The organism is Pseudomonas sp. GD03842 (genome assembly GCF_029841165.1).
Classification (GTDB): Bacteria; Pseudomonadota; Gammaproteobacteria; order Pseudomonadales; family Pseudomonadaceae; genus Aquipseudomonas.
On record NZ_JAOCEA010000024.1, the window covers coordinates 1 to 56,947 of the forward strand.

Here is a 56,947-nt window from a genome sequence, read left to right on the forward strand (position 1 = left end):
GGGGGTTTCCACGGCGACATCGTAGACGCGGGAGGTGAGGATTTTGCGGGCGTAATGATTCAGCAAATCGCTGCTGACCGGACGGTGGACGAGCAACGGATTCATCGTGTGGTTCCCGTCGTATGCGCGGCGAAAAGCTGATTCGAGAAAGCGGTGAGCGAAGGGCGGATGCTGATCATGTCTGACTCCTTGGTTCGAGGTCTTGGGCCCGGGAGACAGAAAGAAAAAACCCGCCTCAAGGGCGGGTTCGGTGCAAGCGTCGGCTAACCCGCCATGACTGGAATGGCGGTAATAATTCGGCTGACGGCGTGCAGGAATGCGTTCATGGAGCGAAGACTAGGGTGAGCGAGACGCAGCCGTCAAGCGCCATTTGGCGACATCGTGCCCGCTTGCCTCCGACGATTGTTCAAGAAGCTTTCATGTTTCGTTCATCGGGGCACTTTAGGCTGATGCCTGTGGTCAGTGAAACCAGTCGCTGAACACGACCGCCAAGCACCGAAACGCATAGAACTGCCACGAGGGCATGAGCAATGGACGATTATCAGGAAGAACTGCTGGAGTATCAGGCGTACGAACTCGACCCGCTCGAACCTGCCGATGATGCGACAGAGCTGTAGGCAACAGCGATCGATTTGATCAGTCCGAATGACGTTGGCTACGGCGAAACTCTCCGGGAGTCTGACCGTTCCAGCGTTTGAAGGCCCGCTGAAACGCCTCGGCCGAGGCGAAGCCCAACAAGTAGGCTATTTCACCGAATGCCAGTTCCGTGTCGCGGATGTACGTCACGGCCAAATCCCGGCGCGTGTCATTGAGGATCGCACCAAAGCGCGTCCCTTCGTCGGCCAGTCGTCGCCGTAACGTCCAGGTCGGCAGCCTCAACCGCACCGCGACTTCCTGCAGGTCCGGCTCTCGCCCTCCGCTCAGCAAAGGCCCGAGGAGCTGAGTGATGCGCTCGCGCAGCGTGCGTGTGCGGGTCATGTGTTCCAGTTCCCGTTCGCACAGTTGCACCAGATGCCGCCAGGTGCTGGGGACGTGGTCAGGATTGCGCAGTGCCAGGCTGTGCAGGCTCAGGCGCAACTGATTGTTCGCTGCACCGAACCTCACCGGCTGCGAACTCAATCCGGCATATGCTTCGGCGTAGCTCGGGGCAGCGAATTCGATATCCACTTCTTCGGCGATGACCGGCGCGTGCGCCAAAGTCGATAACTGATGCAGCCATCCGCTGAGAATCGAATCGACGACGAAGCGGTTGTAATCGTTATAGGGGCTGATCGAGTAAAAGCGCAGCCAGGCGCCTCGTTGATCTTCCTGAAACGTTGACTGACCCCGGTAATTGGCACCGTACAACGCTTCGAAGCGAATCAGCGTGCGCGCCGCTTCTCGCACCGTTGGCGCTTGAGCAGCCGTGATGCCGGCAAGTCCGGCCTGGCTCATGTGGCTCGACTGGCCCATGTGCAAACCCAGCGACGCGGTGCCCGTCAGCTCGATGGCCGCGTGGCCCAGACGCATGTAGCGCGGGATGGAAAGACGCGCCCCGGCTTCGCCCAGGCGGGCGGCGTCGAGACCGTATTGTTCGAGCAGTGGCAGAGGGTCCTGGCCAAGCCCGCGCACGGCATCGGCAAGGCTGTGCACGAAGCCGACGGACAGGTCGCCCAGACGAACGCGAGGCAGGCTCATCGATCACAACCACAGGTTGATCAGGCGCGCCCCATGGCCGGGCTTGGCGCCCTTGGGCGCTGCGCTGATGGACTGTTCGGCGACGCTTTGACCACCCCGTGTCGCGAAGCTATGCCCGGTGCTGCCCTGATCCCAGAATTGTCCGCGCATGAAAACGCTGATACCGGCCTTGGCAGTGCTGATCGGGGCCAGTGTCAAACGGCGCCATGCCTCGCCTTGGGTCAATGGCTTCGGGCCCAGATCCAGGCCTTGGTGCTTGTCCCTGCGCCAGGGCTGCGTCCAACTGCCTCTTCCAGCGACAAAGGCCGGGACGGCGATCAATTCTGCACCTTCGGCGTTCAAGCGCAGGTAATTGTCGGGGTACCAGCTGTCGCTGCCGATGAGTGTCGCCAGGCGCCCGGCCGGGGTGTCGATGACATACAGCGGCGCGTCCTTGCCGGGCCGGATGTAGCCCTGCTGGTACCAACTGGGGAATAGCTGACGTTGCGGCTGGCCCAAAGGAAGGCCGTTGGGACCGAACACCAGGCTGCTGTTGTACAGCGCACCGGTGCCGATGATCAGCTTGTCGGCCTGGACCTTCGGACTGGGCAGGACGATGGAGCCCGCCACGAGCGTGACGCCGAATTCTCGCGCCAGGCCGCCGAACAGGCTCTGGTAATTTTCGGCCATGCTTCGGGCTTTCATGCGCAAACGAGCATCGTCGATACGGCTCTTGCCGCGGGCGTGCAGAACCGCATCGGTGAACAGCAGCGGGTTGCTGAAGGCCAGCCAATTCATCGCCTCGTCAATCGTCGCGGCTTGATAGAACTGGGACTTCTCGTCCACCGCGAACAGCCAGGTACCGATGTGTTCGGGCAGCACGACGATGGTCTTATCGGTAATCAGGCCATGCTCCCGTGCTTGCTGAAGGTAGGCCGCCAGCTTGCGATGCAAGCGCTTGACGCTCGAGTAGTCGGATGGAAAGAGTTCGGGCTGGATGCCCAGCAGGTTGCCGCGGTCGCCAGGCTGGCCGTCATTGACCACCACTTGAATGCGCAGGTCGGTGAGGTAGTGGCCAACGCGGCGCTTGCTCGTCCAGAGGCCGTAGCTGACGAGCAGAATCACCACCACGACAGCGGTGAGCGTGACGAGAACTTTGCGCATGGAGAGGTGGACGTTTGCCTTTGCGAACCAATGAACGATGACAGGTACGAAGGCTACGGCAAAACGGCACTCAATAGAAATGAATTGCACAGCCGGCGCGGGGAGGAGGGGTGGAGTGCGCGATCTGCGCGTTTAAACGGACTGCGTTTGCAGGGGAGGCCTGCAGCCCGGTCGTATGTTCAGGCCGACTCAAAGCCAGCCATTCGGGTGCCTCAGACCGATCGGGTGACCCCTCCGTCCACTCGCAGGTTCTGTCCGGTAATGTATGCAGCGCCTTCGGAGGCCAGGAACGCGATGGTGGCAGCGACTTCCTCGCTGGTCCCGTAACGCTTGAGCGGTACGCTGTCACGGCGCTCGTCGGTGCCGGGCAGGCTGTCGATCCAACCGGGCAAGACGTTGTTCATACGGATGTTGTCCGCCGCGTAGGTCTGCGTGAAGATCTTGGTGAACGACGCGAGACCTGCCCGAAACACCGCCGAGGTCGGAAACAGCTCGGTTGGCTCGAACGTCCAGGCAGACGAAATGTTGATGATCGAACCGCCTCCGTGTTGCTGCATGAGGGGGGTCACCAGGCGAGTGGCGCGAATCACGTTCAGCAGGTACACCTCCATGCCACGGTGCCAGTCTTCATCGCTGATTTCGAGAATGGGCGCACGTGGACCGTGGCCTGCGCTGTTGACCAGCACGTCGATGCGACCCCACTTATCAGTCACGGCCGAGACCAGGCGCCGGATGTCTTCGACGGACTGGTTGGAGCCGGTCACCCCTATGCCGTTCAACTCACGGGCCAGCGCTTCGCCTTTTCCAGATGACGACAGAATCCCCACGTTGAATCCATCGGCAGCCAGGCGCCGCGCGGCAGCGGCGCCCATCCCGCTGCCGCCTGCGATGACAAGAGCAACTTTAGGTTCGGCCATGTGCAAATCCTCTGTTGAATGAAAGCGCTCACGTTAGAAGACCCACCGCCAGCGCACTAGCGATGTTTTTTGTGCGAGGGTGTAGAAAAACTACATACTTGAGGCGATGTTCATTCCTTTGCGAGAGTGATGATTCGATGGAAGAAACCCGCCTGATGCGCAAAGGCCAAACCGTACTTGGCCAACTCGTCGCGTTTGAAGCCACCGCTAGGCTCGGCAGTTTTCGCGCGGCTGCAGATGAGTTGCACATCACCACCGGTGCGGTCGCGCAACAGGTGCGGTTGATGGAGCAGAAACTGGGCGTCGACCTGTTCGAGCGTTTGCCTCGCGGCACTCGGTTATGGCCTGAAGCGCAGGGCTTTCTGAGTAAGGTGCAACTGGCGCTCGATCTGGTCAACGATGCGACCCGCGAGCTTACCGCCCGCCGCTCGGGGACGCGAACGTTGACATTGAGTACGACAGGTGCGTTCGCCAGCCGTTGGCTGATCCCCAAGCTCGCCCATTTGAGCGAGGCAGAGCCTGCGCTGGCCGTGATGGTGGATGCCAGCAACGCAGCGCGGTCGCTGCACGGCAATGACGCCGTGGACATGGCGATTCGCTGGGGGACGCCGCCTTTTCCGGGTTGCCACGTCTATCCGTTGTTCCTGGGCAGCATCATTCCGGTCTGCGCGCCGGGTGTGAAACGCCAATACCGTTGGCAGACCCTGAACGACCTGACCGAGGATGCGCCACTGATCGCCGATTCCCACGAAAACTGGAGTAAATGGTTCGCCGCCCGCGGCGTGACCAGCTCATCGACCGTGCAGCGCTTTTCCCAGACCAGCCTGGCCATCGAAGCCGCCGAACGCGGGTTGGGCATTGCCCTGGCGCCTGAAGTGCTGGTTACCGGGGCCTTGGCGGGAGGCGGTCTGGTCAGGGCTCTGGACGAAGATGAGGTAATGGATACTGACGCGGGCTTCTATTTGCTCACAGCAAGGGAGCCGGACGCCGATTCGGACCTCGGCAAAGTGGTGGAGTGGTTGTTGGGGAATTCCGAGCGAGCGGCACCGGGATGATCGATCAGGCTGCATTTCAGCACACGCGATGAATCACACTTGACACCTGTGCATTTACACATATGATGAGCGCCATGAATACCTTACTGGATGTGGACTTTTGTCACTGCTTCGCGGCCAGGCGCCATGCGCGTCTGTTGACGCGATTGTATGACCGTCACTTGGCCGAGGTGGGACTGTCGATTTCGCAGTTCTCGATCCTGGCAGTGATCAATGAGCGGCCTGAGATTTTCATCGCTGAGCTGGCGGACGTGATGGTCATGGAGCGTACGACCCTGGTACGAGCACTCAAGCCGCTTCAGACCGAGGGACTTTTGATCAGCGACGCCTCGGGGCCACGCGGCGCGCTTCGGCTTTCACTGTCTGCAAAAGGGCACGCGACACTCGAAAAGGCCCAGCCTCTGTGGCGTGCCGCCCAAGAGGAACGTGAAGCCCAAGTGGGTGTCGATCAAGCGATCGCATTGCGGGATTCGATTCTCGGCCAAGGCACATGACCCTTTTTTTGATCGTTAATGTGCAATTGCACATTAACAGTTCGCCGTTCTGCACGAAGGCATTCGTTCGTTGCGATGCCCCGAGCGTCTTCGAAAACCTTCCCTCCACAGGAGAATCACCATGCAACCACGCAGCTATCTGATCACCGCCGCCACCGGCAAAACCGGCGTCTACGTCGTTCGTCAATTATTGGCCGAGGGGCACCGGGTGCGCGCGTTCGTCCACAGCGACGATCAACGCAGTGACGACTTGCGCCAGGCAGGGGCCGAAATCGTTGTCGGTGATTTGCTTGAGCACGATGACATCATCAAAGCCATGGAGGGGATGAACGGTGCTTACCTGTGCTACCCCGTGCGGGAGGGGTATATCCAGGTGACGGCCAATCTGGCGGACGCGGCGCGGCGTGCCGGCGTTGAGGTGGTGGTGGAAATGTCGCAGATTTCCGCGAGGGATGACGCCAAGAGCCACGCTGCGCGTAACCACTGGCTGGCGGAGCGTGTGCTCGATTGGTCGGGCGTGCCCACCGTGCATATTCGCCCCACGTTCTTTGCCGAATGGCTCACGTTCCCTTGGGTGCGTGACCCCATCGTCAATGACAACAAACTGACGTTACCCTACGGCGCAGGTCGGCACGCCCCCATCGCCGCTCAGGACCAAGCACGACTGATCGTCAGCGTCCTGACCCATCCCGCTCCCCACATCGGTAAGACCTACACCTTGTGCGGGCCCGTTGAAATGGACCATGGGCAAATCGCTGAGGAACTCAGCGCAGTACTGGGCCGCACCATCAGCTACGCCCCATCCACCCTCGACGAATATCGGGCGCACTTGAAATCCTACGGTCTGCCCGAGTTCCTGATTCAGCATTTCATCGAGGTCGCCATCGATTATCAGAACGGAATCTTCGAGGGCGAGGACGGCGTGATCGCCCAGATTACCGGGCAAGCTCCGCAAACCGTGAAGGCATTCCTTCAGGCCAACCTCAACGCGTTCCAATGAGCGCGGGACGGGGCTGTGGAGGAGGAGGGGGAAATCACTCCACCGCCTCGACCACGCCTTGGTCCTCCCCCAGGAAACCGCCGCTCTGGTGCTTCCAGAGTTGCGCGTAGGTCCCGTTTCGTTCGAGCAGCTCGGCGTGGGTGCCCTGCTCGATGATGCGCCCATCATCCATGACAATCAGTCGGTCCATGGCCGCGATGGTGGAGAGGCGGTGGGCGATCGCAATGACGGTCTTGCCCTGCATCATTTCATCGAGGCTTTCTTGAATGGCCACCTCGACTTCCGAGTCCAGTGCGCTGGTCGCTTCATCCAGCAACAGAATGGGCGCGTTCTTGAGCATCACCCGCGCGATGGCAATCCTCTGGCGTTGCCCGCCCGACAGCTTGATACCACGCTCACCCACCAACGTGTCATAGCCGGTGTGCCCTTGCCGGTCACTGAGCTGCTGGATGAAGGCATCGGCCTGAGCGTCAACCGCGGCGCGGCGAATCTGCTCTTCGGTGGCGTCCGGACGGCCGTAGGCAATGTTGTCGCGAATGGAGCGGTGCAGCAGCGACGTGTCCTGGGTCACCATGCCGATCACGCTGCGCAGGCTGTCTTGAGTGACATGGGCCACGTTCTGTCCATCAATGCGAATTTCGCCCTTGTCCACGTCATAAAAGCGCAGCAGCAGGTTGATCAGTGTGGACTTGCCGGCACCTGAGCGACCGACCAGCCCAACCTTTTCGCCGGGGCGGATGTGCAGGCTCAGATCGTCCAGCACCTGCCGTTCACCGCTGTAGTTGAAGCTCACGTGATCGAAGGTTACGGCGCCACCCGAGGGGATCAACACGCTCGCGTTGGCAGCGTCCTGCACCTTGGGACTGCGGGTCAGGGTTTCGATGCCGTCCTGCACGGTGCCGATGTTCTCGAACAAGGAGGTCATCTGCCACATGATCCAGTGCGACATGCCGTTGATGCGCAGTGCCATGGCGGTGACCGCGGCCACCGCGCCGGTGCCGATGGCCTCCTGGTGCCACAGCCACAACGCGTAGCCACCCGCGCCGATGATCAGCGCCACCACCAATGCCTGGTTGACGATTTCGAACTGACTGACCAGGCGCATCTGGCGGAAGCCGGTTTGCTTGAAGTCCTCCATTGCAGCCCGAGCGAACTGCGCTTCGCGTTTGGAGTGGGAAAACAGCTTGACCGTCGTGATGTTGGTGTAGGCGTCCGAGACACGGCCCGTCATCGACGAGCGCGCGTTGGCTTGCTCCTGGCCCACTTTGCCCAGGCGCGGCACGAAGTAGGCCATGGCCAGACCGAAGAGCGCGATCCAGGCCAGGAACGGCAGCATCAGTTTCGGGGCGAACCCACCGGCCAGCGCGATGATCGCGATGAAATACACACCGATGCCGGGCGCGATTTCGATGAGGGTGAATAGCACCTCCCGCACGGCCAGCGCGGTTTGCATGACCTTGGTGGTGACTCGGCCGGAAAACTCATCGGAAAAGAACGAAAGGCTCTGGCGCAGCATCAGACGATGGAAGTCCCAGCGCAGCCGCAACGGAAGATTGATGGCCAGCACTTGGTGCTGGACCATGGTGCGCAGCGCAACCAGCCCGATGCTGGTCAGCAATACGACGCCAACGCCCCATAATACGTGGCTCTCCTGCGCTGCCCCATCGTTCCCCGCTTTCCACGCCCCGAGCAGGTCCACGATCTGACCGAGGAACGAGAAAAGCCAGGCTTCGTAAATGGACACACTGGCGCTGAGCAGCGCCAACGCCAGGACATAACGCCGCGCGCCACGGGTGCAGGCCCAGAGGAACCGGACGAGGCCTTCCGGAGGGGGCGGCACTTCATCCGGCGGGAAAGGGTCTAGCCATCGTTCGAAAGCGCGAAGCATGCAAGTCTCCATGAATGTCGGAATGCTGCGATTCTGCCATTGAACGGTTGGGCCTCACATCTTCCTGTGCGTTCCCGGTATGACGATGCCGCGCGCAGCCATTGCGGTGTCGAGCCGGTCACACTTGGCGTGTAAAAAAAACGGAACCTGCCCGCTGCTCAAGCTTCCTATCTGTTGTTCAGTGGTGTCACGGCATTCGCCGTGACGGCAAGCACAGAGAGCACTTGCATGAGCGATATCCGAATCGGCATATCGGGCTGGCGCTATGTGCCGTGGCGCAAGGATTTCTATCCTGAGGGGCTGGCTCAGAAAAACGAACTCAAATTCGCCTCCAGAGCGGTGAACAGCATTGAAATCAATGGCTCGTTCTATTCTCTGCAGTCGCCGGACCTGTATGCCCGCTGGTACGCCGATACGCCCGAGGGATTCGTCTTCAGCCTGAAGGCGCCTCGCTACATCACCCACGTCAAGCGGTTGAAGGACATCGACGAAGCGCTCGCCAACTTTTTTGCCTCCGGAATTTTTCAGCTCAAGGAAAAGATGGGCCCGATCCTCTGGCAATTTCCACCCAGCTTCAAATTCGATCCCGAGGGTTTCGAAGCCTTTCTCCACGCTTTGCCCCACGACGGCAAAGCCGCCAAAGCCTGTGCCAAACACTGCGCCGAGCGCATGGAGAAAGCCGGTTACCTCGACATTCCGGCCAAGGCCCGGGTGCGGCATGCGGTGGAGATTCGTCATGAAAGCTTCGCGGCCCCGGAATTCATCCGGTTGCTACGTCGCCACAAGGTGGCGTTGGTCACCGCCGACACGGCAGGCAAATGGCCGTACCTGGAAGACCTGACCAGCGATTTCGTTTACTTGCGTCTGCACGGCGACAAGCAACTGTACGCCAGCGGTTATACCGCTTCGGCACTCAAACGTTGGGGCGATCGCATTGATTCATGGCGCCGCGGGGAGCAGCCCGAGGACGCCCATCTGGCCTGCGACAAGCTGGGGCGGTCACGAAAATCCCGAGACGTTTACTGTTATTTCGACAACGACATTAAAGTTCGCGCGCCCTACGACGCCCGCCAGTTGCTGGAGCGTTTCGGCTTGGCCGCAGGTCTGGAAGTGGCCCCCGGCGATCTAAAAGGAGCCCAGCTGTGACCTCTGTCCTGACCCCCGAAGAGATTCTGGGCCGACGGCAGGCCGCCTCGACCCAGACCACGTTGCATGTGTTGACCATGAACATGCACATGGGCTTCGGCTTCCTGAACCGCCGTTTCATCCTGCCCGAGTTGCGGGACGCCGTGCGCAATGTTTCGGCTGACGTGGTGTTTCTCCAAGAGGTTCATGGCGAGCAGCAGAACCATGCCCAGCGCGTCAAGGACTGGCCGACCACCTCGCAATACGAATTTCTCGCCGACAGCATGTGGAGTGATTTCGCCTACGGTCGTAACGCGGTGTACCCCCACGGGCATCACGGCAATGCGCTGCTGTCCAAATACCCCATCGTGCGGCATGAAAATCTGGATATCTCGATTCTCGGTACCGAAGAGCGAGGCCTTCTCCATTGTGTTCTGGACGTACCGCGCTTCGGCGAAGTCCATGCCATCTGCGTCCACCTGGGCCTCAAGGAAGTGCACCGCCAGCAGCAATTGGCGTTGCTGGCGGATGTGGTCGCTAGCCTTCCAGGTGATGCCCCTGTGATCATCGCCGGGGATTTCAACGACTGGCGCCTCAAGGCCGACGCGGCGCTGAGCTCGACCGGGCTGCGTGAAGTGTTCGTCGAGGCCTTCGGGGCTCCGGCCAAGAGTTTCCCCGCCCGCTTTCCGCTGCTTCGTCTGGACAGGATTTATGTTCGCAACGCTCAGACCCGGGCACCCAGGGTGCTTTCCAACCGGCCCTGGTCCCATTTGTCCGATCATGCGCCGCTGGCGGTGGAGGTGACGTTATGAAGGCATTCAACAACCGGTATGGGGTCTGGCAGGACGGCAACGCCGTCGAGCTGCTGATCAACGGTGAAGATTTCTTTACCAAGGTATTCGAGTGCATACGTGCTGCGCAGCAGGAAGTGTTGATCGAAACCTTCATCATCTTCGAGGACCGGGTCGGCGAAGGGCTGCAGCAAGCGGTCATCGAAGCCGCAAACCGTGGCGTACGTGTGGTGATCACGGTGGACGACTATGGCACCAGCGACCTCAGCACGGCATTCGTCCAAGCCATGATCACCGCAGGCGTGCAGATTCAGTTGTTCGACCCGCGCCCCAAGTTCATGGGCATGCGCACCAATCTGTTCCGCCGCTTGCACCGCAAGGTGGTGGTCATCGATGGCGAGCTGGCGTTCATGGGCGGCATCAACTACAGCGTCGATCACATGGCAGACACCGGGATCACGGCCAAGCAAGATTACGCGGTACTGGTTCGCGGGCCGATCGTTGCGGACATCTACCGCTCCACCTTGCAAATGCTGGGGCCGGTCCTGCGCACATCGTTCACGCCGCTGAATGTCGTGACCCGGCGAGCGGGAAGCGCGCGGATGCTGTTCGCCGAACGGGACAACGACCGCCACACCACCGACATCGAAGAGCAATACCTGCAAGCCATGCGCAACGCGAATCAGCGCATCACCATCGCCAATGCCTATTTTTTTCCCAGCTACCGGTTTTTGCGGGAACTGCGCAATGCCGCACGGCGTGGGGTGAAAGTGACGCTCATTCTGCAAGGCCAGCCGGACATGCCTTTCGTCCGCGTCTGTTCGCGCTTGACCTACACCTGGCTGCTGCGCGAAGGCGTTGTCATCCACGAGTACAAGCAGCGGGCATTGCACGGCAAGGTGGCGCTGATCGATCAGGAGTGGTCGACGGTGGGTTCCAGCAACCTCGACCCGCTGAGTCTGGCACTGAACCTGGAAGCCAATCTGTTCATTCGCGACCGCGCCCTCAACCAGCAGTTGCATGAGCACCTCCAGGAGTTGGCGGCAACCCAGAGCAAACAGGCCAGCCTCAAGGGCCTGGCGAAGGGGCAGTGGTGGCGAGCGCCCATGATTTTCCTGAGCTTCCACTTCCTGCGCCATTTCCCGGCAATCGCAGGGCTGTTCCCGGTGCACGGCCCGCGTCTGAAACCGCTTCGCCCACCGGAAGTCATGCCCGGCGCTGAAACCCTCACGCGCGAACTGTCGGCTGATCAGGAGAGATTGTCATGAGCGGAGTATCCCATGCGTCGCCACGTGAGGTGCCAGCCGAGGCCTCACCCAAATCGAAGGTCTGGCTGAAATGGGCCAAGCGCGTCGTGACCCTGTTTTTCTTCATCGCCGTCCCGGTGATGCTGTTCCTGCTGGTCAAAAACCTGGACTGGAACGAGGTGACCCATGCGCTGGCGTCTTACAAAGCCAGTACCTTGGCATTGGGGTTCGTGGTCGCGGCGGGCAGCTATTTGACCTATTGCGGCTTCGACGTACTTGCCCGGCGTTACACGGCGCACAAGCTATCCATCAAGCAAATCGTCCCCGTGACCTTCGTCTGTTACGCCTTCAACCTGAACCTCAGTTCCTGGGTGGGCGGTATTGCCCTGCGGTATCGGTTGTATTCTCGCCTGGGACTGGACGTGCCGACCATCACGCGGATTCTCAGTCTGAGCCTCATCACCAACTGGTTGGGGTACATGTTGCTGGCTGGGTTTGTGTTCGCCGGCGGATTCATCGACCTGCCTGAGGGCTGGAAGATCGGTGACACCACCTTGCAGTTGATCGGCGTGCTGTTGCTGGTGGTGTGTTTCGGCTATTTCCTCGCCTGTCGCTTTTCCAAGCGGCGGACCTGGACGATTCGCAAGCAGCAACTGGTGCTGCCGTCGCTGAACCAGGCATTGCGGCAGGCGCTTCTGGGGGCGTTGAACTGGGGCCTGATGGCCTTGCTGATTTACATCTTGCTGCCGGAAAAGGCGTTTTATCCGGCCGTACTGGGCATTCTGCTGATCAGCAGCATTGCGGGGGTGATTGCTCACATCCCGGCGGGGCTCGGGGTGCTGGAAACGGTGTTCATTACTCTGATGCAGCATCAGTTCACCAAAGGGCAACTGCTTGCGGCGCTGATTGGCTATCGGGTGATCTATTTTCTGATTCCGCTAGTGCTGGCGGTCATCGTGTACCTGATACTCGAGAAGCGTGCCAAGGCGCTGCGCCGTCAGAACGAGGCGCAACGCGTCTAGAACCCCTGATCAGCGCTGGCCGGGCCGCCGGGAGCAGCATTGCCACCGACGGCTTGGCCCATTCATTGTCATTCGCGCCCGGCGAACACCCGCACCGCGTCTACCGCATCGTTGGTTCCGCTGCTGATCTGAACGATGGCCGTTCCGGCCTGATCCGCGAGGTCGACCCCTTTGACCGCGTTGGCACGAGTGTTGTCCATGCTGACGATGGCTTGGCGGGTTTCGGTCTGGATCAGTTGGATCATTTCGGAAATTTCCTGCGTCGAACGGCTGGTCCGCCCGGCCAATTGCCGAACCTCATCGGCGACCACCGCAAATCCCCGGCCTTGATCCCCCGCGCGGGCCGCTTCAATGGCGGCGTTCAGGGCCAGCAGATTGGTCTGGTCGGCGATGCTGTGGATGGTGTTGACGATGGCTGTGATCTGCTCCGAGCGTTCGCCCAGTTGGCCGATGATCCGTGACGAATCTTCGATGTTGCGCGAAATCTGGCGCATTTCGCTGGCCGCCTCCTGAATCACTTGAGTGCCTTGCTCGGCGACTTTCTGGGTGCGCACCGAAATGTGATAGGCCTGCGCCGCGCTGTGGGCGTCCTGTTCATGTTTCTCGATGCGCGAGGTCACATCGGAAGCAAATTTGACCACCTTGCTGAGTTTGCCGCAGGCGTCGTACACGGGGTTGTAGGAAGCTTCCAGCCAGAGGGTCTGGCCGTGCTTGGCGACGCGCTTGAACTGACCGCTGAAAAATTCGCCTTTGTTCAGACGGCGCCAGAAGTCCTGGTAGTCGCTGCTACTGGTCAATTCAGCGGGGCAGAGCAGGCGATGGTGCTTGCCCAACAGCTCTTGACGGCTGTAGCCCAGCAGGCGCAGCAGGTTATCGTTGGCGGCGATGATGCGGCCGTCCAGATCGAACTCGATGACCGCCATGGCTCGGTCGATGGCTTGCAGCTTGTTGCGCGATTCGCTCTCGGCCTGCAGCTTGGCGGTCACGTCGGCAGCATATTTCACGACCTTGACCACATTGCCGTTGGTGTCGCGCACGGGGTTGTAGCTGGCTTCCAGCCAGACCGTGCTGCCATCGCCTGCCACCCGTTGAAAGGTCGCGGACACGAACTCGCCATTGCGCAGCCGCGACCAAAGCTGCGTGTACTCGTTGCTACGCACATATTCGGGGGTACAGAACACGCGGTGCTCTTTGCCAATCACCTGTTCTGGGCGATAACGCATGACTTTGAAGAAGTTGTCGTTGGCCGTGAGCACGACGCCGTTGAGGTCGAACTCGATGCTTGCCATTGAGCGGCCGATGGCTTCCAACAGGCTGGCCTGATGGGAGACGGTCAGTTGCAGCTCCTGAATGACTTTGTTCTTTTGCGAGTCGAAAAACATGATGGCAGCCCAGAGAGATGAAACAACGATGAATCCTGTTCCATGGTCTCCAGGGCGTGTGTCAATGCCCAGTTGCCTGTTCCTTCTGCAGTGCAGAGATCATCACAAAGGTGATATCAAAAAGCTACAAGTAAGGTTGTACAGCTCGTCGGTTTTGTACAATATTTTTCAACTCGTCAAAAAAAAGCGTGGGGCAAATGACCCACGCTTTCCTGGCGATTCAGCAATCGGGCTACGGCATTACCGGGGGAATGTAGGCGAGGGTGGTGCCCAAGGCCCACAGCAGGAACAGCACCAGCGGCGTGTGCACCAGCAGTTGTACGAAGGAGAAGCCGATCAGGTCTCGCGCCTTGAGCCCCAACACGCCCAACAGCGGCAGCATGTAGAAGGGGTTGATCAGGTTCGGCAGCGCTTCGGCGGCGTTGTAGATCTGCACCGCCCAGCCCAGGTGATATTTCAAGTCATTCGCCACTTGCATCACATAGGGGGCTTCGATGATCCATTTGCCGCCACCAGACGGGATGAAGAAGCCGAGTATCGCCGAATACACGCCCATCAACAGCGCATAGGTATCGTGGGAGGCGATGCTGGTGAAGAACGTCGAAATATGGTGCGCGACGGTCTGCGCGTCGCCGCCTTTGACGGTGGTGAGCAGGGCCGCGATTGAGCCATACAGCGGGAATTGGATCAGCACGCCTGTGGTGGTGGGTACCGCCCGAGCGACAGCGTCCAGGAAACTGCGGGGACGCCAGTGCAGCAGGGCACCGACCATGATGAACAGGAAGTTGTAGGTGTTCAGACCCGAAATCGCTGTGATCGCCGGCTTGGTGGTGAATTCGTTGTACAACCAGCCGGACGCCAGCACGACCATCAGAATGATCAGCAGCGGGCTGTATTCGAGCCACTCACCCGGGCGCGTGCGTGCAGGCAGGGGCGGCAGGCTGAAGGCCGGATCGACGCCACATGCCTCGGCGTCGCGGGCATTGGCAGGCCCCGGCGCGGTGGCATAGGCCACGACGATGGAAATCACCACCAGGGCCAGCAGCATGATCCCCGACTGCCAGAGAAAGATGGTCTGGGTGAACGGAATCATCCCGGTGATCGCCAGAATCGACGGTGGCAGGCTGGCCGGGTTGGCCTGCAACTGCGCGGCCGACGACGACAGCCCCAGTGCCCAGACGGCGCCCAGGCCGAGGTAGGCCGCGGCACCCGCCGCCCGATAATCCATCTTCAGGTCGGTGCGACGCGCCAGCGCCCGCACCAGCAGCCCGCCGAATACCAGGGACAGGCCCCAGTTGAGCAGCGAAGCCACCATGGAGATCAGCGCGACCCAGGCGACGGCCGAGCGGCCGTTTTTCGGAAGGCGTGCCAGGCGATCGATCAGCTTGACGGCAGGCGGCGAGCTGGCGACGACGTAGCCGCCGATGACCACGAAGGCCATTTGCATGGTGAAAGGGATCAGACTCCAGAACCCGTCGCCGAAGGCCTTGGCGGTGTCGGCGGGTTTTGCACCGATGGCCAGGGTGGCGAGCGTGACGATCACCACGGCCAGTGCGGCGAACACCCAGGAATCCGGGAACCAGCGCTCGGCCCATTTGGCGCAGCGCAGGGCAAATCGTGCGGAGCGGCTTTCTTCGATATCGGCGGCCACGTGTGTTTCCTCTTGGAGTTATTGTTGGATGCTATTGAGATAGCTGTTTTTTTGTCGGCAGTGACGCAAGAAAAAGTGCAGCGCTAGATACGGCAAAGCCCCTTCATTGCTGAAAGGGGCAGGGTGGCATGGCGGTGTAGCATGGCTTGACCCGTTACCTGTAAGGGCGCGCCTGCTCGCGGTGCGATTATCCAGACACTGCGTGGGTGGCTGGACGGGCCACATCGCGGGCAGGCGCGCGCCTACAGGCGTACGGGGTGATGCCCCTAGAACGTCATTTCGACCACATCGTCCGGCACGATCAGCTTTCCGGCGGTCTTGGCGACGATTTCTTCGATGCTCACGCCCGGCGCGGTTTCGCGCAGGATGAAGGCGCCGTTCTCGATCTCGAGGTAGGCCAGGTCGGTGAGCACTTTCTTGATGCATCCGGCGCCGGTCAGCGGCAGGCTGCAGCGGGGCAGCAGTTTCGACTCGCCGTCTTTGGAAGCGTGGGTCATGGTGACGATGATGTTGTCGGCACCGGCCACCAGGTCCATGGCACCGCCCATGCCTTTGACCAGCTTGCCCGGAATCATCCACGAGGCGATGTTGCCTTCGACGTCGACTTCGAAAGCGCCCAGTACCGTCAGGTCGACATGGCCGCCCCGGATCATGGCGAATGACTCGGCCGAGGAGAAAATGGAAGCACCGATGCGCGCGGTCACGGTTTGTTTGCCGGCGTTGATCATGTCGGCGTCGATGGTGTCCTCGGTGGGAAACGCACCCATACCGAGCAGGCCGTTCTCCGATTGCAGCATCACATCGATGCCGTCGGGAACGTAGTTGGCCACCAGCGTCGGAATGCCAATGCCCAGGTTCACGTAAAAGCCGTCTTGCAGTTCGCGCGCCACGCGCTGTGCCATTTGTTCGCGGGAAAGTGCCATGGTTCGAGTCTCTTTTATTCTGTTCGGTGGCCCATGTCGGATGGGGTTGGCGTCAGGCCTTTCTGACGGTGCGCTGCTCGATGCGCTTCTCGAAAGTGCCCAGGATCACGCGGTCCACGTAGATGCCCGGCGTGTGGATTTCGGTCGGCAGCAGCACGCCCGGTTCGACGATTTCCTCGACTTCGACCACGGTGATTTTGCCCGCGGTGGCGGCGACCGGGTTGAAGTTCTGCGCGGTGTGGCGATAGACCACGTTGCCGAAGTGGTCGGCTTTCCATCCTTTGATGATGGCGAAATCACCGGTGATGGCTTCTTCCAGGATCACGTTGCGGCCATTGAACTGGCGGGTTTCCTTGCCCTCTGCGACCGGCGTGCCGTAACCGGTGGCCGTATAGAAGGCGGGGATACCGGCACCGCCAGCGCGCATTTTTTCCGCAAGGGTGCCCTGGGGCGTGAGTTCGACTTCCAGCTCGCCTTTGAGCAACTGCTCTTCGAACAGTTTGTTCTCCCCGACGTAGGAGGCGATCATTTTCCGGATCTGCCGGTCTTCCAGCAGAATGCCCAGACCGAAACCGTCCACGCCGCAGTTGTTGGACACAACCGTCAGGCCTTTCACGCCCATGCGCTTGATATGCGCGATGAGGTTTTCCGGAATACCGCACAGGCCGAACCCCCCGGCCAATACAGTCATGTTATCGGTCAGCCCGGCGAGGGCTTCTTCGTACGTTGCGACGCGTTTGTCGAGTCCGGCCATGGTGTTCATCCCGCTTCGTTGTAGTTGTGCCTGGCCACCCGGTGATTCCGGCTGCCGGAGAGCGTTGATGGCATCTTCACCCGTGCTCAGTGATTTGTTAATTTTGTTTTTTTCATGAATTGATAAGTAAATCCAATATATGAACGTGAAGCAGCTCCGCGCCTTTCTTGCAGTGGCCCAATGCCTGAGTTTTGCCCAGGCGGGTGAGCGGCTGCACCTTTCGCAACCGGCGCTGAGCCTGACCATCAAGGCGCTGGAAGATGACTTGGGGGGGCAGTTGCTTACCCGCACGACCCGCAATGTCAGCCTCACCCCGGAAGGTGAGGCGCTGCTGCCCCTGGCTCGGCAGTTGCTGGCCGACTGGGATAACGCCGAAGAGGTGCTGCGCCAGCGGTTCACCTTGCAGATGGGCAAAGTGTCGATCGCAGCCATGCCGTCCTTCGCCGGGAGCCTGTTACCGGTCGCGCTCAAGGTGTTTCGCGAGCGTTACCCGCGGGTCAACGTAGCGGTTCACGATGTGATCAACGAGCAGGTGCTGGAGATGGTCGACCACCGACGGGTCGAACTGGGGATTGGATTCGAGCCCGAATCGAACAACAACCTGCTGTTCACGCCGTTTTATCTGGACCGTTTCGTGGCGGTGGTGCCTGTGGATTCTGCGCTTGCCGAGCGTGAGGTGGTGACCTGGGACGAGTTGCTGCACCACGATTTCATCACCCTGCAACGGCCCTCGGCAGTGCGTCTGTTGCTGGAGCAGGACCTACAGCGCCAGCACGGCAAGCTGTCCGTGGCTTTTGAAAGTCATCAGTTGTCGACGGTCGGCAGGATGGTCGCCAACGGTCTGGGCGTCAGCGCGGTGCCGTCTCTGTGCATTCGGCAGATGGAGGAGTTGGGAGCGCGCTGCGTTGCGTTGGACGGGCCGCGAATCGAGCGACAGATCGGGTTGATGACCCTGGCAGACCACAAGTTATCCGCGGCCGCGCAGGCATTGAGGGATGTGTTGATTGAGTGTGCGAAGCCAGTCCCCGCAGTACGTTGAAGTTCGTAGCGGCCATGACCCAGCAGCACGCCGCTCATCGCCTAACGCCGTATTCATGTAGATGAATGCATGAATACAAGGGCTTTTCAGCCATTTTTCATGAAAAAATCGCTGCGGCATTCGGTCGCATCCGGTATCGTTCGGGCGCCTGAAACAAATTGTTTCAGAGAATCCTTCAATAAGAATCGAACGAAAAGGGGTTACGCTTGGATCTTTCGTCTGCTGCGTGGGTGTTCCATGACACCCGCCTGATCATCTGCTGCCTGGTCGCCATTGCCACAATCATCGTGCTGATCAGCGCTACCAAACTCCCACCCTTTCTGTCGATCCTGGTGGGGACATTCATCGCAGGGATAGGTGCGGGGCTGCCCGCGGAGGCGGTAGCGAAAGCGTTCAGCAAGGGCGCTGGCGGGCTTCTTGGCGAGGCGGGGATCATCATTGCACTTGGGGCGATGCTGGGTGCGCTGATGGCCGAGTCCGGCGCGGCGGACCGCATTGCCTCGACATTGCTCGGCCTGGGCAAGGGCAAGACCCTGCCTTGGGTCATGGCCATGGTGGCGATGATCATCGGCCTGCCGCTGTTCTTCGAAGTGGGGCTGGTGATGATGGTGCCCATCATTTTCGTGATGGCGCGTCAGTCCAATCTGCCGCTGTTGAAAATCGCCATCCCTGCATTGGCGGGGATGACCACCCTGCATGCCTTGATGCCACCCCACCCGGGGCCACTGATCGCGGTCAGCGCCTTGCACGCCGACCTGGGCCTGACCATGTTGCTGGGCATTTGCATCGCGGTGCCGGCGGTGATTCTGGCCGGCCCTCTGTACGGCAACTGGCTGTCCAAACGGCTGCATATCGAAGCACCGGCGGAGCTGGACGAACTGTTTTCGGCCCAATCGAAAGTCGCCCGTCAGCCCAGCTTCGGTGTGTCGTTGCTGATCATCCTGCTGCCGGTCATCCTCATGCTGGGCAGCACGCTGGCCAAGGTCGCCATGGAGCCCGAAAGCAACGTCGCCCTGACCCTGAAGTTCCTCGGCGAACCGTTGGTTGCGCTGGGTATTGCGGTTCTCGCAGCGACCGTGTGCCTGGGCTGGGCCAACGGCATCTCCCGTGAGCAGGTGGGCACGACCCTGCGTAAAAGCCTGGCGCCGATCGCGGTGTTGCTGCTGACCATCGGCGCAGGCGGCGGCCTCAAGCAGACGCTGCTGGACGCGGGCGTCAGCCAGACGATCAGTAAAGCGGCGGAAGGGGCGCACATGCCTTATCTGTTGCTGGCATGGCTGATCGCGGTCGCATTGCGCCAGGCCACCGGGTCAGCCACTGTCGCGACCACCACCACGGCGGGCATTCTGGCGCCGATGATGGCAGGCCTGGCGCCGGTCGAGGCCTCCCTGGTTGCACTGGTGATTGGTGCCGGTTCGGTGTTTTTCTGCCACGTCAATGACGCAGGGTTCTGGATGGTGCGCGAGTACTTCGGCCTGCAACTCAAGCAGACGCTGTGGGTGTGGTCGGTGCTGCAGACCATCGTGTCGGTGGTGGGCCTGATCGGCACGTCGCTGTTGTGGCACTGGCTGGTTTAGTCCAGCGATACCCGTATGGGTAGGAGCGCGCTTGCCCGCGATTGCGTTGTACCAGAAGCCATTAGGGTGAATGACAAGGCAATCGCGGGCAAGCGCTCCTACCGTGTTCATGAACGTCATATCTTTCACTGCCAATAGCCACTATCGAGACGACTGATTTCTGCTGGAAAGCCCCGGCGCGTAGCCTTGGCTCCATTCCAGAAACGAGCCGAATGGAGGCTCCCATGAACCGTCTTCTCGCCCTCGCCCTCGTGTTCTCCGTCGCTGTCGTGTCCGGCTGTGCTGCTGGCAATCACCCTGAGCTGCGGCCTTACACCGCTGAAGAGACCCACCAGTTGGCCCTCGAAGACCTCAACCGTCGCGGCCTGTCCTACGACGACTATCAAGCGCGCAAAGCGCAGTTGATGGCCGAGCCTCAGATGCAGCAAGCCCACGAATTCGACACCCGTGGCGAGGTCAACGCCGAGATCAGCACCCCGTCGAAAGCACGCCAAGGCTGAGCTGTTTCGGCTGAAGGGGGAAACGATTCATTGCCTCGCCAAGGCGGGGTCGCAGGCAAAGAACAGGCTGAACACGGTCACGCCGTCCTGGCTGACGACACGGCAATGACCGCCATGCAATTTCATGATCGACGCCACGATAGACAGCCCCAGGCCACTGCGCTCCGATGAGTGTTGGCGCGAGGTGTCGGCGCGGTAGAACCGGTCGAACAGCCGCTGCAGCACGGGCGCCGGGATGGTTTCGCCCAGGTTGCTCACCCGCACCACGCTGTATTGCGTTTCGCGCTCGACCTCGATCCGAACCTCGCTGTCCGCCTGCGCATGCCGCACCGCATTGGAAACGAGATTGGCCAGCGCGCGACGGAACAGACTGACGTCCGCTCGCAAGGTCCCTTCACCGCGCCACGTCAAGCGCAGACCGCGCTCCTCCGTCAGGTCTTCGAAGTAGCTGCCGATGCGCGCCAGCTCCCGCGCAACGTCGATGTCGATACGTTCGATGGCTTCTTCCGCATGCTCGGTTCGGGCCAGGAACAGCATGCTGTCGATCATCTTCGAGAGACGCTGCAATTCCTCGTAGTTCGAACCCAGCAGTCGCTGGTAATAATCCATGTCACGCGCCTTGCCCAAGCCGACTTCAATCTGGCCGAGCAGGTTGCCAATCGGCGTGCGCAGGTCGTGAGCCATGTCGGCGCTGACCTGCTTCAGGTCGGTGAAGCCACGTTCGAGCCGGGCGAGCATCGCATTGAACTGGCCGATGACGGCGTCCAATTCCTGCGGCGTATCTTGCCGGTCGATGCGGCTGGAAAGCGTGCCCACCCCGATGGCGGCGGTCTGTTCGGCCAGCCGGCGCAGGGGCGTCATGCTGCGCCGCGCCAGAAAGAAGGCCAGCAGGGCGATCAGGCCTGCGGTCAGGCTGGAAAGCGTCAGTATGTCGTTGCGATAACCGGCGAGAATCTGCGCCCGCTCGGTGAGCATGCGCCCGGAGGTCACCTTCAACGGCATTTGGTCAGTGTGGGTCCTGACATGGGCGGCCATGTAGATGAACGGCGTACCATCCACGCCACGGCCGTGATGGACCTGCTGCAGAGACAGTGGCGTCTCGGCGTCCACAGGGTCGACCTCGGGCACTTCGCGGTCACCGGGGTTGACGGTGATCAGTGGCGTACCGTCTTGGGTCTGCACGATGAGCAAGGATTCGGAATTGCCCAGCATGTTTCCGAAGAGGCGGGGTTTGTCGCGCACCAGTTCGCGGGCATCGCTGTCTTGCAGCAGGGTACGAATCTGATCGACCCGGGTCACCAGCGCCGCGTCGTCACTCAGAGAGAGTTGTGCGCGGAGCCCGAAATACAGAGCCGAGCCCAGAATGGCCATCGCGCCGAAGGCAAAGCACGCCAACAACAGCGTCAGGCGCACCGTCAGCGAGAGTCGTCTCATGGCTCGTGCTCGAAGCGATACCCCACGCCATGCACGGTATGGATCAGGCGGGTGGGAAAGGGGTCGTCGATCTTCTGGCGCAAGCGCCTGACGGCGACGTCGACCACATTGGTGTCGCTGTCGAAATTCATGTCCCAGACCAGTGAGGCCAGCAGGCTGCGCGGCAAGACTTCGTCGCGGCGTTGGATGAAGCACATCAGCAGGCTGAATTCCTTGTTGGTCAGGTTCAGGCGCTGTCCGCCCCGGATCACCCGGCGTTTGGCGATATCCACCTGCAGGTCGCCGATCTCCAAGGTTTCAACGGGCCGCTCCGTCTGACCCCGGCGCAGGATAATGCGGATTCGGGCCAGCAGTTCGGCGAAGGAAAACGGCTTGACCAGGTACTCGTCGGCACCCAGGCCCAGCCCGCGCAGGCGGTCCTCCAGCGTGCCGCGGGCACTGAGAAACAGCACGGGCGTCTGTTGGCGGCTGCCCAGCTTCTCCATGACGGTCCAGCCGTCCATTTCCGGGAGCATGACATCCAGCAAAATGAGGTCGTACTGTGACTCCCGCGCCATGTGCAAGCCGTCGATGCCATTGTCGGCGTGGTCAACGACGTACCCGGCTTCGGTCAGCCCTGCGCGCAGGTAGGAGGCGGTCTTGTGTTCGTCCTCGATGATCAGAATGTTCATAAACGCGACGCGCGAGCCTCGGCAAACGAGAGAGGGCCGGGTCAGGGTGCCCGGCCAGTCAACTCAGTGTAACGATTAATGGGTATCCGTCGCGTGGGTCGCCTGAACGATCAGATCCGCGACTTTCTCCGGCTGAGAAATAAGGACCGCATGGCTGGCCGGAATTTCCACGGTATGGGCCTTCATGCGTTGGGCCATGAACCGCTCCAGATCCGGGTTGATGGTACGGTCCTGAGTCGAGACCGCGTACCAGTTCGGCTTGTCGCGCCAGGCCGCCACGGTGGTCTTGGCGGTGGTCACGGCCTTGGCCACGGGTTGCTGCACTGCAAAATAGGTACGGGCTTCCTTCTCCGGCAGGTCACCGGCGAAATCGTGCACGAAGGCTTGCTCGGACAGCAGGCCGTAGCCATCAGCGGACCATTGCAGGCCGGCTGACGCCGGGGCGGCCGCAAACTTCTTGGTCAGGGCGGGGTAGTCTTCACCCGCGTCCGGCGCCCGAGCGGCGATGTACACCAGGCCTTTGACCTTGGGATCGTCACCGGCCTGGGTAATCACCATGCCTGCGTACGAATGCCCCACCAGAATCGTCGGTCCGTCCTGCTGCGCCAGCGTGCGCTTCACAGCGTCGACATCGGCCTCCAGCGACGTGGTCGGGTTCTGCACGGCGGTGACGTGCAGGCCCTTGGCTTGCAGCAGCGGAATCACCTTGCCCCAACTGGAGCCGTCGGCGTACAGACCGTGAACCAGGACGACGTTTTTGATCTCACCCACGGTGGACGGCGCAGCCTGCGCCGGGGTGATGGAAACGGCAAGCAGCGACAAGGCGGAAAAGGCAATGGCAAGGGGGATACGCATTTTCATGATGACCTCTCCAACAGGTTTAGGAGTGGCCAATCTAAAAAAACGGCGCCGTCACGGGGGTGACACAGGCATTACAAAAATCTGACAAACACGACGAGCCGCGTCAGGCCCTCGTGTTACAGCGCCAGCTTCAAATGCCCACCGGCGGCTTTTAGCCGGGCGTTGGTCCGGTGTTGCAAGCCGAGGAAGAAATGATCCAGCCCGTCATGCAGGCGCTGCGTCAACAGCTCGTCCAGCTCGCCCCCCAGCGGGCTGTCGTCGACGTAAGTGATCTGGCTGTCGATGGCGAACACCCCGTGCAGCACCTCCTGACACTTGAGCGCGGACAACACCGGCTTCAACGCATAGTCGACCGCCAGCATGTGCGCGATGCTGCCCCCGGTGGCCAGTGGCAGCACCACCTTGCCGTGCAGCGAGCGTTCGGGCAGCAGATCCAGCAACGTCTTCAACGCACCGGAAAACGAGGCTTTGTAGACGGGCGTGCCGATGAGCAAGCCGTCGGCCTTGGCCACTGCCTCGATGAAGGCGATGACTTCGGGACTGTCGAAACGGGCGTACAGCAAATCCTCCGCGTTGAAGTCTTGAACGCGCGCGGCGCTGACGCCGACGCCATGATCGACCAGCCATTGCGCGGCGTGTTTGAGCACGACCCCGGAGCGTGAGCGGGTCGAAGGGCTGCCTGAAATTGAAACCACCAGCATGTTCTGATTCCTTGGGGTCAGTCACCCGAGGTGCAAAAGGCACCCTGCAGGTCGCGTGTCACGCGAAAATGATGGGCGTATGAACCCTCCGAGTGTCCAAGCAGCATGCGTGCCAGCGCCGGTGATGCGTGTGTCCGCCCTCGACTTCAGGGGTGATCGGGTCTCGAATTGGGCCCAGAGCGTGTCCGAATCACCTCTCTGGCGGGGCAAAGTGCTGATTCACTGTTTGTCAGGCAACAGTTGCGGCCGGCGCACGAGGTCGGGTGGCGGGCCTTCCGTGTTCTGAATCAATGCCCTTCTCGCTGCCCCTCCGACACTTCCGGTGGCACGTCGGGGTCCCCGGCCATGCGCTTGCGAAACAGCCCGGTCCTGGCCAGCAGCAGGGTGGTCACCGGCACCGTGATTGCCAACAGGATCGGGATCAACCACGCATGCAGGATCGGTCCTTCCTTCAATGCCGAAAAATAGACGATCGAGGCCAGTGCCACGCACCAGGCGCCGAGGGTCGAAGCCAATGCCGGAGGGTGCATGCGTTGGAAAAAGTCCTTCATGCGCAACAATCCCAGTGCCCCGATCAAGGCGAACAGGCTGCTGGTCAACAGCAGGATGGCGGTCAGTACCTGCGCCCACATCGGCAAATCGGACAGAGCCGTCATTCGATCACCTCGCCGCGCAGCAGGAATTTCGCCAAGGCGAAGGAACCGACGAAGCCGAACAGTGCAATCAACAGCGCGGCTTCGAAGTAGGTGTCACTGGCGTAGCGAATCCCCAGAACCAGCATCATCAGCATGGCCAGGATGTACAGGTAATCCAGTGCCAGTACTCGATCCTGTGCGGACGGGCCGCGGAACAGACGGATCAGCGTCAGCACCATCGCCAGGGTAAACAGCGACAGGCTGAGCAGAATCGCAACGTTGAGCAACGGGCTCATTGGAAAATCTCCATCAACGGGCGTTCGTACGTGGTCTTGAAGTGCGCGATGAAACGCGCTTCGTCTTCCAGATCGAACACATGCATCAACAGCACGCTGCGATCCAGGGCCAGTTCGGACCAGACGGTGCCTGGCACCACGGTGCAAATCATCGACAACGCCGCCAGCCCGTGGGCGTCATGTAGCTCCAGCGGGATTTTGACGAACGCAGAGCGCGGCGGCCGCTGCCGCGAACACAGCACGCCCCAGGCCACTTGCAGGTTCGACACCAGCACATCCCGCCCGACCAGAAAGAACAGTTTGATCGCCAGACCCGGTCGGCGGATGCGAGCAGGCTGCGGGCGCAACGGAGCGAACAGCACGGGCGCAAGAAAGCCCAGTATGGCCCCAAAGAGCAGATTACCTGCGCTCAAGGAAAGATTGAGCAGCAACCACAGCGCCCATAAGCACAACGACAACAGCGGCGCAGGAAACAGACGGCTCATGGCTGCACCTCGGCTCGGTCGGGGGAGGGCACCGGTTGGGTGGACATCACCGACAGCACGTATTGCTGCGGGTCATGCAGTGCCTGAGCGGTGTCCTGGGTATACCGCAACAGGGCTTGCGCCTTGAAGGTCAGGACGACACAGGCCATCAGCAGCAGCGCAATGGGAATGCATTCGTTCAGCCGCAGCGCGGGCGAAGGGCGATCCTGGACCGTCCAGAATCGCTTGATGCCGACACGCACGAAGGCGAACAGCGATGCCAACCCCGAAACGATCAACAAGGTCACCAGCGCCCAGCTGTCGGTACGAATCGCCTCGTCTTTTGCGACGTCCAGTCCCAGCGGATTGAGCAGGGAACTGATCAGCGTCAGCTTGCCGAGAAATCCCGACAAGGGTGGCATGCCGATGATCAAGAGGGCGCAGCAAATGAAACTCAGGCCCAGGAAGGCCATGGTCCAGGGAATCACCTGACCTACCACGGCTTTCTGTTCGTCGTCCAAATTGGTGCCTGGGACCGGATGCAGCGATTCCAGCGCCTTGGGCAACTGATCGGCGTCATCTTCCAGCGGTATTTCGTTGGCCGAACGCGAGCGTTCCACCAGTTCGGCCAGTAGGAACAATGCCGCCAGCGCCAACGTCGAGCTGACCAGGTAAAACAGCGCACCGGCGGTGAGGCTGGGCTGCGCAAAACCGATCGCCGACAGCAGGATGCCGGCCGAGACCAGAATGCTCAGGCTGGCCATGCGCTCCAGCCGCTGCGCGGCGATGATGGAAATGGCAGCCACGAGCAGGGTCGCCATCCCGCCCCAAATCAGCCAGTCGCCTCCGAAAAATGCAGAAGGCCCGGCCTGGCCTGAAAACAGCAATGTCCATAGTCGCAGCAAGGTGTAGGCGCCGACTTTGGTCATCAATGCGAACAGGGCGGCCACCGGAGCGCTGGCCGCCGAGTAGGCCGGCACCAGCCAGAAATTCAGGGGCCACATCCCGGCCTTGGCCAGAAAGGCGACGGCAAGAATGGCGGCGCCCGCGTGCAGAAGACCCAGATCCGCCTCCGGGACCTGGGGAATCTTGATCGCCAGATCCGCCAGGTTCAGGGTGCCGGTTACCCCATAGATCAACGCTGCACCGATCAGGAACAGCGACGAGGCCAGCAGGTTGAGGGTGATGTAATGGAGACCCGCCGACACCCGGGCGCGGCCCGAGCCATGCAGCATCAGGCCGTAGGACGCAGCGAGCAGGACCTCGAAGAACACGAACAGGTTGAACAGATCAGCCGTCAGGAACGCGCCATAAAGCCCCATCAATTGAATCTGAAACAGCGCGTGAAAGCTGGCGCCGGCGCGGTCCCAGCGGGCCAGTGCGAAGAGCAACGCGCAGAACGCCACGATGCCGGTCAACACCAGCATCAAGGCCGAGAGGTGGTCGACCACCAGCACGATGCCGAACGGCGATTCCCAGTTACCAGGCAGGTACACGCCAATCGCCCCGGTGGTGCCTGTCCGCTGGACCCACATCATCAGGCTGATGGCAATCAACAGCCCCAGGGCTGTGGACAACAGGTTGATCCGCGCCTTCAGCGGTCGGTGTTTCTCGCCCAGCCACAGCATCAGCGCGGCGGTGAGAACCGGCAGGAGAATCGGTGCGACGATCAGCGAGTTCATCAGACTCATTCACTGCCCTCCCGGCCGTCGACATGGTCGTTGCCGGTCAAGCCGCGAGACGCCAGCAGCACCACCAGAAACAGCGCGGTCATGGCGAAGCTGATGACGATGGCCGTGAGCACCAGCGCTTGCGGCAGCGGGTCAGTGTAGTTCAGCAGGTCCTGGGGGACGCCGTCCTTGATGATCGGTTCCTTGCCGATAAACAGGCTGCCCATGCTGAAGATGAACAGGTTGACGCCGTAGGACAGCAGGCACAGGCCCATGACCACCTGAAAGGTCCGGGGGCGCAAAATCAGCCACACGCCCGAAGCGGCGAGCACGCCGATGGCAATGGCGATGACTTCTTCCATCATTTGGCTCCTTGTGTGGCAGGGACGGGGACGGCATTGATGGGCTGTGGCAACGAGGTCGGACGGTGACTGCGCACTGACTGGTGAGCCAGTGCGGTCAGGATCAGCAGCGTCGACCCGACGACCACCGCGTACACGCCGATGTCGAAGAACAGCGCACTGGCGATGTGCAGGTCACCCAGGATCGGCAGGTGCACATGGGCGGTGTGAGTGGTCATGAAGGGGTAGCCGAGCGCCAGTGACCCCAGCCCGGTCGCCAGCGCGAAGAACAGGCCGGTTCCCATCCAGCGCAGTGGGCGCAGGCTCATGTGGGCCTCGACCCACTGCGTGCCGGCGACCATGTACTGAAGAATGAACGCCACCGACATCACCAGGCCGGCGACGAACCCCCCGCCGGGCTGGTTATGGCCCCGCATGAACAGGTACATCGACACCACGAAGGCAACCGGGAGCAGCAGGCGTACCAGGACGGCCGGGACCATCATGAAGCCCAGCGCGGTGTCCTTGGCGTGGCGCGGGTTGACCAGGTCGGTGACCACATCCCGCGCCAGCAGCCGCTGTTGCGTGGGCAGCGGGATACTTTCTCTGGGTGGGCGAAACCGACGCAGCAAGGCGAAGACGGTCAGCGCAACGACGGCCAGCACGGTGATTTCGCCAAAGGTGTCGAAACCCCGGAAATCCACCAGCATGACGTTCACCGCGTTGGTACCACCGCCCTGCGACAAGGCCCGACTGAGGTAAAACTCCGAAATCGCATTCGGCGTGGGGCGGGTCAGCATGGCGTAGGACAGCAATGCCATGCCACCGCCCACCGCGACGGCAAGCACGAAGTCGCGGACCCGGCGGGCCCGCGCACGGTTGCGCGAACGCGTCGGCGGGGCGACGTTCTCGTTGCGTCGCGGCAGCCAGCGCAACCCCAGCAGGATCAAGACAGTAGTCACCACCTCTACCGCCAGTTGGGTCAGCGCCAGGTCCGGCGCGGAAAACCAGACGAATGTGACGCAGGTCATCAAGCCGCAGACGCTGACCATCGTCACGGCTGCCAGGCGGTGATACTTGGCTTGCCACGCTGCACCGATGGCGCAGGCGATGGCGATCAACCAGAGCATCACGAACACACCCGAGCCCGGGATTTTCGGACGATCGCCCCAGGTCAGGCCGCTGTCGTACATCGGCACGAAACCGGCCACCAGCGCCACCAGTACCATCAGGAACAACTGCGCCTGCAACCGCCGGGTCGTCAGCCGGTTTTCCAGGCTGCGTGCCACCCGTAGCTTGACCGTCAGTACCCGCTCGAACAGACGCTTGCCGTTCAGGCGCCAGATCAGCGGCGGCCCGATGAAGCGGTCGCGTTTGAAGTGAGGCCGCAGGAACAGATAAAGAACGATACCCGCAGCCATCGCGATCAGGCTCATGATCATCGGTGCATTCCAGCCGTGCCAGATGGCCAGGCTGTATTCAGGCAGTTGTCCGCCCACTACCGGCTGCGCGGCGGCCGCCAGCAGCGGCCCGACGGACAGCGCGGGAAAGATTCCCACGATCAGGCACGCCAGCACCAGCAACTCCACGGGCACCCGCATCCAGCGCGGCGGCTCATGGGGTGTATGGGGCAGATCATCAGCTTTGGGGCCGAAGAACACGTCGACGGTAAAGCGCAGCGAATACGCCACGCTGAACGTTCCGGCAAGGGTGGCGATCACGGGCAACGCCACTTCAACCCACGCGGTCGAGGAAATGAAGACGGTTTCGGCGAAGAACATTTCCTTGGACAGGAAGCCATTGAGCAGCGGCACCCCGGCCATGGCGGCACTGGCCACCATGGCCAGGGTCGCGGTGTAGGGCATGAGCTTGATCAGGCCGCTGAGCCTGCGGATGTCCCGCGTGCCGCTTTCGTGGTCGATGATGCCGGCGGCCATGAACAGCGACGCCTTGAACGTGGCGTGGTTGAGAATGTGGAACACTGCCGCGACAGCGGCGAGCGGGCTGTTCAGACCCAGTAACAGGGTAATGAGCCCCAAGTGGCTGATGGTGGAGTAGGCGAGCAGGCCCTTGAGGTCGGTCTGGAAAATCGCCGAATACGCCCCGATGACCAGGGTCAAGGCGCCCGCGCCGCTGACGATCCAGAACCATTGGTCACTGCCTGACAAGGCAGGCCACAGACGCGCCAGCAGAAAGACGCCGGCCTTGACCATCGTCGCCGAGTGCAGATAAGCCGAGACCGGCGTGGGGGCTGCCATGGCATGGGGCAACCAGAAGTGGAAGGGAAATTGCGCGCTTTTGCTCAGCGCTCCGATGAGGATCAGCGTCAACAGCACCGGGTACAGCGCATGGGCACGAATGGCGTCGCCCGACGCCAGCACGCGATCCAGGTCATAACTGCCGACCACGTGGCCCAGCAGCATCACCCCCACCAGCAGCGCGAGCCCCCCCGCACCGGTCACCATCAACGCCATGTAAGCACCACGGCGCGCATCGGCGCGATGGTGCCAATAACCGATCAACAGGAAAGAGAAGACACTGGTCAATTCCCAGAAAAACACGATCTGAATGAGGTGGCCGGACATCACCAGGCCCAGCATTGCCCCCATGAACGCCAGGAAAAATGAAAAAAACCGCGGGACGGGGTCGTCGGGCGACATGTAATAGCGAGCGTAAAGCGACACCAGGGTGCCGATCCCCAGCACCAGCATCGAAAACAACCAGGCAAAACCGTCCAGGCGTAACACGACGTTCAGGCCTAGACTGGGCAGCCAGAAAAACTCCTCGCGAATCACGCCGCCATGGGCGATCTGCGGGTACCAGAGCGCCATCTGAACCGCGCCGACCAGGGCGATGACGCCCGCGAGCAGGGATTCACTGTTGCGGGCGTTGTGCGGCAAAATCGCCGCCAGACAACTGCCGATGAAGGGCAGAAGCAGCAGAACTATCAAGGACATAGGCTTCTAATCTGCGCAAAAATGTCTAGGATCATACGGGCCGGGTCATCCATCACCAACCACCAAGATGTCGCAGAATCCTACAAAGTCAGTAGGCAGCAGCGTAGTTGACTCATTCCAACCGTCATCGGTTGCAGCGGAAAACAGTCTAATGAGCGCCCGTGCCTTGCACGTTTTGGCTGACGAAGGTCGGCTGTTATGAAGGAAGCGGCGCCGCGGCGCACAGCAAGGAACGCCGAAGCCCAGTAGACGCTCGGCTATGCACGCCTGTTGCTCTGGAGTGGGCGCTTGAGCTCGGCACAGGCACAAGCACCCCAAGAGGATTTACGCGCAGGCCGGAGTGGAAGGGCTCCGGCCTTGGCGGGCCTGAAACGCTGAACCGATCGGCCTGACTACACGCCTGTGAGCATCGAATCCGCCGGGGCGACCGAGCGCGCATGACCGGTCACGCCGAAGTAAATGAAGCCCACCACCATGAACGCCAGGAAGATCACCCCGATCAGCGCGTTGAACCAGGCCATGGCAATCAGGCAGACCACCGCCAGCACCAACGCGATGCCCGGACCACGGGATAGCCCGGTGCGCGGAAGCTGCGTTCGAGCATCGGTTCAGTGGCCCGCAGCTTGAACAGGCTCAACATGCTCATGATGTACATGACAATGGCGCCGAACACGGCCATGGTGATCATCGCCGCGGTCAGCGTCATCCCGCTGAGGTTGATCAGCCCGTCGCTGTAGATCGCGGCGATGCCGATCACACCGCCGGCGATGATCGCTCGGTGAGGCGTCTGGAACCGCGACAGCTTGGCCAGCGACGCCGGGAGGTAGCCGGCGCGGGCCAGGGCGAAAAATTGCCGCGAGTAGCCCAGGATGATGCCGTGGAAACTGGCCACCAGCCCGAACAGACCGATCCAGACCAGCATGTGCAGCCAGCCTGAGCGCTCGCCGACCACCGTCTTCATGGCTTGTGGCAGAGGGTCGTTGATGTTCGACAGCGCTTTCCAGTCGCCCACGCCTCCGGCGAAGAACATCACCCCCATGGCCAGCAGCACCAGCGTAATGATGCCGCTGATGTACGCTTTCGGAATGGTGCGCTTGGGGTCTCTGGCTTCTTCCGCCGCCATGGCGGCACCTTCGATCGCCAGGAAAAACCAGATGGCGAACGGGATGGCCGCGAACATTCCGGCAATGGCCGGAGCGCCGAAGCTGTCCGCCCCGGCCCAGCCGTTGAGGGCAAAGTTGCTGAAGCTGAAGGCTGGCGCAACCACGCCCATGAATACCAGCAATTCCAGCACCGCCAGCACACACACCACCAATTCAAAGGTGGCAGCCAGTTTGACCCCCAGAATATTCAGGGTCATGAACACGATGTAGGCACCGACGGCGGCGTGTTTGGGGTCCAGGGCCGGGAATTGCACGTTCAGGTAAGCGCCGATGGCCAAAGCGATGGCCGGCGGCGCGAAAACGAACTCGATCAGGGTGGCGAGGCCGGCGATCAATCCGCCTTTTTCACCGAAGGCCCGGCGGCTGTAGGCAAAAGGGCCACCCGCGTGGGGAATGGCCGTTGTCAGCTCGGTGAAACTGAAAATGAAACAGGTGTACATCGCCGCCACCATCAGTGACGTCAGCAGGAAACCCAGCGTTCCGGCCACCCCCCAGCCGTAGCTCCAGCCGAAGTATTCGCCGGAAATCACCAGACCCACAGCGATCCCCCATAAATGCAGCGTGCCCAGTGTGGGCTTCAGTTGCGTATTCATGCGTCACTCCCTGGATTGATTGGCTCATCGGGAAGCAACGCTGTGCAGTGGTCATGCCAGCAGGGACTGGATGTGTCGTAATGTTTCGAAAAGGGTCGTATGCAGAACGTTTGTTACACAATCTGGCGTTGATCATGCACGGAACTTGGGCATCGTTTGCCCGCTCGCGGCGCGGCGTTGTGGCGAGCGGCAGGGGCAAGAGCATACTCAGGCGTGGCAGCGCGGCCTCTTCGACGTCATCGGAACCGGCCTCGATAGGACACTTTACGATCACCGGGTCCCGCGCAACGGCAGCTTCCGCTACAATGCGCGCCGATTTCGACTTGCCAGAGAACCGCCCATGTCCGCTTGCCAGACCCCCATCATCGTTGCCCTGGATTTTCCGACCCGCGAAGCGGCGCTGAAACTGGCCGATCAGCTCGATCCGAAGCTGTGCCGTGTCAAGGTGGGCAAGGAACTGTTCACCAGCAGTGCGTCGGGAATCGTCGAAACCCTCAACGACAAGGGCTTCGAGGTCTTTCTGGATCTGAAATTCCATGACATCCCCAACACCACGGCGATGGCGGTCAAGGCGGCTGCCGAGATGGGCGTGTGGATGGTCAACGTGCACTGCTCCGGCGGTCTGCGCATGATGGAAGCCTGCCGCAACGTACTGGCACAACGCAGCGGTGTGCAGCCGCTCTTGATCGGCGTCACGGTGCTGACGAGCATGGAGCGTGAGGACCTGGCGGCCATCGGCCTGGACATCGAACCGCAGGAGCAGGTGCTGCGTCTGGCTGCCCTGGCGCAAAAGGCGGGCATGGACGGCCTGGTGTGTTCGGCGCTGGAAGCCGAGGCGTTGAAAGCGGCGCATCCGTCGCTGCAACTGGTGACGCCGGGCATCCGCCCTGCGGGCAGTGCGCAGGACGATCAGCGCCGGATCCTGACCCCCCGTCAGGCCTTGGATGCCGGTTCCGATTACCTGGTGATCGGTCGTCCGATCAGCCAGGCGGCAGATCCGGCCAAGGCGTTGGCAGCGGTCGTGGCGGAGCTGGCGTAAGCCGGTCGTGTGGCCCGCGGCAGCGAGGCCGCCGCTCTAACGAGGCGCCGGACGCTCACCGTGCTGCTTTTTTCGACGAACGCCCCGCGCGCTGCGTAGGGGCGTTCAAGGCTGTCAGGGTGATCGACAGCGCCCATGAGCCCGTGGCGGCCGATCAATACCCGATCCGCTTGAGGATCGACTCCATGCTCTCTTTCGAAGGCCGCCCGTAGAACTTCAGCAGTTCCGAGGCTCGGTTGGTGAAGAAACCGTCCACGCCGCGAGCGGTGATGGCTTTGAAGTCGACCGCATCGTCAACGGTGTAGGGATGAATGATCAGGCCGTGCTCATGGGCCATGGTGTTCATCCATGGCTGCACCAGGTCCATGTAGCTCTGATCGCCCCCATTCTTCAGCGCCGCTGCCGGGCCTGTGCCGATCGCGCCATGGGCCTTGGCCCAGTTCATCCAGGCGGCGAATTCCGCTTTTGATTTCACTTTCTGCGAGGCGTAGAAAGCCGCCTTGTCTTTCGCCCCTGAGTCCTTGAAGGTTGTGTCGGACTCGGCCTGAATGTAGCCATCACCCAACCACAGCAACAACACCTTGGGCGTGTTCGGCATGGCTTTGTGCAGCAAATCCAGGCTGTATTTCTCGAAGGTCTGGAGGACCACGCGGCCCGGCATATGCGCCACGTTGACGTACCCTTTCTCCGCTGCGGGGCGCTGGCTCAACCAGCCGCGTTGTTCCAGCTTGGCTTTGAGGTCCTCTTCGATTCCCGGAAATTGCGCAGGCACTTTGGTTTCGATGTACAGCCCTGGTTTGTTCTTGCCGCCTTCGGCGATGTCGATGACTTCGTCCAACGTCAGAATTTTCAGACCCGCGTAGCTCGCGCGGGCGCGATCCGGATGGGCCTTGTTGAACCAGGCCCCGGCATCGAGCCGCTTGAGCTCCTCTAGGGTGAAGGTGCTCACCGGATTCTTCGCACGGTCGGGATAAACCTCGGCAATATTGGTGGTGCGCTCCAGCGTGTCATCGTGCAGGGCGATCAGCACCCCATCCTTGGTGCGTTGGATGTCCATTTCCAGATAATCGGCACCCAGTTCCCGCGCCAATGTGTAGGCGGGGAGGGTTTCTTCAGGGGCGTTGAACGATGCGCCACGGTGGGCAATGACCGCAGGCCATGGGATACCGGCTTTGGCGGCCAGGGCCTTGCCGGGATCGCTGGCCGCCGAGGCTGCCCCTGACGTCAGCAGAACCGCAGCCATTGTGGTGGCCAAGGCCGTTGAGGAAAGCAGGGATCGGGACATTGCTCTAAGCATCGATGACGTTCCTTGATGGGCATGATTCATTCATGAAGCGGCGCGAACCGCCGTGCGTTTCAGCGTGCCATGCATCGCGGTGGATCCGGGCGCATCCGTCAGACCATAAACAGCTCGCTTAAGTGCGGGCAACCGACGTGTCGCGTCGGGAAAAAAAACGGTCGTTATGAAAGGCGTTCGCTTCGCGGTACGCCCGAGCGAGAGGCCGCGTCCAGCAAAAGTTTGTCATAGGCGTCTGCAAGTCGAGTGAAGGATTTCTTACGTTTCCCTGCACAACCACGCCGACTCGCGCTACTGTCTGTGCCATCGAAAATGGCTGGACGGTAGGGACATGACGAAAACGGTGTTGGTGTTAGTCGAAAGCGTAAACGAGTATTTGCCGATCCTCGAGCAGAGCGGTTTTCGCTTGATTCTTGCGCCGACGCCCGCGGCGCGGGCCGACGCGGTGGCGACACGGGGTGAGGAGATCGATGCGGTGCTGACCCGTGGGCCGCTGGGGTTTACGGCCGACGAGATGGCGGCGTTGCCCAAGTTGGGGATCATCTGTGTGATCGGTGCCGGCTATGAGCAGGTGGATCTGCCGGCGGCGCAGGCGCGGGGCATCACGGTGACCAATGGCGCCGGGGTGAACGCACCGAGCGTGGCCGACCATGCCATGGCGCTGCTGCTGTCGGTGGTTCGGGACATTCCCCAGGCCGACGCCTCCGTGCGTCGAAGCGAGTGGCGCAAAGCCACGCGGCCGTCGTTCGCCAACAAGCGCCTTGGCATCCTCGGGTTGGGCGCCGTGGGGTTGGCGATCGCCAGGCGTGCGCAGGGTTTCGACATGCAGGTGCTCTATCACAGCCGCTCACCGCGCAACGACGTGGATTTTTGTTATTGCGATTCGCCGCTGGCCCTGGCGACCGAGTCCGATTTCCTGGTGGTCGCAACGCCCGGAGGGAAAGGCACGCGGCACTTGATCGACAAGGCGGCCCTCGAGGCGCTCGGACCTGAAGGGTTTCTGATCAACATCGCCCGAGCCAGCGTGGTGGATACCGAGGCGCTGATCGATGCGTTGCAACAGGGGCGCCTGGCAGGTGCCGGCCTGGATGTGTTCGACGACGAGCCGCAGGTCCCGGACAGCCTCAAGACCTTGAGTCAGGTCGTGCTGACGCCACACGTCGCGGGTCTGTCACCGGAAGCCTCGCGCGACACGGTCCAGAGGGTCGCGGACAATCTGCTGGCGTTCTACGCAGGCAAGCCGGTGCTGACGCCGGTGCACGGTTGATGATTTTCCCCGGCCGCTTCAGCGGATTCGCCCTTGGGGCGTTCAGGTCGGCCATCGGTTGATCTGCTTCACAACAAAAAGGAGTGCTTCATGTCTTCATTGCCTGGCTTGAAAGTCGCGCTGGTCACCGGTGCCGGGAGTGGCATTGGCCGCGCTGTGGCGCTGCAACTGCTCAAAGATGGCTTCGCCGTGGTGTTGGCGGGGCGCAGGCTGGAGCCGCTGACGGCCTTGGTCGCGCAGGCAGAGGCGGCAGGGCAGCGGGCGTTGGCGGTGGTGACGGACGTACGGGATGCGGCCAGCGTCGACAGCCTTTTCGCGACCATCGAGCGCACCTTCGGGCGACTGGACGTCGCATTCAACAATGCCGGAATCGGCGCGCCGGCGGTGCCGATGGATGAGTTGTCGGTAGAACAGTGGAAGAACGTGATCGATACCAACGTCACCGGTCTGTTTCTGTGCGTGCGCGGTGCTTTCGGCTTGATGCGCCGTCAGGTGCCGCAAGGGGGGCGGATCATCAACAACGGTTCGATCTCTGCCCACACCCCGCGCTTGTTCAGCGCGCCGTATACCGCCAGCAAGCACGCCGTCCTGGGGTTGACCAAAAGCACCTCGCTGGACGGCCGCGCGTACAACATCGCTTGTGGCCAGATCGACATCGGCAATGCCTTGACCGATATGACTGACCGCATGACCCAAGGTGTGCTGCAGCCTGACGGCGAGTTGAAGGTGGAGCCGACGATGGACGTTCAGCACGTGGCCGATGCCGTGAGTTACATGGCCAGCCTGCCGCTGTCGGCGAATGTCCTGAACATGACGGTGATGGCCAACAGCATGCCGTTCGTGGGACGCGGTTGAGCAGGCCTTCGCCGTCGGTTGCCTCGCAGAGGGACGGACCAGACGCAGGCCCATTGCGCATGAGCCCGATAATGCGTTGCTCCGTCCAAAACCTCCGGGGATCTGTCCAACTCCGAATCTTGCCGAATCCGCACACTGGTCCTCTGTGAATCAACCTTCATGAGAGGACATGACCATGACTGAATTCGTTATCGCACCGGTTGCCACGCCCTCGCTGGCGGTGGCCGGGACGTCTGCCCGTTTCCCGATCCGCCGCGTGTTTTGCGTGGGGCGCAATTACTCTGAACACGCGCGGGAAATGGGCCATGACCCGGACCGCGAGCCCCCGTTCTTTTTCGCCAAGCCTGCCGATGCCGTGGTGCCAGCCGCGGGGACGATCCCCTATCCTCCGCTGACACAGGACCTGCACCACGAAATCGAATTGGTGGTCGCCATCGGCAAGGACGGGGTGAACATCGAGCCGGATGATGCCTTGAGCCACGTCTGGGGGTATGGCGTCGGGCTGGACCTGACCCGCCGCGATTTGCAGGCGCAAGCCAAGAAAGCGGGCCGTCCGTGGGAATGGGCCAAGGCGTTCGATGCGTCGGCGCCCACCACGCCCCTGCTGCCGGTGAGCAAGGTGGGTCATCCGGACCACGGAGCGATCTGGCTCGACGTCAATGGCCAGCCGCGGCAGCGCGGGGACCTCGCGGACCAGATCTGGGCCGTCAAAGATGTGATCGCTTACCTCTCGCAATCGGTCGGGGTCAAGGCGGGTGACCTGATCTACACCGGCACCCCGGCGGGCGTCGGCGCGCTGCAACGGGGGGACGTGGTCACCGCAGGCATCGAGGGCCTCGCGGAGCTGACCCTCACGGTGGCCTGATCACGGGCATACCGCTCACTGCCGGCAATCGTCGACGTCGTTGCACCGCGTCCCGCTTGCCGGTTACCGCCCATGCGCTGTAGCTTTGAGCCTTTTCAGGCTTCCACCGATGGCGACCGCCCCTCGCGTCCAGACCTATGGCATGCAGCAGCGCAGCGACCGCATGGATTTCTACATCCGTGACAAGGCCGCGCGCCCGGCCCTGACGTCGCCCCATCGCCATGAATACTTCCAGATCCAAGTCAACCTCGGTGGCGATACGGTGCAGCACATTGGCGGTGCGGTTCGGCCATTCCCCCGCAACACGCTCGCTTTCATCTTGCCGCATCGCCTGCATGTGATTCCCCATCCGGAAGACGGGAATTTCGTGCTGATCAACTTTTCTCAAGCGTTTCTTCTGCCAAACCTGCACTGCGACCCCATGGACCTGGAAGACGTGGCGCTGAGCGATGCGCCGGAGTTGGCGCCGTTTCGCTTTCAGGAGCATGTGGATTTCACCCTGGACGATGCCAGTTTTGCAGAGGTGGCGGCACTGCTCAGCCAGATGCGCGTGGCTGATCGGACCCGGCAATTGGGCTCGGCGTCGATGCTTCGAGGCTATCTACTGCAATTGATCGGCAAGGTCTGCAACCTGTTCGAGCCTCAGTTGCGGGCGCTTGCGGCGAGCAAAGCTGAACGTCAAGGGCGGCGGGACGCGATGGGGCGGGTCATGGGCTACATTCGCGAACACATTGCCGATCCAGGGATGACCCTGACTGACGCGGCGGCCGCGGCCTTTCTCTCGCCCAACTACCTCACCCACCTGTTGCGCAAGGAAACCGGCAGCAGTTTTTCCGAACTGGTGCTGGAACGTCGCATGCGCCTGGCGCGGACCCATCTGGTCAACGGCAGCAAACCGCTGAGCCACGTCGCCGAAATCTGCGGGTTTGCCGATGAAGCATACTTTTCCCGCCGCTTTCGCAAAGCGCATGGGATGCCGCCGGGGCAGTTCCGACGGGAGCAGCGGGAGGCCCTCTAGCGGCCGCTCGAGCAGCCGGGTGACTGGACGTTGGCGGGTTAGCCTCCTCGATGCGGGGCCAAGCACTTGGCCGCTATCGGCGCGTCAGCTTCACGCCCTTTCAATCGCGCGGGTCAATTCGCTGAACAATGCTGAAACCGAGCGCAGCGCCCGGCAATCGGGGCGCGTCAGCAGCCACAGGCCGGTGTCATAACCGTCGAGTGGCTCGCCGATCCGCTGCATGGCACCCGTCTGCAGCATGAAGTCTGGCAGCGCCGCCACGCCCATTCCCGCCTTGACCAACTCCGCCACCGAGAGCATCGAACTGCAGCGATACGCCAGGTTGACGCCGGGCAACTGCTGTCGACGCCAGGCCACGGTGGGGTGATCGGGAAGAAAATCATCAGGGGCGATCCAATCCATGGCCGGGAGTTCGACCTGCCCACTGCGACGCAGGTACGAGGCACTGGCGCAGACGTGATAGGTCACGGTCCGCAAGCGGGTGCCCACCAAGTGCTCGGGCGGCGTGTTGGTCAAGCGCAACGCAATATCCGCATCGCGGCGGCTAAGGTTGGCGAAGGTGCTGGAGGTATTGAGTTCCAGCTTCAGGGCTGGATAGTCCGGCATGAATCGCGTCAGTGCGGGCAACAACAGGTTTTGCAGCACGGCCTCGGTGCAGGTCAGACGGACGGTGCCGCTGACGATCTGTCGGCCCTGTTCGAGGCTGATTCGGGCCAGATCCAGCGCCTGCTCTGCGTGTTCTGCGTGTTGTGCCAACAGCAGTGCGGTGCTGGTTGGCTGGTAGCCCGAGCGGCTTTTTTCGAACAGGGCCGTGCCCACCGCTGCTTCCAGCCGTCGGACCGAGCGGAACACCGTCGAGACGTCCACTTTGAGCAGTTCCGCGGCCTTGGCAAGGCTCTTGCCTCGGACTAATGCGAGGATCAACGCCAGATCGGCCTGGTTGATTTGGTAATGCATGGATGCATTGATCACTTGCTTGAGCGCCCATTCTGCTTGCATGGCGGCAAGCTTATAGTCGCCGCCAGACCCCACGCAAAGTGTTTGGCACTCAAGGAGCAAGGATGAAGCAAAAGCAAGCTGTCCGGATTGCGCTAATTGGCGATTACGACGTGAACGTGGCCGCTCACCAGGCGATTCCCGTCGCGCTGAAGCGTGTCGGCGAAGAGGTCGGCATACCTGTCGAATTTCGCTGGATACCGACCCCGGAGGTGGAGGAGGGCAACGGGTTAGCGGCGTTCGACGGGATCTGGTGCGTTCCGGCAAGCCCCTACCGTGATATGCACGGCGCCTTGACCGCCATTCGTTTCGCGCGCGAAGAGCAGCTGCCTTTTCTGGGGACCTGCGGGGGCTTTCAACACGCGCTGCTCGAGTACGCCCGCCATTGTCTGGGCTGGAGCGACGCCGAGCACGCGGAGACTGCTCCGGATTCCGATCGGGCGATCATTACGCCGCTCAGTTGCTCGCTCGTGGAGGCGTTTGCACCCATTCGTCTGGTGGAGCACACGCGAATTGCCCAAGCCTATGGCTGCGAGTCTATCCATGAGCGCTACCGCTGCCGCTATGGGCTGCGCAAAGATCTGGAAGCCCAGATTTTCGCGGGAGCGTTGAAAGTCTCCGGCTACGATCAGGACGAGGAGATCCGGGCGGTGGAATTGAGCGACCACCCGTTTTTCGTCGCGACCCTGTTCCAGCCCGAGCGCGCTGCGCTGGAAGGGATTACCCCACCCCTCGTCAGAGCCTTCGTATTGGCCTGCGGGGCGCAGCCTCTCAGGGCCTGAACATCGGAGGGCATGGGCCCTACGCGCGCAGACTGAACAGCGCCATCTGTGGAGCATCGCTGATCCAGTGCTGCTCCACTGTCCACCCGGCCTTCGCTGCCAGATCGGTGAATGACTCGACCGTGAACTTGTGTGAGTTCTCGGTATGCAACCGCTCACCGGCGGCAAAATGGAAGCGATGGCCGGCGACTTTCACCACCTGTTCGGACTGGCTCACCAAGTGCATTTCCATGCGCGCCTGAGTAGGGTTCCAGACCGCCTTATGTTCGAACGCATCGAGGTTGAAATCAGCGCCCAGTTCGCGGTTGATGCGCGCCAACAGGTTTTTGTTGAAGCGGGCCGTGACGCCTTCAGCATCGTCATAGGCTGCGACCAGTGTCTGCGGGTCCTTCACCATGTCCACGCCGACGACGAAATGCGCCTGTTCACCCAGCACCTCATGGGCCGAGCGCAGAAATGCTACGGCCTCCTCATGGCTGAAGTTGCCAATGGTCGAGCCGGGGAAAAAACCGACTCGGGTGTGGCCGTTGGCGGCCTCGGGCAGGGTCACCACCCGGGTGAAATCGTCGACCTGCGGAGCCACCTCCAATGACGGGTATTGCTGGCGCAGGGTCTTCGCTGCCTTGTTCAAGGCGGTCGCGCTGATGTCGATCGGCACATAGACGGCGATGTGCGGGGCAGCATCAAGCAGCAATCGGGTCTTATCGCTGGCGCCACTGCCGAATTCCACCAATGCGGCGCCATCGGGGATCGTACTGGCAATTTCACCGACGATGCGCGTGAGCAGCCCCGTCTCGGCACGGGTGGGGTAGTACTCGGCTGTCTTGCAGATCGCTTCGAACAGCTCGGACCCTGCCGCGTCATAGAAGTATTTCGGCGAGAGGGATTTGTGTTCGGCGGACAGCCCGCCAATCACGTCCCGCGCAAATTCGCTGTCATGGGGATTGACGACACCCGGCTGGCGACTGTCTCGGGCCAGGCGCACCCCGGCCACCATCCAGCGTTTGTCGGTCGGGAAGAAATTGCGGTACGTCAGGCGGCAGTGATCGGGGGAGGTCACGCTCGCGCCACCGCGCAGCACCATCTGATTCACCATGAATTTGCCGTTGTATTCGCCCACCGCACCGGCAGACGGCTTGAAGCCGGGATACGCGCTGTAGGCGCTCTGCGTCCACTGCCATGCGACGTCGTCGACCTGTTCCAGCAGGCCTGCCCGGGCGGCGGCTTCCCACTCGGCTTCAGTGGGCAGGCGTGCGTCAGCCCAGGTGGCGAACGCCGCGGCTTCGTAGTAACTGATGTGCGTAACCGGGCCTGCCGGGTCAATGTCTTCGAGGCCTCGAAGGCTCATGCGTTTCCAGCCGGTATCGTCGTGCTGCCAGTACAACGGTGCGTTCCAGCCAAGCTCCTGGATCAACGTCCAGCCCTCGGACAACCAGAGTGCCGCGGTGTGATAGCCGCCGTCGGCGATGAAGCTCAGCCATTCACCGTTGGTCACCAGCCGGTCGCTGATCTCGAAGGGCTGCAGGTACGTGGTGTGGCGCGGCCCCTCATTGTCGAACGCGAACGACGACCCGCTGTGGCCGATCTGGGTCAACCCACCGCTCAACGGTTTGAATTGGCCGCGTCGGCCGCCCGCGTCTTTGGGCCAGTCGGGGCTGTAGGTCGGCTTGAGCGATGACAGACTGAACAGGTGCAGGATATCCATCAATAGCAATTCCTGATGTTGCTGTTCATGGGCCAGGCCCAGCTCGATCAGGCTCACCGCCTCGTCTGACAGGCCGCTCATCAGCAATGTCGCCATGTGCTCGTCGACATGACGGCGATACGCTTTGACTTCATCGACACCCGGGCGAGTCATCAGCCCACGTTGGGGGCGCGGGTGACGCGGCCCTACGGCCTCGTAATAGGAGTTGAAGAGGTAGCCGAAAGTCGGATCGAACACCTTATAGCCTGGCAGGTTCGGCAGCAGCAGAAAGGTTTCGAAGAACCAGGTGGTGTGCGCCAGGTGCCACTTGGCGGGGCTGGCATCAGGCATCGACTGCACCACCATGTCTTCCGCACTGAGAGGCGCGGCCAATTGCTCGGTGTGGTGACGAACGCTCTGATAGCGCTTGCACAGCGGCTCCGTGGCGGGGGTGGCGCGTAGCTGGCGTGAATGACGCATCGGTTCTCTCCGGATTCGTGTAGCCAAAGCGCTTCGAGCGGGGCAGGGATCAGTGCACGTCCAGCGTCACCTTGTCCGGGTAAAACGCTACATAGCCCTCGATGGCCTTGACCGACGGGTAGGCTTGTTCATAGGTCCATACCGCGTTTTCTGCGGATTCGTCGTTGGCCACCAGGCTGAAATAAGAGGCATCGCCTTTGTAAGGGCAATGGGTTCGATGTTCGGTTCTAAGGAAATGTTCAATCGAAATATCCGAGCGGGGCACGTAGATCACCGGTGGATAACTGGCCTCCTTCAGTTCCAGCGCGTTAGCGCTGTGCGCCACCTCAACGCCCTTGAACCGAACGGTGACCTGGCCATTGAGCGGGGAGATGGAAATGGGGTGATCGGGACCTGGAATTTTCATGAAGAGGGCGCCTGTTGATCCGGGCGAAGGCGTCCGCGCACGCGCGGGCACCGAGAAGGATTGAATATAGATGATCGCAATTCGATCACCAGGTTCACTTCCGAGCGCACCAGCGGAACATCAGCCGACGATGGGCAATCTGCCCCTGGGTTAACTAGAATCCCCGCAGTCTCTGTGTCATTGCGCCTGACGCGTTACCCCTGTGCGCATTCGATGAGTAATATCGGCGCGGTCATGGTCCTAGCCTCGCATTCTTCAGGTTCGCTCGATGAACGACAAATACACACCCCATGACTGGGCACCCCATGAGCGGCCGACGATTCCCGGCTCGCCCTCCACACCCTTGCACCCGACCCCCAAACGCTTGGCGTTCGCGATTGTCGGCGTGATCGTGGCCTTGACCGGCGGGTTGGGTAACGCGCTGGTCGTTGCGAACCTCCAATATCTGCAAGGGGCGCTGGGCGCCACACAGGCTGAAATCGCCTGGTTACCCGCGGCTTATGTGATGACCAACGTGTCGATCAACCTGCTGTTGGTGAAGTTTCGTCAGCAATTCGGTTTGCGAGCGTTTACCGAGGGTTTTCTGGTGCTCTACGCACTGGTGACCTTCGCCCATCTGTTCGTTAATGACATCGAATCGGCCGTTGCCGTGCGAGCGGCCCACGGCATGGTGGGGGCTGCGCTCAGCTCGCTGGGGCTGTACTACATGATTCAGGCCTTCCCGCAAAAGTGGCGGATGAAGGCCCTGGTATTGGGGTTGGGGACTGCGCAGTTAGCGACTCCACTGGCGCGGCTGGTGTCGGAAGACCTGCTGCAGATCGCCGAATGGCGGGGGCTGTATCTGTTCGAATTGGGCATGTGCCTGTTGTCGCTGGGCTGCGTGCTGATCCTCAAGTTGCCGCCTGGCGATCGCTTCCGGGCCTTCGAAAAGCTCGACTTTCTGACCTTCGCCTTGCTCGCATCGGGCTTCGCTGCCTTGTGCGCGGCTTTGTCCCTGGGACGCATCGAATGGTGGCTGGAGGAACCGTGGATCGGTTTGGCCCTGGCGTACTCCATCGCGTCGATCCTGGCAGGGCTGTGTATCGAACATAACCGAACCCGGCCCTTGTTGATCACGCGCTGGCTGGGCAGCGGGCGGATGATCCGGTTTGCCCTCGGCGTGCTCCTGACCCGTATCGTGCTGTCCGAACAGTCGACCGGGGCGGTGGGCTTCCTGCAAGGGCTGAACCAAGGGTCCGAGCAACTGCACACCTTGTATCTGTTCATGTTGCTCGGCAGCGTCGCGGGGCTGGCCGTCAGCGCCCTGACGATCAACCCGCAGCACCTGTTCAAACCCCTGATCATCTCGTTGTTGCTGATGGCGGTCGGTTCGATCATGGACAGTTTCTCGACCAGCATCACCCGAGGCCCGCAGATGTATTTCAGCCAGTTCCTGCTGGCATTCGGCGGCACGTTTTTCCTTGGGCCGACACTGGTGCTGGGCATCAGCGGCGTGATCAGCAACCCGCGGAACATGGTCAGCTTTTCAGTGATGTTCGGAATCTCCCAGAACGTCGGTAGCTTGATCGGCTCTGCACTGCTGGGCACTTTTCAAGTCTGGCGCGAGAAGTTCCACTCGGCCCACATCGTCGAGCATGTGACGTTGCTTGACCCCCAGGTGCAGAGTCGCTTGCAGAGTTCCGCAGGTTCTTACCTCTCCACGATCGCCGACCCGTCGGCACGAACGAACCAGGGGATCCGCGCGTTGGCCACTGCCGCCACCCGAGAGGCCAATACGCTGGCGTATAACGATGTGTTCATGTTGATCGCCCTGATCGCGATCGTTACGGCGATCTGGATTACCAGCCGCGCGACATGGCTGTGGATCACCACCGAGCCTGTCGCGCCTTTCACTCCTACTTCCCCGGCAACCTCTTCCGTTCAACCTTCTGGCGCTCAACCTTCATGACTGAACCCGGTAAACCTTCTGCCGATGTCCCCGGCAACCCATCCGCCCCGCAAGCCAACGCGCCCGCACCGGCGGTGATGCCGGCCACCAGTCAACCGCGCTCGAGGCGCATCCGGCTGGTGTCCTCGATCATCTTCGGCAGCATCGCTCTGGCGGGCGTGCTGATCGTGCTGTACGCCTGGCAACTCCCACCGTTCAGCAGCCCCATCGAGAGCACTGAAAACGCGCAGGTGAGGGGGCAGACCACGTTCATCGGGCCGCAATTGAGTGGCTACGTATTCGAAGTGCCCGTGCAGGATTTCCAGTGGGTGAAAGCCGGCGACCTGCTGGTGCGTATCGACGATCGCATCTACCAACAGCACCTGGACCAGGGGCTGGCTCAATTGGGCATTCAGAAAGCTGCACTGGCGAACAACCTGCAGCAGCGTCGCAGCGCCGAAGCCACCATCGTGCAGCGTCAGGCAGCGGTTGTCAGCGCGCAGGCTCAGAGTGAGAAAGCGGCGGCGGACCTGCGCCGCAGTTCGGCCTTGGTCACCGATGGCTCGGTGTCCAAGAGCGAGTTGGACGTGACTCGAGCCGCCGATGCCCAGGCCAGGGCTGCCTTGGCTGAGGCGCGGGCCACGCTGGAAATCGCCCGGCAGGACCTGCAGACGGTGATCGTCAATCGGGGTTCGCTGGAAGCGTCGGTGAAGAACGCCGAAGCGGCCATCGAGCTGGCACGCATTGACCTGAGTAACACGCGCATCGTCGCACCCCGTGACGGTCAGTTGGGGCAGATTGGCACCCGGCTGGGGGCCTACGTCAACTCAGGGGCGCAACTCATGGCCTTGGTGCCGCGTCCGCGCTGGATCATCGCCAATATGAAAGAAACCCAGATGGCCAACGTGCGTCTCGGGCAGCCGGTGAGCTTCACGGTCGATGCGCTGGAGAACCGCAAGATGCGCGGTCGCGTCCAGCGTATTTCCCCGGCCGCTGGCTCTGAATTCAGTCTGCTGACTGCCGACAATGCCACCGGCAACTTCGTCAAGATCGCCCAGCGCATTCCGGTGCGCATCACGGTGGACGACGATCAGGAGGGCGTCGATCGGTTGCGCCCGGGGATGTCCGTGGTGGTCAGCATCGATACCAGCCAGGACGGCCCCGTGCCACCCGATCCGGTGGATGGCACTGTCGATTCGGCGCATTGATGGGAGCGTTTTATCTCTGATGCCCCATCACTCCCGCGCGCCGCGCCTACTGCAGGCCACTCACAGCGGCCGCCCCGGCAGAATCGTTTGCAGGTCTCTGGCCGGGTTGGTCAGCAGCGAACTGATCTTGTCCAGGGTACTGCGTGGACCTGCGCTGCATCTTGCAAAGGTGTTCTTCCGTCCGGGTCAAACCATGCGTTTGACGGTGTTGTCCCGGCGCACGAAGTGGTGCCAGACCGCCGCCACCACATGCAACCCGATGACGTAGTAGAAAATGGTGCCCAGCAATACGTGGTAGTGCTCCAGGTTTTCGGCGGTTTCCTTGGCGATGGCGAACGGGGCCGGAATGCTCAGGGACGTCAGGGGTACAGGCAGGGCGCCGCGCTCCAGAAGGACCGTGAACAACCCCAGCAGGGGCTGCGCGAACAGGAAGGCATACAGCGCGTAGTGCGAAAGGGTTGCGGCCAGACGCAGCGCGCCTTCGAGCGGTGGCGTGATGGCCGGAGGCGAATGTCGGCGCCGTTCCGCGACGCGATAGAACGCCATCACCAACACCACCAGTCCCACCCAAAAGTGACTTTGCACCACGAAGGTCCGGATATCACTGCCACGGGCGAACTGGCTCCGGCTCAGAATCAGGGCATACGCCAATACGATCAACACGGCCATCACCCAGTGCAGCCAGCGGGCTCGGTAGCTGAAACGGTCGCTATTCAAGGGTGTACTCACGGTCACGCTCCTGTTCTTTTTCGATGGGCCCACCCCCGGCAGGGCGGTGCATGATGAACTCGATCACCGCACGGAGACGGTGACTCGAGCCCTCTACCAATTTACGTGTCGCACGGACGAGACGCCATGGGTCCCGTCGCAGCCGCTGCAATTCGCCCTTTGTAACGGTGCTGATCATGCGAAAGCCATTCATCCGGTGGGATATTCCAACTGATTAAATCGATAACGGCTGATTGCACGGATGAAAGCGTGCAGGAAAACAGATCATTAATGGGTGATGTTTCCGGCAGCGCCCTTCATTCGAATTCACGTACCCGGAGAGGCAGGAGAAAACTGCATCGAATTGAATAGATAGTTATAAGAAGTTAATAATAAATAATCTTTAGTGATTAATATTCCATCAAAACGCGTTTGACAGGTAATCCGTATGGATCCATCTTTACTTCCGGATGCTCATTAGCCGCTGTTCAACAGCTTGAAAAAGCTGGCCGTTTGCTCGGTTCGAAGGTCATCTCTTACTTCTCCCGATGGACAGTTGGCAAAGGACTCGTGTCATGGACGTCCCCGAATTCGCTCGCCTGCTTAAACAGAAAAATCCAGAGTCCGAAGTGTGGTGGGATGCTTCGCCGGTTGCCTGTGAAGCATTCAAGACCCGGATGAAACTCAAATACCCGACGGCCCTTGAATACATCGATTGCTTGATGCCCTCTCACTTCCGTTTGAGCCCGTGGGGCCTGAGTGGGGCCACGACCAATCCCGGCCTGGTGAGTCAGGAGGTCTTGCGGACCCCCGACGTCTGGCGGCATTTCATCCAAGCCCACCCCGGTGGCCCCTATAACGACGAAGCTCAAGTGAGCCGCACGCTCTATGACCAAGTGATCATCGACGGCGCGCAAGTGCTGCAGCCCTTGTGGCAGCGCTCCAACGGCGGGCAAGGCTGGTTGTCGGCACAAGTGGAGGGAGGGGATCGTCTGGATGTTTCTGCACTCGTCGCCCGAGGTCTGCAACTGGCCAGGCTTGCGCCCAATATCATGGTCAAGGTACCTGGAAGCGAGGAGGGTTATCGAGCGATCGAGGCTTTGGTCGCCAAAGGCTGCTCGATCAACAACACGCTGTGTTTCACCGTGTCCCAGGCGGCCGCCTGCCTCAAGGCGATTCATGCGGGACGCTTGCGCGCTGAGGTGGACGGCGTCGACACCCGGCGCGCACGGTACGTCATCAGTTTCATGATAGGGCGGCTGGGTGCCGAAGCCGAATTCGAGCGGCAGGCACGTCACCGTCGCCTGCGTCTGACGCCGGTTGACAGGCGCTGGGCGGAGTTGGCGATTTACCAGGCCATTCAGGCGCTGATGCGGCGCTGGCAAACCCCCGCACGCGTGTTGCTGTGCAGCCTGAAGGTGGATACCGATCGGCGAGGGCGAGAGCATTGCTGGCATCTGCAGCGCACAGGGGCGGACACCACGCTGTACACCTTGACCCCTGAAATCATCGAATTCCTCATCCGGCGTTACCAGATCGACCGTGCCGTCACGCCGGCGACGGAATGGGTGCAGGTGCCCAGGCGAGTGATGAACAGGCTCATCGCCCTTCCGTATTTCAACCAGGCGTATTTCGAGGGTGATCTGCCGCCAGCCCGATTCAGGCAGCATCCTGCGTTCATCACGGCAGCAGCCAACGCGCGTCAGGGTCATGAACGGCTCGTGGCGTTCGTCAGGGCGAGCCGAGCGGTGGAAAACGTTTGCCCTGCGAGCGTCCAACGGCCGTTGGAGCGCGCGTCATGAATCGCATGATCGCCCTCTGGGCTCATCCCCGCTCGCGTTCGACCGTGCTGGAGCGCGTGTTCATCGAGCGCGGTGATTTTGAAGTCTTCCACGAACCCTTCGCCCACGTGGCGTTCAACGAACAGTCGGCGATCCCCCATGACGATCTCGACTGCGGCTTGCCCACCACCTATGAGGGCGTTCGCGAACTGCTGCGCAGCGCGAGGCAGAGGCGAAACGTATTTCACAAGGACATGTGTTACCACTGCCTGGACGAGTTGAAAGCCGATGGGCAGTTCCTACTGGAACACCAGCATGTGTTCATTATCCGAGAGCCGGCTCGGGCCATCGTTTCGCATTTTCAGGTATTCGCCGAGATGCCCTTGCATGCCGTGGGCCATCAGGCGCTGTACGAGATCTTCTGTCGCGTCACCAAGCTGACCGGGAAAATTCCCTATGTCATCGATGGAGACGATCTGGCAAGACGCCCCGATGAGACGGTACGCAAGCTGTGCGATCACTTGCAGTTGGAGTTTCTGCCCCACGCGATGCGCTGGGAGATCGCTTGCCCCGATCAGTGGAAAGCCTGGCGCCGCTGGCACAAGGAAGCCGAGCAGAGCACGCATATCAGGGCGGGCGCCGAGCGGCTCGATGACGACCTGCTGACCGCCCACCCTCATCTGATGGCCTATTACCAAGTCCATCGCCCCTTCTACGAGCGCATGAATCAATTCGTGCAGCAGGGCCACCCATGAGAAAAATCGTGATTACCGGTGCTGCAAACGGCATCGGCAGGGCAACGACCCTCGCCTGCATCGAGGCCGGGTATTTCGTGATTGCCGCCGACAAGGATCGGCATGGGCTACGGGCCTTGCAGGACGTTGCCGCGCCCAATCGCCTGGAAACCCATCTGGTGGATTTTTCGCGTGCGGAGGTCTACCGCCACTTCATCGGTAACCTTTACAAACACCACAGTACGCTGCACGGGTTGGTCAACAACGCCGGCCTGTATCACGGCAAAAGCGTGTATGACTACGACGATCAGGAGATCGAGGAAATCTGGACGGTGAACCTCAAGTCGCTGGTGTACCTGTCGAAAGATTTCGCCCTGCATGAGTCGCAGGCCCTGCATACGCGCAGCATTATCAACATCACGTCGGTGGCGGGGGAGGTGGGCAGCATGGACGCGCTCTACGGCGCCACCAAGGCCGGGGTGATCGGGCTGACGAAGGCCAACGCCTGGAATTTCGCGCCGCGCGTGCGGGTCAACGCCGTGTCGCCCGCATTGGTGCGCAACACGTCCATTTACCATCGGATCCCCCCGCACCGTTGTGAAGAATACCAACGACAGGAAATCATCGAAGACCCGCTCAAGCCCGAAGGCGTAGCCGACGTGATCATGTTCTTGCTTTCTGACCAGAGTCGGCACCTGACTGGAAAAGTCATACCCGTGGACAATGGTGCTTACCCCCGCTAACCCGGGGTTGAGCAGGACAGAGGCGACAGGGAGAACTGTCATGCAACGCAAGAAGCTGCTTATCGTCGGCGGTGGGAATCTGTGCCTGCAGATTCTGCAAATACTGCTGCCACGCAATCAATTCGAGTTCCACCTTGCCAGTCGCAACCTCGAGCAGGTTACGCGTCTGGGTAACCTGGTGCGCCTGGGCGCGTTGCAGCTCGACGTGTCGGCGCACATCGAGTGTTGGGAAATGGACCTGGTGGAAGGTTGGATCGATCGCAACGCTCAGACCTTGGCGCGCATCAAGCCCGACATCATCGTCAACTGCGCCTCCCTGCAATCCTGGCGCATCATTACGCAGTTGCCTAAGGCGACATTCGAGGCGCTCGATCAGGCGCAACTGGGGCCTTGGTTACCCATGCACCTGGCCCCGGCCTACGCCCTGATGCGTTCGGTCAAACAGGCCTGTCCCAAAGCGTTGGTGGTCAACGCGGCCTTTCCTGATGCGGTCAACCCGGTGCTTTACAAAGTGGGAATGGCGCCGGATGTCGGGGTCGGCAACATTGCCAATCTGGTGCCCGCCACCCGCAGCGCCATTGCTCGCCTGGCCCGCTGTGAACCGACGCGGGTGTACGTGAAACTGGTGGGCCAGCATTTTTTCAGCCACGCGGTGCCCCGGCAGGGGTTGCCGTCAGCGGCCAACTTCAATCTCTGCTGCTGGATAGACGGACGTGAGCGCAGTGAAGAATTCGCTCCGCATGAGGTGTTCGCCCTCGTCGCCGATCGGTTCCGGCGGCTCGGCGGTGTCGATGGACAGTACCTGACGGCCATGTCGGCAGTGTCGGTGATCGAGAATCTGTTTTCCGAACAAGAAGTCCACGTGCATGCGCCAGCCCCCCACGGTTTGCCGGGCGGTTATCCGGTGAAGGTCGGCATGGGGCAAATCCTGCTCGGTTTGCCCTACGGCCTGCGCCGTGAGGAAGCCATTTCCATCAACGAAGCCGGCCAGCGCCAGGATGGTATCCAGGCCATCCTCGCCGATGGCACGGTTGTCTTCGGTCGTGAGCAGATGAACGTCATGGAAGAGTTGCTCGGTTACTTCATGCCTGACATGAAGGTTCAGGATGCGGCGGCGTGTGCGGCAGAACTGGGCCGCAAATATCATCTTTTTGCCGACCGGGCTCGCCAACAGGGAGTGAGTCATCATGGAAACGAAGAGCGTTCGTCTGCCCGTCGCTGTGGCTGATGGGCTGGATCAGGATTACGCCCGGCAATACCACGAGGATTTCGTCAAGCGATGGGACGAACTGATTGACTGGAACAAGCGGGCGCAGGGCGAAGGGGCATTTTTCATCGAGCGGCTTTTGCGCGATGGCGCTTGCCGTGTGTTCGATGCGTCGACAGGGAGCGGTTTCCATGCCGCCCAACTCTGTGCTGCCGGTTTCGACGTCGTGGCGTGTGACGGCAGCCCGACAATGGTCCGATGCGCCGACGCCAACTTCAAACGCCGGGGCCTGAATATTCCCCTGCATTGCTACGACTGGCGCGAACTCGATCCCCGATTGTTGGGAACCTTCGACGCGGTGCTGTGCCTGGGCAGCTCGTTCTGTCACCTCTTCGACGGCGGCGAACGTATCGACGTCTTGCGTCAGTTCCGGCAGTTGCTCAAACCGGGCGGCACGCTGCTGATCGATCAGCGTAATTTTCAAGCCATCCTGGCCGGACACTTCTCGTCCTCCGGTCGCTATTACTACTGCGGCAAGGGCGTCAGCGTGAGCCTGGGCGAATTGAACCCTTCACTGTGCGAGTTCGTGTACACCTTTGCCGACGGTGCCTGTTATCGCCTTCGTGTGTTTCCCATCCTGCCCAGCCAGTTGCGCCAGGAGTTGGCAGCGGCAGGGTTTTCGGTGACCGGCAGTTGGGGGGACTTCGCCTCCGTGTACGACCCACTGCGCGCCGATTTCATCATCCATCAGGCCACGCCTGCGTGAGCCGGATTCAAGGAAGAGATGTCATGAACACACAAAGCTGTCTTTCAGCGGCTTCGGGCACCGTGTTCGCCTACGATTTCACTCATGCCCATGCTCAGGTGCCTTATCCATCCGCACGGGTGATCTGGCTGACGGGGCTGTCGGCGGCCGGCAAGTCGACGATTGCCGACGGCTTGATTGCACGGCTTCGCGGACGCGGGTTGAGAAGCTGTGTCCTGGACGGCGATTCGGTGCGAGGCGGGTTGTGCCGTGATCTGGGGTTTTCCCCGCACGACCGGGACGAGAACGTCCGACGCGTCGCGGAAGTGGCTGCACTGATGGCCGATACGGGGATGACGGTGGTGGTGGCGTTGATTTCACCGACCCGCGCTGCTCGCCACCATGCCCGCTCGATCGTCGGGAACGAACGTTTCGTTGAAGTGTTCGTCGATGTGCCTCTGGCCGTGGCTGAAGCCCGTGACCCGAAAGGGCTCTATCGGCGGGCCCGACGGGGCGAAATTCCGGCGTTTACCGGTGTTGATTCGATTTATGAGCCGCCGGTGTGTCCGGAACTTCATATCCACAACGATCGCGTCCCGGTGGCGGAGGCGGTCGAAAAAATCGACGTCTGGTTACGGCAGGCGGGGGCCACTTAGGGCGCTGAGCTTGCGTGCTGTTCCGATCGACGATTCAGTCGTCAGAAATACGCTCGCGGTGGCGCGTCTCTGTCATCATTGCTCGATCGGTCAGCACTGGAGGGCGAGCGATGTCTATCGGTCAATTGAAGATCAACGCCATCCGCCTGGTGGGAGGCCTGGGTGTACTCGATTTTCTGAACACCTGCGACGGCCGCCGACCAGGAACCTCATTGCCGGAAGTGGTCGATAAGCTGTCCAGCCTCGAAGACGTCGTGCACTGGTTTTTTCACGCGGGGCTGATTGACCATCAGGAGCATGAACAACTCATTCAGCAGGTGCGGGCGGCGTCCTGGCAGGCGCTGCCAGTGTTCAGGCAGTTGATCGACTTTCGAGAGTCGTTGTACCGCCTACTGCTGCCTGTGGCGCTTGGGCAATCGGTGGATCACTCCGCGCTGGACACATTGAACGCGGTGCTGGCCAGCTCGGCCGGCCAACGCAGCCTGGTGCCGACACCTGAGGGGGTCGTTTGGCGCTGGCATCCCATGGATTCGCTCGAGGCCTTGGCCCAGGGGTTCATCGGGAGACTGGCGGTGCAGGCGGCGGCGTTGCTGACGTCCGATGATCTTCTGCGATTGAAGGCATGCGCCACACCGGATTGTGATTGGCTCTTTCTGGACACTTCGAAAAACGGCCGTCGACGATGGTGCCAGATGAATGTCTGTGGTGCCAAGGAGAAGGCAAAGCGAGCTGCGGGTCACGCTTGAATGTGCGTTGTCTGACTCACGGTCAAACCTGTCCGTTGCCCTCGTCCGTGATAGGCGATCGCCCCCGCTGCAACCGAACGCGCCGAATGGTCTGGCAATCTGCGTCCGATGACCGCGCAATCGGCACGCAAAAAAAATCCCCGCAGCCGAAGACTGCGAGGATTTTGCGTCTGCCTCAGATGTACTGCGCGCCAGTGGCCGGGCTCAATTGCGGAACATGGCACCCGTCTGCACGATGTTGTTCGAGCCCAGCAATTGACTCACGTAACGGCTCCACCGCGTGATGTTGGCCGGGCCGACGAACACCACGTCTTGCGCCGCCAGCTCGAAACCCTTGGCCAGCGCATAACTGGTCGGTTTCTTGGCATTGAGATGGTAAACGGTGGCTGAGTGGGTCGCGTCCTGCGCACGAATCACATACACCGCTTCCCCGTCGGCTGCGTCAGGGCTCAGGCCGCCGGATGTCCCCAGGGCCTCAAGCAGGGTCACGCTGGTGGTGCTGAACGAGATCACCTGTGGGCGCTGAACCTCGCCCAGCACATAGATCTTGTTCTTCGAGTTGCTGTTCAGGTGCAGGTAGTCGCCGTCCTTGAGGAAGATCTTGCTCAGCTGCGAGTCCTTGCGGTTGAGCGAATCGACGTCGATCACATAATCCTTCCCGTCTCGCCGCAGGGTCAGCCCCGCAAGGTTGGCATCGGTCAGATCAAGCCCTGCCTGGCTGATGGCCTGAACCAGGCTCAACGGAATGTTGGTGATCGGCTGCGGGCCAGGGGTCTTGAACGCACCGGACAACAGCACCCGTTGACTGTTGTAGCGCAGCACTTTGACGTCGACCTTGACCTCGGTGTACTGCGGCAGCAAGCCCATGCGCAGTTGCTCGCGGATTTGCGAAACCGTCTTGCCCGCCGCCTGAATGCGACCGACGTACGGGAAGAAGACCGTGCCGTCGTTCAGCACTTCACGGCTGTTGGCGTCCAGTTGTTCCTGGGAGCCGGGAGCCGTCAGTTCCGGGTGCTCGAACACGGTGACCAACAGTGTGTCGCCTGGGCCTACCACATACTCAGGCGTCTTGTACGTCAGCAACTCGGGCGGCAAGGGCTTGGCGGCCGCTGCGGCCGCCTTCTGCTGCTGGGCCAGAGTCGTGGGCGTGATGTTGACCAGCGTGACCGCCGGACCGTCCGGATCCTTCTCGGTGACATCGCTGAGAGACATGTACTGACCTGGGGCGAATGCGCAGCCTTGCAGAACCAGACTGGAAAGCAGCACTACCGCGAACGTTACTTTCATTTGAGTGTTCCTTCTTAATCCTAAAAGGTGCGTACTGGCACCGCAGTGATTTCGTTGCATCCCTTACCCACACCGAACATCGGATTACTGTCGCTCATACCCCCATGCACCTCCCGCCGTGCGCAGCTGCGCGGCTCCGTTGTTTTTGTTGTGTTGACAGATTGTGTTTCCGGCAGTCCTAGAAGGCGTTTTTGTTGACGAACCCTTTGAAGAGCGTCAGCAGGATGATTTTCATGTCCAGCCAGACCGACCAGTGCTCGATGTACTGCAGGTCGAATTCCACGCGTTTCTGCATCTTGTCCAGCGTGTCGGTTTCGCCACGCCAGCCGTTGATCTGCGCCCAGCCAGTGATGCCCGGCTTGACCTTGTGACGCAGCATGTAGCCCGACACCTGTTTGCGGTACTGCTCGTTGTGCGCCACGGCATGGGGGCGCGGGCCGACGATGGACATCTCACCGCGCAGCACGTTGAAGAATTGCGGCAACTCGTCCAGCGAGGTCCGCCGCAAAAACGCGCCCAGCGGCGTGATGCGGCTGTCGTTGCGGGTGGCCTGTTTCACCACGTCCCCATTTTCCTGAACGCTCATGCTGCGGAATTTCCAGACCATGATCGGCCGGCCGTCCAGCCCATAGCGACGCTGGCGAAACAGCACCGGGCCGGGCGAGGTCAACTTGATCGCCACTGCGATCACCATCAGCGGCAGTGCGATCATGCTCAGGATCACGCTGGACAAGACAATGTCTTCGATGCGCTTGACCACGCTCCAGGCGCCGTCCATGGGCGAGTCGAAAATGCTGATGCTCGGCAAGCCGTTGATGCTTTCGCTGCGGGCATGCAACAACTCGAACATGAACACATCCGGGATCACATACACCGAGGCCGTGGTGTCGCTCAGGCCCTTAATCAGGTCTTGGAGCCGGGCCTGTGCGCCCAGGGTCAGGGTGATGTAAACCTTGTCGATCTTGCCCTCGCGGGCGTCTTCGATCAGGGCCTCCAAATCACCCAACACCGGAATGCGCCGCCCGATGCGCGCCAGGTCCATCTGCTCAGGCTGTTCGTCATAAAAGCCCAGCAGGTTCAGGCCCATCCACGGCGCGCTTTCGATCGACATCGCCAGGCGCTCGCCACAATGGCCTGTGCCCACGATGGCGACGCGACGAGTGTTGAAACCCCGGCTGCGCAGGGTGTGCAGCACGCTGCGAATCGCCAGGCGGTAGCCGCACAGCGCGACCAGCACGGTGGCGAACCAGGCCATCTGGCTGTTGTTGGCCAAGTCGGCAGGCTGCAGCAGCAGGTAGTCGACGAACATCAGCAGGACGAAGGCCAGGCCCCAGTAGTTCGCGACTTTCAGCAACTCGCGCAGGATCCGTTCGCCCCGCCACGAGCCGTACAGTTGGTGGTATTCGGCGAGCCAGTGAAACGCCACGGCGGCGAGCAGGATCTGCATCCAGGCTTCGGTGCTCATCGGCAACCCGGCAAGGGCGTTCACGCCGTAGCCGCCGATGACGATCACCGCCAGATCCAGCAAGCGATGGGCAACCGACAATGACGATTGATGAGCATGCAAGATGCCGCGAAGAGGTGTACGCATGGTAGGTGCTCGCTCAGACAGATTTGATCGGAACAACGCGGGCGGTAAGTTCGTTGGCGGCCAGCACAGACGGCACCGTGATCGGCCTCGGTTGTGCGAGGTGCCGCGCCTGACGGGTGACCAGCAGGCGCTGCTCGACGAACTGGCGAATTTCCAGTTCGAAACGAGCCTCGCTGAAGCGCTCGGCGTTGGCGCGGCAGGCCTGGGCCGTGATGCGCGCATGCTCCGCTTCGAAGGTCTCGATGGCCGCGATCAGCGAGGCGGCGGTCTGCTCCGGGTAAAACACCCCGGTGGGCTGCGGATGGTCCAAACCGCAGACGGTTTCCAGCACGCCGCCCTTGCCGAAGGCGATCACAGGCGTCCCGCAGGCCTGTGCCTCCACCGGGCTGATGCCGAAATCTTCCTCGGCAGCGAACACGAACCCCTTGGCGTTGCGCATGTGTTCCTGCAACACCGCGAACGGCTGGTAGCCCAGCAGTTCGATGTTTGGCGCCTGGGCCGCCGCGGCTTTGGCCTTGTCCATTTCAGGCCCATCGCCGACCACCACCAGTCGCTTGTCGGGCATGGCCGCGAATGCCTCGATGATCATGGGCAGGCGCTTGTAGGGGACCATGCGCGAGGCCGTGAAGTAGTAGTCCTGTTTCTGCTCCTGCAATGCGAACCCGCGGGTGTCGACAGGCGGATAGATCACGGTCGATTCGCGGCGATACGACTTGGTGATCCGCGCGCCGATGAAGTGCGAGTTGGCGATGAACTCATCGACCCCGGCAGACGTGCGCTGGTCCCACATGCGCATGTAGTGCAGGATCATCCGCGCCACTTTGCCCTTGAGCCCCCCACTCAGGTTGGCTTCCTTGAGGTATTGATGCTGCAGGTCCCAGGCATAGCGGATGGGCGAATGCACATAACTGATGTGCAACTGGTCCGGGCCGCACAACACACCCTTGGCCACTG

Annotated in this window: 50 protein-coding genes and 2 pseudogenes (1 of these 52 cut by a window edge); 25 read left to right on the top strand and 27 right to left on the bottom strand. The window is 61.4% G+C overall.

The window, feature by feature from the left end:
• Window positions 1-636: 636 nt before the first annotated feature.
• The 3 genes from N5D61_RS24820 to N5D61_RS24830 form a co-directional block, all read right to left on the bottom strand.
• On the bottom strand, window positions 637-1,677 hold the full coding sequence (locus N5D61_RS24820) for an AraC family transcriptional regulator (RefSeq protein ID WP_279894565.1): 1,041 nt from the start codon (window positions 1,675-1,677) through the stop codon (window positions 637-639).
• A 3-nt stretch (window positions 1,678-1,680) separates the two neighbouring features.
• Window positions 1,681-2,820 carry a carbon-nitrogen hydrolase family protein gene (locus N5D61_RS24825; RefSeq protein WP_279894566.1) on the bottom strand — a complete coding sequence of 380 codons (1,140 nt, stop codon included), beginning with the start codon at window positions 2,818-2,820 and terminating at the stop codon, window positions 1,681-1,683.
• Window positions 2,821-3,032: 212 nt separating this feature from the next.
• Entirely contained in the window at window positions 3,033-3,737 is a 705-nt protein-coding gene (locus N5D61_RS24830; RefSeq protein WP_279894567.1) for an SDR family oxidoreductase, read from the bottom strand.
• Between the two features lie 137 nt (window positions 3,738-3,874).
• On the opposite strand from N5D61_RS24830, the gene N5D61_RS24835 reads away from it, so the two are divergent.
• From N5D61_RS24835 to N5D61_RS24845, 3 genes are all read left to right on the top strand, one after another.
• Window positions 3,875-4,792 (top strand): LysR substrate-binding domain-containing protein, encoded by a 918-nt coding sequence (locus N5D61_RS24835; protein WP_158541438.1) that lies wholly within the window; start codon window positions 3,875-3,877, stop codon window positions 4,790-4,792.
• Between the two features lie 74 nt (window positions 4,793-4,866).
• Window positions 4,867-5,286 carry a MarR family winged helix-turn-helix transcriptional regulator gene (locus N5D61_RS24840; RefSeq protein ID WP_279894568.1) on the top strand — a complete coding sequence of 140 codons (420 nt, stop codon included), beginning with the start codon at window positions 4,867-4,869 and terminating at the stop codon, window positions 5,284-5,286.
• A gap of 121 nt (window positions 5,287-5,407) precedes the next feature.
• Window positions 5,408-6,286: an NAD(P)H-binding protein gene (locus tag N5D61_RS24845; protein ID WP_279894569.1), complete on the top strand. Its 879-nt coding sequence runs from the start codon at window positions 5,408-5,410 to the stop codon at window positions 6,284-6,286.
• Window positions 6,287-6,320: 34 nt separating this feature from the next.
• Here N5D61_RS24845 and N5D61_RS24850 read toward each other — a convergent pair whose 3' ends face one another.
• Window positions 6,321-8,174: an ABC transporter ATP-binding protein gene (locus N5D61_RS24850; RefSeq protein ID WP_279894570.1), complete on the bottom strand. Its 1,854-nt coding sequence runs from the start codon at window positions 8,172-8,174 to the stop codon at window positions 6,321-6,323.
• A 228-nt stretch (window positions 8,175-8,402) separates the two neighbouring features.
• Between N5D61_RS24850 and N5D61_RS24855 the strand changes: the two genes are divergently transcribed.
• The 4 genes from N5D61_RS24855 (at window position 8,403) to N5D61_RS24870 (ending at window position 12,359) form a co-directional block, all read left to right on the top strand.
• A complete protein-coding gene (locus N5D61_RS24855) occupies window positions 8,403-9,320 on the top strand; it encodes a DUF72 domain-containing protein (RefSeq protein ID WP_279894571.1) in 918 nt (305 codons plus the stop codon).
• A gap of 77 nt (window positions 9,321-9,397) precedes the next feature.
• On the top strand, window positions 9,398-10,111 hold the full coding sequence (locus N5D61_RS24860; protein WP_347881587.1) for an endonuclease/exonuclease/phosphatase family protein: 714 nt from the start codon (window positions 9,398-9,400) through the stop codon (window positions 10,109-10,111).
• On the top strand, window positions 10,108-11,358 hold the full coding sequence (gene clsB / locus N5D61_RS24865; RefSeq protein ID WP_108237104.1) for a cardiolipin synthase ClsB: 1,251 nt from the start codon (window positions 10,108-10,110) through the stop codon (window positions 11,356-11,358). The genes N5D61_RS24860 and clsB overlap by 4 nt, the downstream gene beginning before the upstream one ends.
• Entirely contained in the window at window positions 11,355-12,359 is a 1,005-nt protein-coding gene (locus tag N5D61_RS24870; RefSeq protein WP_279894572.1) for a lysylphosphatidylglycerol synthase domain-containing protein, read from the top strand. The genes clsB and N5D61_RS24870 overlap by 4 nt, the downstream gene beginning before the upstream one ends.
• A gap of 68 nt (window positions 12,360-12,427) precedes the next feature.
• On the opposite strand, the gene N5D61_RS24875 is transcribed toward N5D61_RS24870, so the two are convergent.
• The 4 genes from N5D61_RS24875 to N5D61_RS24890 all read right to left on the bottom strand — a co-directional run bounded on the left by N5D61_RS24875 (window position 12,428) and on the right by N5D61_RS24890 (window position 17,069).
• Window positions 12,428-13,741: a PAS domain-containing methyl-accepting chemotaxis protein gene (locus tag N5D61_RS24875; protein WP_108237102.1), complete on the bottom strand. Its 1,314-nt coding sequence runs from the start codon at window positions 13,739-13,741 to the stop codon at window positions 12,428-12,430.
• A gap of 232 nt (window positions 13,742-13,973) precedes the next feature.
• Complete coding sequence (locus N5D61_RS24880) at window positions 13,974-15,392, bottom strand: TIGR00366 family protein (protein WP_279894573.1); 1,419 nt, start codon at window positions 15,390-15,392, stop codon at window positions 13,974-13,976.
• 266 nt (window positions 15,393-15,658) lie between these two features.
• Window positions 15,659-16,315, bottom strand: a complete 657-nt coding sequence (locus N5D61_RS24885; protein WP_108237100.1) for a CoA transferase subunit B — start codon at window positions 16,313-16,315, stop codon at window positions 15,659-15,661.
• A gap of 52 nt (window positions 16,316-16,367) precedes the next feature.
• Complete coding sequence (locus tag N5D61_RS24890) at window positions 16,368-17,069, bottom strand: CoA transferase subunit A (RefSeq protein WP_108237308.1); 702 nt, start codon at window positions 17,067-17,069, stop codon at window positions 16,368-16,370.
• 139 nt (window positions 17,070-17,208) lie between these two features.
• Here N5D61_RS24890 and N5D61_RS24895 point away from each other — a divergent pair, with 139 nt between their 5' ends.
• The 3 genes from N5D61_RS24895 (at window position 17,209) to N5D61_RS24905 (ending at window position 20,185) form a co-directional block, all read left to right on the top strand.
• Window positions 17,209-18,108 (top strand): LysR family transcriptional regulator, encoded by a 900-nt coding sequence (locus tag N5D61_RS24895; RefSeq protein WP_279894574.1) that lies wholly within the window; start codon window positions 17,209-17,211, stop codon window positions 18,106-18,108.
• A 206-nt stretch (window positions 18,109-18,314) separates the two neighbouring features.
• Window positions 18,315-19,685 carry a gluconate:H+ symporter gene (locus N5D61_RS24900; RefSeq protein ID WP_279894575.1) on the top strand — a complete coding sequence of 457 codons (1,371 nt, stop codon included), beginning with the start codon at window positions 18,315-18,317 and terminating at the stop codon, window positions 19,683-19,685.
• Window positions 19,686-19,909: 224 nt separating this feature from the next.
• Window positions 19,910-20,185: a hypothetical protein gene (locus N5D61_RS24905; protein ID WP_279894576.1), complete on the top strand. Its 276-nt coding sequence runs from the start codon at window positions 19,910-19,912 to the stop codon at window positions 20,183-20,185.
• Window positions 20,186-20,212: 27 nt separating this feature from the next.
• On the opposite strand, the gene N5D61_RS24910 is transcribed toward N5D61_RS24905, so the two are convergent.
• The 11 genes and pseudogenes from N5D61_RS24910 to eat all read right to left on the bottom strand — a co-directional run bounded on the left by N5D61_RS24910 (window position 20,213) and on the right by eat (window position 31,971).
• Entirely contained in the window at window positions 20,213-21,619 is a 1,407-nt protein-coding gene (locus tag N5D61_RS24910; RefSeq protein WP_279894577.1) for a heavy metal sensor histidine kinase, read from the bottom strand.
• Window positions 21,616-22,290 carry a heavy metal response regulator transcription factor gene (locus N5D61_RS24915; RefSeq protein WP_108237095.1) on the bottom strand — a complete coding sequence of 225 codons (675 nt, stop codon included), beginning with the start codon at window positions 22,288-22,290 and terminating at the stop codon, window positions 21,616-21,618. The genes N5D61_RS24910 and N5D61_RS24915 overlap by 4 nt, the downstream gene beginning before the upstream one ends.
• Window positions 22,291-22,365: 75 nt before the next feature.
• Window positions 22,366-23,061 (bottom strand): alpha/beta hydrolase, encoded by a 696-nt coding sequence (locus tag N5D61_RS24920; RefSeq protein WP_279894611.1) that lies wholly within the window; start codon window positions 23,059-23,061, stop codon window positions 22,366-22,368.
• Between the two features lie 251 nt (window positions 23,062-23,312).
• Window positions 23,313-23,852: pseudogene (gene ssuE, locus N5D61_RS24925) on the bottom strand (NADPH-dependent FMN reductase); the annotation flags it as partial.
• 287 nt (window positions 23,853-24,139) lie between these two features.
• Window positions 24,140-24,508 (bottom strand): Na+/H+ antiporter subunit G, encoded by a 369-nt coding sequence (locus tag N5D61_RS24930; protein WP_108237092.1) that lies wholly within the window; start codon window positions 24,506-24,508, stop codon window positions 24,140-24,142.
• Window positions 24,505-24,783 (bottom strand): K+/H+ antiporter subunit F, encoded by a 279-nt coding sequence (locus N5D61_RS24935; RefSeq protein ID WP_108237091.1) that lies wholly within the window; start codon window positions 24,781-24,783, stop codon window positions 24,505-24,507. The genes N5D61_RS24930 and N5D61_RS24935 overlap by 4 nt, the downstream gene beginning before the upstream one ends.
• Complete coding sequence (locus N5D61_RS24940; protein WP_108237090.1) at window positions 24,780-25,268, bottom strand: Na+/H+ antiporter subunit E; 489 nt, start codon at window positions 25,266-25,268, stop codon at window positions 24,780-24,782. Before N5D61_RS24940 ends, N5D61_RS24935 begins: the two co-directional genes overlap by 4 nt.
• A complete protein-coding gene (locus tag N5D61_RS24945) occupies window positions 25,265-26,938 on the bottom strand; it encodes a monovalent cation/H+ antiporter subunit D (RefSeq protein ID WP_279894579.1) in 1,674 nt (557 codons plus the stop codon). The genes N5D61_RS24940 and N5D61_RS24945 overlap by 4 nt, the downstream gene beginning before the upstream one ends.
• The gene (locus N5D61_RS24950) at window positions 26,935-27,279 is read right to left on the bottom strand and encodes a Na+/H+ antiporter subunit C (protein ID WP_108237088.1); all 345 of its coding nucleotides are present in this window, start codon (window positions 27,277-27,279) and stop codon (window positions 26,935-26,937) included. The genes N5D61_RS24945 and N5D61_RS24950 overlap by 4 nt, the downstream gene beginning before the upstream one ends.
• Window positions 27,279-30,215, bottom strand: coding sequence for a monovalent cation/H+ antiporter subunit A (locus N5D61_RS24955; RefSeq protein WP_279894580.1), 2,937 nt, complete (start codon window positions 30,213-30,215; stop codon window positions 27,279-27,281). Before N5D61_RS24955 ends, N5D61_RS24950 begins: the two co-directional genes overlap by 1 nt.
• Before the next feature lie 392 nt (window positions 30,216-30,607).
• Window positions 30,608-31,971: pseudogene (gene eat / locus N5D61_RS24960) on the bottom strand (ethanolamine permease).
• 340 nt (window positions 31,972-32,311) lie between these two features.
• Between eat and pyrF the strand changes: the two are divergent.
• Window positions 32,312-33,010 carry an orotidine-5'-phosphate decarboxylase gene (gene pyrF, locus N5D61_RS24965; RefSeq protein ID WP_279894581.1) on the top strand — a complete coding sequence of 233 codons (699 nt, stop codon included), beginning with the start codon at window positions 32,312-32,314 and terminating at the stop codon, window positions 33,008-33,010.
• Window positions 33,011-33,164: 154 nt separating this feature from the next.
• On the opposite strand, the gene N5D61_RS24970 is transcribed toward pyrF, so the two are convergent.
• On the bottom strand, window positions 33,165-34,295 hold the full coding sequence (locus N5D61_RS24970; protein WP_279894582.1) for a glycerophosphodiester phosphodiesterase: 1,131 nt from the start codon (window positions 34,293-34,295) through the stop codon (window positions 33,165-33,167).
• Window positions 34,296-34,638: 343 nt separating this feature from the next.
• Between N5D61_RS24970 and N5D61_RS24975 the strand changes: the two genes are divergently transcribed.
• From N5D61_RS24975 to N5D61_RS24990, 4 genes are all read left to right on the top strand, one after another.
• Window positions 34,639-35,574, top strand: coding sequence for a 2-hydroxyacid dehydrogenase (locus N5D61_RS24975; protein ID WP_279894583.1), 936 nt, complete (start codon window positions 34,639-34,641; stop codon window positions 35,572-35,574).
• A gap of 90 nt (window positions 35,575-35,664) precedes the next feature.
• Window positions 35,665-36,429: an SDR family NAD(P)-dependent oxidoreductase gene (locus tag N5D61_RS24980; protein ID WP_279894584.1), complete on the top strand. Its 765-nt coding sequence runs from the start codon at window positions 35,665-35,667 to the stop codon at window positions 36,427-36,429.
• Between the two features lie 175 nt (window positions 36,430-36,604).
• On the top strand, window positions 36,605-37,294 hold the full coding sequence (locus tag N5D61_RS24985) for a fumarylacetoacetate hydrolase family protein (protein WP_108237306.1): 690 nt from the start codon (window positions 36,605-36,607) through the stop codon (window positions 37,292-37,294).
• Window positions 37,295-37,403: 109 nt separating this feature from the next.
• Window positions 37,404-38,312: an AraC family transcriptional regulator gene (locus N5D61_RS24990; protein WP_279894585.1), complete on the top strand. Its 909-nt coding sequence runs from the start codon at window positions 37,404-37,406 to the stop codon at window positions 38,310-38,312.
• Between the two features lie 90 nt (window positions 38,313-38,402).
• On the opposite strand, the gene N5D61_RS24995 is transcribed toward N5D61_RS24990, so the two are convergent.
• Entirely contained in the window at window positions 38,403-39,311 is a 909-nt protein-coding gene (locus N5D61_RS24995) for a LysR family transcriptional regulator (RefSeq protein WP_279894586.1), read from the bottom strand.
• A 62-nt stretch (window positions 39,312-39,373) separates the two neighbouring features.
• Between N5D61_RS24995 and N5D61_RS25000 the strand changes: the two genes are divergently transcribed.
• Window positions 39,374-40,090 carry a CTP synthase gene (locus N5D61_RS25000; RefSeq protein WP_279894587.1) on the top strand — a complete coding sequence of 239 codons (717 nt, stop codon included), beginning with the start codon at window positions 39,374-39,376 and terminating at the stop codon, window positions 40,088-40,090.
• Window positions 40,091-40,109: 19 nt separating this feature from the next.
• On the opposite strand, the gene egtB is transcribed toward N5D61_RS25000, so the two are convergent.
• The gene (egtB, locus tag N5D61_RS25005; protein ID WP_279894588.1) at window positions 40,110-42,254 is read right to left on the bottom strand and encodes an ergothioneine biosynthesis protein EgtB; all 2,145 of its coding nucleotides are present in this window, start codon (window positions 42,252-42,254) and stop codon (window positions 40,110-40,112) included.
• Between the two features lie 49 nt (window positions 42,255-42,303).
• Window positions 42,304-42,660: a DUF427 domain-containing protein gene (locus tag N5D61_RS25010; protein WP_279894589.1), complete on the bottom strand. Its 357-nt coding sequence runs from the start codon at window positions 42,658-42,660 to the stop codon at window positions 42,304-42,306.
• Between the two features lie 268 nt (window positions 42,661-42,928).
• Here N5D61_RS25010 and N5D61_RS25015 point away from each other — a divergent pair, with 268 nt between their 5' ends.
• The gene (locus N5D61_RS25015; protein ID WP_279894590.1) at window positions 42,929-44,608 is read left to right on the top strand and encodes an MFS transporter; all 1,680 of its coding nucleotides are present in this window, start codon (window positions 42,929-42,931) and stop codon (window positions 44,606-44,608) included.
• On the top strand, window positions 44,605-45,795 hold the full coding sequence (locus N5D61_RS25020) for an HlyD family secretion protein (RefSeq protein ID WP_279894591.1): 1,191 nt from the start codon (window positions 44,605-44,607) through the stop codon (window positions 45,793-45,795). Before N5D61_RS25015 ends, N5D61_RS25020 begins: the two co-directional genes overlap by 4 nt.
• 186 nt (window positions 45,796-45,981) lie before the next feature.
• On the opposite strand, the gene N5D61_RS25025 is transcribed toward N5D61_RS25020, so the two are convergent.
• Window positions 45,982-46,524 (bottom strand): cytochrome b, encoded by a 543-nt coding sequence (locus tag N5D61_RS25025; RefSeq protein WP_279894592.1) that lies wholly within the window; start codon window positions 46,522-46,524, stop codon window positions 45,982-45,984.
• Window positions 46,525-47,078: 554 nt separating this feature from the next.
• On the opposite strand from N5D61_RS25025, the gene N5D61_RS25030 reads away from it, so the two are divergent.
• The 7 genes from N5D61_RS25030 to N5D61_RS25060 all read left to right on the top strand — a co-directional run bounded on the left by N5D61_RS25030 (window position 47,079) and on the right by N5D61_RS25060 (window position 53,115).
• Entirely contained in the window at window positions 47,079-48,305 is a 1,227-nt protein-coding gene (locus N5D61_RS25030) for a transaldolase family protein (RefSeq protein ID WP_279894593.1), read from the top strand.
• Window positions 48,302-49,039 (top strand): sulfotransferase family protein, encoded by a 738-nt coding sequence (locus N5D61_RS25035; RefSeq protein WP_279894594.1) that lies wholly within the window; start codon window positions 48,302-48,304, stop codon window positions 49,037-49,039. The genes N5D61_RS25030 and N5D61_RS25035 overlap by 4 nt, the downstream gene beginning before the upstream one ends.
• On the top strand, window positions 49,036-49,761 hold the full coding sequence (locus N5D61_RS25040) for an SDR family oxidoreductase (protein WP_108237072.1): 726 nt from the start codon (window positions 49,036-49,038) through the stop codon (window positions 49,759-49,761). The genes N5D61_RS25035 and N5D61_RS25040 overlap by 4 nt, the downstream gene beginning before the upstream one ends.
• Before the next feature lie 40 nt (window positions 49,762-49,801).
• Complete coding sequence (locus N5D61_RS25045) at window positions 49,802-50,989, top strand: hypothetical protein (protein WP_279894595.1); 1,188 nt, start codon at window positions 49,802-49,804, stop codon at window positions 50,987-50,989.
• Window positions 50,949-51,734, top strand: coding sequence for a class I SAM-dependent methyltransferase (locus N5D61_RS25050; protein WP_279894596.1), 786 nt, complete (start codon window positions 50,949-50,951; stop codon window positions 51,732-51,734). The genes N5D61_RS25045 and N5D61_RS25050 overlap by 41 nt, the downstream gene beginning before the upstream one ends.
• Before the next feature lie 23 nt (window positions 51,735-51,757).
• Window positions 51,758-52,369: an adenylyl-sulfate kinase gene (gene cysC / locus N5D61_RS25055; RefSeq protein ID WP_279894597.1), complete on the top strand. Its 612-nt coding sequence runs from the start codon at window positions 51,758-51,760 to the stop codon at window positions 52,367-52,369.
• A 110-nt stretch (window positions 52,370-52,479) separates the two neighbouring features.
• Window positions 52,480-53,115: an ABATE domain-containing protein gene (locus tag N5D61_RS25060; protein ID WP_279894598.1), complete on the top strand. Its 636-nt coding sequence runs from the start codon at window positions 52,480-52,482 to the stop codon at window positions 53,113-53,115.
• A 204-nt stretch (window positions 53,116-53,319) separates the two neighbouring features.
• On the opposite strand, the gene N5D61_RS25065 is transcribed toward N5D61_RS25060, so the two are convergent.
• From N5D61_RS25065 to N5D61_RS25075, 3 genes are all read right to left on the bottom strand, one after another.
• Window positions 53,320-54,402 carry a polysaccharide biosynthesis/export family protein gene (locus N5D61_RS25065; RefSeq protein ID WP_108237068.1) on the bottom strand — a complete coding sequence of 361 codons (1,083 nt, stop codon included), beginning with the start codon at window positions 54,400-54,402 and terminating at the stop codon, window positions 53,320-53,322.
• A gap of 178 nt (window positions 54,403-54,580) precedes the next feature.
• Window positions 54,581-55,993, bottom strand: a complete 1,413-nt coding sequence (locus N5D61_RS25070) for an undecaprenyl-phosphate glucose phosphotransferase (protein ID WP_279894599.1) — start codon at window positions 55,991-55,993, stop codon at window positions 54,581-54,583.
• A gap of 13 nt (window positions 55,994-56,006) precedes the next feature.
• Window positions 56,007-56,947, bottom strand: partial view of a glycosyltransferase family 4 protein gene (locus tag N5D61_RS25075; RefSeq protein WP_279894600.1) — the 3' portion only. Its footprint extends 283 nt past the window's final position; the window shows 941 of its 1,224 coding nt (coding positions 284-1,224); its start codon lies beyond the right edge, outside the window; its stop codon occupies window positions 56,007-56,009.

Coding starts and splice junctions, on each gene's coding strand:
- N5D61_RS25045 (WP_279894595.1), top strand. CDS start 49,802: ATGCAACGCAAGAAGCTGCTTATCGTCGGCGGTGGGAATCTGTGCCTG.
- N5D61_RS24850 (WP_279894570.1), bottom strand. CDS start 8,174: ATGCTTCGCGCTTTCGAACGATGGCTAGACCCTTTCCCGCCGGATGAA.
- N5D61_RS24875 (WP_108237102.1), bottom strand. CDS start 13,741: ATGTTTTTCGACTCGCAAAAGAACAAAGTCATTCAGGAGCTGCAACTG.
- N5D61_RS24885 (WP_108237100.1), bottom strand. CDS start 16,315: ATGGCACTTTCCCGCGAACAAATGGCACAGCGCGTGGCGCGCGAACTG.
- N5D61_RS24830 (WP_279894567.1), bottom strand. CDS start 3,737: ATGGCCGAACCTAAAGTTGCTCTTGTCATCGCAGGCGGCAGCGGGATG.
- N5D61_RS25070 (WP_279894599.1), bottom strand. CDS start 55,993: ATGCGTACACCTCTTCGCGGCATCTTGCATGCTCATCAATCGTCATTG.
- N5D61_RS25050 (WP_279894596.1), top strand. CDS start 50,949: ATGGAAACGAAGAGCGTTCGTCTGCCCGTCGCTGTGGCTGATGGGCTG.
- N5D61_RS24845 (WP_279894569.1), top strand. CDS start 5,408: ATGCAACCACGCAGCTATCTGATCACCGCCGCCACCGGCAAAACCGGC.
- N5D61_RS24825 (WP_279894566.1), bottom strand. CDS start 2,820: ATGCGCAAAGTTCTCGTCACGCTCACCGCTGTCGTGGTGGTGATTCTG.
- N5D61_RS24835 (WP_158541438.1), top strand. CDS start 3,875: ATGGAAGAAACCCGCCTGATGCGCAAAGGCCAAACCGTACTTGGCCAA.
- N5D61_RS25040 (WP_108237072.1), top strand. CDS start 49,036: ATGAGAAAAATCGTGATTACCGGTGCTGCAAACGGCATCGGCAGGGCA.
- N5D61_RS25020 (WP_279894591.1), top strand. CDS start 44,605: ATGACTGAACCCGGTAAACCTTCTGCCGATGTCCCCGGCAACCCATCC.
- N5D61_RS25000 (WP_279894587.1), top strand. CDS start 39,374: ATGAAGCAAAAGCAAGCTGTCCGGATTGCGCTAATTGGCGATTACGAC.
- N5D61_RS24940 (WP_108237090.1), bottom strand. CDS start 25,268: ATGAGCCGTCTGTTTCCTGCGCCGCTGTTGTCGTTGTGCTTATGGGCG.
- N5D61_RS24945 (WP_279894579.1), bottom strand. CDS start 26,938: ATGAGTCTGATGAACTCGCTGATCGTCGCACCGATTCTCCTGCCGGTT.
- N5D61_RS24820 (WP_279894565.1), bottom strand. CDS start 1,677: ATGAGCCTGCCTCGCGTTCGTCTGGGCGACCTGTCCGTCGGCTTCGTG.
- clsB (WP_108237104.1), top strand. CDS start 10,108: ATGAAGGCATTCAACAACCGGTATGGGGTCTGGCAGGACGGCAACGCC.
- N5D61_RS24975 (WP_279894583.1), top strand. CDS start 34,639: ATGACGAAAACGGTGTTGGTGTTAGTCGAAAGCGTAAACGAGTATTTG.
- N5D61_RS24935 (WP_108237091.1), bottom strand. CDS start 24,783: ATGAGCCCGTTGCTCAACGTTGCGATTCTGCTCAGCCTGTCGCTGTTT.
- N5D61_RS24980 (WP_279894584.1), top strand. CDS start 35,665: ATGTCTTCATTGCCTGGCTTGAAAGTCGCGCTGGTCACCGGTGCCGGG.
- N5D61_RS24985 (WP_108237306.1), top strand. CDS start 36,605: ATGACTGAATTCGTTATCGCACCGGTTGCCACGCCCTCGCTGGCGGTG.
- N5D61_RS25010 (WP_279894589.1), bottom strand. CDS start 42,660: ATGAAAATTCCAGGTCCCGATCACCCCATTTCCATCTCCCCGCTCAAT.
- N5D61_RS24860 (WP_347881587.1), top strand. CDS start 9,398: ATGAACATGCACATGGGCTTCGGCTTCCTGAACCGCCGTTTCATCCTG.
- N5D61_RS24840 (WP_279894568.1), top strand. CDS start 4,867: ATGAATACCTTACTGGATGTGGACTTTTGTCACTGCTTCGCGGCCAGG.
- N5D61_RS24915 (WP_108237095.1), bottom strand. CDS start 22,290: ATGAACATTCTGATCATCGAGGACGAACACAAGACCGCCTCCTACCTG.
- egtB (WP_279894588.1), bottom strand. CDS start 42,254: ATGCGTCATTCACGCCAGCTACGCGCCACCCCCGCCACGGAGCCGCTG.
- N5D61_RS25065 (WP_108237068.1), bottom strand. CDS start 54,402: ATGAAAGTAACGTTCGCGGTAGTGCTGCTTTCCAGTCTGGTTCTGCAA.
- N5D61_RS24855 (WP_279894571.1), top strand. CDS start 8,403: ATGAGCGATATCCGAATCGGCATATCGGGCTGGCGCTATGTGCCGTGG.
- N5D61_RS24910 (WP_279894577.1), bottom strand. CDS start 21,619: ATGAGACGACTCTCGCTGACGGTGCGCCTGACGCTGTTGTTGGCGTGC.
- cysC (WP_279894597.1), top strand. CDS start 51,758: ATGAACACACAAAGCTGTCTTTCAGCGGCTTCGGGCACCGTGTTCGCC.
- N5D61_RS25060 (WP_279894598.1), top strand. CDS start 52,480: ATGTCTATCGGTCAATTGAAGATCAACGCCATCCGCCTGGTGGGAGGC.
- N5D61_RS24955 (WP_279894580.1), bottom strand. CDS start 30,215: ATGTCCTTGATAGTTCTGCTGCTTCTGCCCTTCATCGGCAGTTGTCTG.
- N5D61_RS24995 (WP_279894586.1), bottom strand. CDS start 39,311: ATGCAAGCAGAATGGGCGCTCAAGCAAGTGATCAATGCATCCATGCAT.
- N5D61_RS24930 (WP_108237092.1), bottom strand. CDS start 24,508: ATGACGGCTCTGTCCGATTTGCCGATGTGGGCGCAGGTACTGACCGCC.
- N5D61_RS24870 (WP_279894572.1), top strand. CDS start 11,355: ATGAGCGGAGTATCCCATGCGTCGCCACGTGAGGTGCCAGCCGAGGCC.
- N5D61_RS25035 (WP_279894594.1), top strand. CDS start 48,302: ATGAATCGCATGATCGCCCTCTGGGCTCATCCCCGCTCGCGTTCGACC.
- N5D61_RS24895 (WP_279894574.1), top strand. CDS start 17,209: ATGAACGTGAAGCAGCTCCGCGCCTTTCTTGCAGTGGCCCAATGCCTG.
- N5D61_RS25030 (WP_279894593.1), top strand. CDS start 47,079: ATGGACGTCCCCGAATTCGCTCGCCTGCTTAAACAGAAAAATCCAGAG.
- N5D61_RS24905 (WP_279894576.1), top strand. CDS start 19,910: ATGAACCGTCTTCTCGCCCTCGCCCTCGTGTTCTCCGTCGCTGTCGTG.
- N5D61_RS24890 (WP_108237308.1), bottom strand. CDS start 17,069: ATGGCCGGACTCGACAAACGCGTCGCAACGTACGAAGAAGCCCTCGCC.
- N5D61_RS24970 (WP_279894582.1), bottom strand. CDS start 34,295: ATGTCCCGATCCCTGCTTTCCTCAACGGCCTTGGCCACCACAATGGCT.
- N5D61_RS25015 (WP_279894590.1), top strand. CDS start 42,929: ATGAACGACAAATACACACCCCATGACTGGGCACCCCATGAGCGGCCG.
- pyrF (WP_279894581.1), top strand. CDS start 32,312: ATGTCCGCTTGCCAGACCCCCATCATCGTTGCCCTGGATTTTCCGACC.
- N5D61_RS24950 (WP_108237088.1), bottom strand. CDS start 27,279: ATGGAAGAAGTCATCGCCATTGCCATCGGCGTGCTCGCCGCTTCGGGC.
- N5D61_RS24990 (WP_279894585.1), top strand. CDS start 37,404: ATGGCGACCGCCCCTCGCGTCCAGACCTATGGCATGCAGCAGCGCAGC.